This is a genomic window from Burkholderia sp. B10, assembly GCF_004368385.1.
Lineage (GTDB): Bacteria > Pseudomonadota > Gammaproteobacteria > Burkholderiales > Burkholderiaceae > Burkholderia > Burkholderia vietnamiensis.
Map to the genome: position 1 here is coordinate 1 of NZ_PQMX01000034.1, position 57,671 is coordinate 57,671.

A 57,671-nucleotide genomic window follows, 5' to 3' on the forward strand; every position below is an offset into this window, starting at 1 on the left:
GCCTGATCCCCATCGTTTGTTGTCCGGCGACCCACCGCATCGCTTGTCCGCGCCCCCTCGCAGCAACCGCCTCCCCCAGGTACACCGATTGCTCCCCGATCGCCATATCCCCACGGGCCGCCAACCTACATGAACGACAACAACTCACTCGATTCCGCCCAAACTCGTCCGCATCGCGGCTCGTGGCTGCGTCGCCTCGGCCCCGGTCTCGTCACCGGCGCCGCCGACGACGACCCTTCCGGCATCGGCACCTACTCGCAGGCCGGCGCGCAATTCGGCCTCGAACTGCTGTGGTCGCTGCTGCTCACCTATCCGCTAATGACGGCCATCCAGCTCGTCAGCGCGCGCATCGGTCGCGTGACGGGCAAGGGGCTCGCCTCGAACATGCGCGCCCACTATCCGCCGTGGCTGCTCTACGCCACCGTGGTGCTGCTGATCGTCGCGAACGTGATCAACATCGCGGCCGACCTCGCGGCGATGGGCGCAGCCGTCAATCTGCTGCTGCACGGTCCGCAGGAACTCTATGTCGTCTTCCTCGGCGCGTTGTCGGCCCTGCTGCAGATCTTCGTGCCGTACGACCGCTATGCGCGCCTGCTCAAATGGACCGCATTGGCGCTGCTCGCGTATGTCGCAGTCGCGCTGATCGTGCCGGTCGATTGGGGTGAAGTCGGCCGCGCGCTCGTGCGGCCGCGGTTCCAGTTGACCGCGGCGTACCTGACCACGGTCGTCGCCGTGCTCGGCACGACGATCAGCCCCTACCTGTTCTTCTGGCAGGCGTCGCAGGAAGTCGAGGAATTGCGCGCGAAACCGAACCAGAAGTCGTTGCGGCGGGCGCCACACCAGGCGCCCGCGCAACTGCAACGAATCAACTTCGACACCTGGGTCGGCATGGGCGTATCGAACGTCATCGCGTTCTTCATCACGCTCACGGCCGCGGCCACGCTGAACCGGCATCACATCGACGTGAAGACCTCGGCGGATGCCGCGCGCGCGCTCGAACCGATCGCCGGCCACTTCGCGTACATCCTGTTCGCGCTCGGGATCATCGGCACGGGCCTGCTGGCGCTGCCCGTGCTCGCCGGATCGGCCGCCTACGCGGCCGCGGGCACCTTCCGCTGGCGCAACAGTCTCGCGCTGAAGGTCGGTGTCGCGCCCGAGTTCTATGCGGTGATCGCGTTGGCGATCATCGGCGGCGTCGCGATCACGTTCATGCATTTCGATCCGATCCGCGCGCTCTACTGGAGCGCGGTCATCAACGGCGTGACCGCCGTGCCGATCATGATCGTGATGATGTTGATGGCGCGCAGCCGACGCATCATGGGCGAGTTCGCGGTCCGGGGCGTGCTGGCCTGGGGCGGCTGGATCGCGACGGCCGCGATGGCGATCGCCGCCACCGGCGTGTTCGTGCCGGGCTGAGTCGCAAGGCCGATCCCGGCGCACTCGGCGGACGTCTCGTGCGCCGACCTGCCTGCCGACAGGCCGGCGCCGTGTGGAAGAAGGAGGAAGCATCGTGGCGAAACAAAGCGCAGCATCCGCGCGGCTGCCCGCGAGCGACGAACGCGCGCGCATTCTCGAGCGCCTGCGCAGCCGCAAGATGGCGCGCTCGATCCACACGTACACGCGCGGCAGCGCCGAACGCTTCTACGCGTGGCTGGCCGACCATCGAACCGGCACGTTGCCCGACGGCCCCGCGGTGTGGATCTGCGGCGACTGCCATCTCGGCAACCTCGGGCCGGTCGCGGCGAAGACGGGCGAAGTCGCCGTGCAGATACGCGACCTCGACCAGAGCGTGATCGGCAATCCGGTGCACGACCTGCTGCGGCTCGGCTTCTCGCTGGCGACCGCGGCGCGCAGCTCGGATCTGCCCGGCGTCATCACATGGCGCATGATGGAAGCGCTGATCGACGGCTATGCGCTCGCGTTCGATCCGCGGCGTCGCGACGAACTCGCCCGAACGAAGCGCCCGACCGCAGTGAAAGTAGCGATGCAGGCGGCGCTGCACCGATCGTGGCGCAAGCTCGAGCGGCAGACGCTGCGCAAACGCGCGCCGCACATTCCGCTCGGCAAGCGCTTCTGGCCACTGTCCGAAGCCGAGCGGCGCGCCATTCACGTGCTGTTCGAATCGGCTCCGGTGTCTCCGGTCAGCGCCGCGCTCAGTCATGCGGCTTGCGCCAACGCGCGCATGACGGTGCTCGACGCCGCCTACTGGGTCAAGGGATGCAGCTCGCTCGGCCGGCGCCGCTTCGCGGTGATGCTCGAGATCGACGACGGGTGTCCCGATGAGCGCCGCCCCTATCTGATCGACATCAAGGAGGCCACCACGGCCGACGCGCCGAAACAGAGAGGCATACGCATGCCGCAGGATGCCGCGCAGCGCGTGCTCGAAGGCGCGCGGCACGTGTCGCCGATGCTCGGAAGTCGCATGTGCGCGGCGCGCCTCGACGGGCGCCCGGTCGTCATGCGCGAATTGATGCCGCAGGATCTGAAGCTGGACGCCGAACGCCTGTCGGAAGCGGACGCGATCGACGCGGCGCGATATCTTGCGCGCGTGGTCGGACACGCACATGCGATACAGATGGACGACGCGACGCAACGGGCATGGCGTAACGAGTTGCGGAGCCGGCGTCCGAAGACGGTCGACGCACCGTCCTGGCTGTGGCGAAGCATCATCGAATTGATGGCCGCGCATGAGCAGGCGTATCTGCAGCATTGCCGTCGCCATGTGCTGCGGAGGACGGGGCGCTGAATCGTGGCCGCGGGATCACGCGATGCGCGGTGTAGCACGGTGCCGCTTCGGGCCGCGCCATGTCGTGTCGTGTCGCGCACGACCGCACCAGCTCGCTCGCGGCCCGGCCCCACCGTATCGCACACGATCGACCCAGCCGGCCACCCCACCCGATCAACCGCTCGCCGGCCGAATCACGAGCTCGTCGAAGCCGGTACGCGCATCGCGTTCGCGCGAAAATCGATGCGCGGGCAACGATGCAACGAGCAGTTCAACGGTCGTACGCACGACACAGCCGCTCGCGACGTGTCCGCCCGACACGCGCCCGGATGCGTCGGCAACCGTCATGTGCAGGTGCGCGCCGTCCGGCGACACCGAGCCGGCCAGCGTCAGTATTTCGAGGTCGCCGTGCAACTCGGCCGGCGAATCGACGCCCGCATAACGCACGCGCGCGACGCTGAGGCTGCCGATGCCCTGCAGCACGAACGCCGCATGAACATCGAGCCGACGCAACGCGTGCTCGATCGACGCGCGCAGATCGTCACCGGGAGACAGACGTAAAGGAAGGGCTTGCATGGTCGATCACCTGCTCGAGAGCCGCGGTATCGACGCAGCGTACGTGCGCCCGCGCAATCCGGCAAGCCGCTGCCGGACCGCACGGCGCACGCGCATCACACGGTGAAGCGCTCGCTGGCGAACTGCGCGGCCGGCAGGCCGGCCGCGGCGGCCGCTTCACGCGCGCCCTCGACGAGCGGCGGCGGCCCGCACACGTAGAGGTCCGGCGACACGTCGGCCTGCGCGAGCGCCGCGCGCAATGCATCGACCGGCGTGCCGTGGAGTCCGGCCCATTGCGGGCCGGGCCGCCACACGCACAGGTCGACCAGCAACTGCGGCAGGTCGGCCTGCAGCCGCTCCAGCTCGTCGAGCAGGAACAGCTCGCTTTCCTCATTGACGCCGAAGAACAGCCGCGCGTCGGCGAGCTCCTGATACTCGGCCATGCGCCTGAGCATCGACAGGATCGGCGCGAGCCCCGTGCCGCCCGCGACGAACCAGCGCGGCCGCAAGCTGTCCGCGAACAGTCCGAAGCCGCCCATCGGCACGCGCACCGTCAGCGCATCCCCGAGCCGTGCGCGCTCGCGCAGATAGGTGGAGAACCAGCCGCCCGGCCGCAGCCGGATCAGGAATTCCAGGCGGCCGTCCCAGTTGCTCGTATTCGCGAGCGAATACGGGCGGCGCAGGCCGCTGCCCGGCACCTCCAGCTCCGCGAACTGGCCGGCCTCGAATTCCGCCGCCGCGCCGAACACGTCGTCGGGCTCGATCTGCAGCTCGACGCGCATCGTGTCCCGCGCGATCGTGTCGAGCGTCACGATGCGCGCCGTGCGCACCGGCACCGGCTGCAGCAGCACCTTGCTGCGGTCGTACGGTGCGGCGACGCGCAGATCGCCGAGCGGCGTCGTCCGGCACAGCAGCACCGCGCCGGATTGGCCTGCCGCAAGCGCGTCGGCGCTGTGCCCCTGCATCTCGTACGGGCCGTCGACGACGGTGGCCTGGCACGCGCCGCAACTGCCGCGCCGGCATTGCGACGGCAGCGTGATGTCGGCCTGCGCAGCGGCGGCGAGCACGTCCTGGCCCGGTTCGCAGTCGAAGCCGAACGGCTCGCCGTCGCGCGTCGTGATCTCGATCCGATAGCTCATCGAATCATCCCGCTCACGCTGCCTGGCGCGTCAGCGCAGCGGCGAGGTCCGCACTGGCGTCGCCGATCGGCTGGATGCCGAACTGATCGACCAGCACGTTGAGCACGCCGGGCGTGATGAACGCCGGAAGCGTCGGTCCGAGCCGGATGTTGCGGATGCCGAGCGCGAGCAGCGTCAGCAGCACGGCCGCGGCCTTCTGCTCGAACCACGAGATGACGAGCGACAGCGGCAGGTCGTTCACGCCGCATTCGAATGCGTCCGCGAGCGCCGTCGCGATGCGGATCGCCGAATAGCTGTCGTTGCACTGCCCGACGTCGAGCAGACGCGGAATGCCGCCGATATCGCCGAACGCGTGCCGGTTGAAGCGGTACTTGTTGCAGCCGAGCGTCATCACGACCGTGTCGTCCGGCGCCTGCTCCGCGAACTCGGTGTAGTAGTTGCGTCCCGGCGCCGCGCCGTCGCAGCCGCCGATCAGGAAGAAGTGGCGAATCTGGCCGGCCTTCACCGCGTCGATCACCTTGTCGGCCACGCCGAGCACCGCATGACGGCCGAAGCCGACGGTGATGGTCTCCTCGGGCGCGGTGGCCGGGAAGCCGGGCAGCGCCTGCGCGGCACGGATCAGCGTCGAGAAATCGTGATGTTCGAGGTGCCGCACGCCGGGCCAGCCGACCGGCCCCGTCGTGAAGATCCGCTGCCGGTATTGCGGCAGCGGCTCGATGATGCAGTTGGACGTCATCAGGATCGGGCCGGGGAAGTGCGCGAAATCGCTCTGCTGATCCTGCCACGCGCCGCCGTAGTTGCCGACCAGATGCGGAAACGCGTTGAGCGCCGGATACGCATGCGCGGGCAGCATCTCGCCGTGCGTGTACACGTTGATGCCGGTGCCCGCCGTCTGTTCGAGCAGCGCATGCAGATCGCCGAGGTCGTGGCCCGACACGAGGATCGCCTTGCCGGCCACCGGCGACACGCGCACGGCGCTCGGCTGCTGCGCGCCGAAGCGGCCGGTGTTCGCGCTGTCGAGCAGCTCCATCACCGTCAGGTTCAGCCGGCCGAGATCGAGCGCCTGCTCGAGCAATGCGTTCAGGTCGGTTGGGTCGGTCGCGAGAAACGCGAGCGCCGCTTCGATGCCTTCGTAGATGTCGTCGCGTTCGTAGCCGAGCACGCGTGCATGGTGTGCATATGCGCACACGCCCTTCAGCCCGTACAGCACCAGTGCGCGCAGCCCGACGATGTCGGCGCCCACCGTATCGAGGCCCGCGTCGATGCCGACGGCCGCTGCCTGCTTCAGCAGACCGGGCAGATCGTCCGCCGGCTGCCACGCGGCCGGACCCTGCAGCGCCGGCAGCGCCGCGCCCGTGGCGCGCGCCTGCGCGTCGCATGCGGCCTTCACGCGGTCGCGCGTCTGCGCCGCTTCACGCAGCAGCGTGACGAAGCGCGCGGCGTGGAAGTTCACGTTGGTCAGCGTCGTGAACATCGCGTACAGCACGAACCGGTCGGCTTCGCGGTCGCGCACGCCCATCGTGCGCGCGAGTGCGCCGTACTGCGCGATGCCCTTCACCGCATGGATCAGCAGATCCTGCAGGTCGGCAGTCGTCTCGTCCTTGCCGCAGTTGCCCTTCGCCGTTGCACAGCCGGGCCGTGCGCCGGTCCGGTCGGTCTGTTCGCATTGATAGCAAAACACGGTGCTCTCCTTTGTCGATCATGGGGACGCGGGTCGGTGCGTCGGCGCCGCAAATCGTGTTTCGGCCGCCGGGCGCTACGCCCGCTTCAAGATGCGTTCTTGATGCATCTTTTTCATGATCTTTCGGCGCAGCATCTGCCACCCTGACGCAGATCAAAAAAGCACACGTGTGGGACAACTTGTCGCTATGACTGCGCGCCGGCCGGTTCGGCGGGCGCGTCGTCGGCTTCGCCTTCGCTGAATTCGATGCCCCAGTCGCCGTAGCGATACCAGTCTTCGCCGAGCGATTCGCATGGATGCTGCGTGCGACTGCAGCCGTTTCCGCAACGCATCGCATCCGTCGGGCAGTAGTTGTCGCACCCCCAGCAGATCCGCTCCGGATGCGCCGGGTGCAGCGCGAATTTCTTGGCCATGATGCGTTGTCCTGAAGTCGGTGGGTACGCTACCGTCCGACTCTAGTACGCACACCGCACGATGCCGATGCGACATTCGTTCGCAGCGCAGAGGCGGGATCGATGGCGCGTGCGGAGGCCGTTTCGGTGTTGCTCAGGATGGACCGCGCTCGTCATGTCGCGCGACGTCTCGTCACGGCGTACGCGTGTCCGACGCCGCCACGGCTTGCGGATTCGCGATCAGCTGCAAGCGCACGCGCAGCGGCTGCAGCATGTCCGGCGGCGGCGCTTCGGCGAGCGCTCGCGCGACGAGCAACTGACGCAGCGCCGCGTCCGCATCGGCCGAGCCGAGCGTCGCGAAATCCACTCGTGTGACCACGCCGTTCGCACCGATCCATGCGCGTATCGCGATCGGCGACGGCGCATCGGCGCTCACATCCGGGCCGCGCGCTTCGAGATAACGATGCAGCCGCTGCGACGCGTCTCCGCCCGCTTCGAGCCACATCTCGAACTGATGCCCGACCAACTGTGCATATGTGATCCAGGACTGCGGCACGTCGGTCGTCTGTGCGGCGACCGACGTACACGCGGCCAGCAACGCCGCGCAAACGCCTGCGCGCAACCATCCGGATACCGTCCCTACCCGCGTTCGCGTCATCCCGCCTCCCGTTCCATGTGTATCGCTCGCGTGCGCGAACGGCGCGCATCGCACCGCGTCGGCCTGCGCGTTCATCCTGCCCCGATCGGCACATACAGCCGCGTGCCGCCGCGTTGCACGAGCAGCACGACGTTGCCGTGCGCGGCGTCCATCGCGGCCATCAACGTGTCGATGCTCGCGACCGTCGCGCCGTTGACCGACAGCACGACGTCGCCCGGCTGCAACCCCGCGCGCGCCGCCTGACCGCTCGCCCGTTCGACGACGAGCGCCTGGCCCACGCCGAGCCGCCGCCGTTCGCGGTCGGTCGCGGCGCGCAGCACGAGCCCGAAGCGGGCCGGTCCGCGCGCGACGCCGGCCGGCGCCGCCCCGCTGTCGAACGCGCCGACCGTCGCGCCGACATGCATCGCCCGCCCCGCGCGCCACAGGAGCAGATCGACCTGCCGCCCGGCCCGCATGCCGGCGATCGTGCCGAGCAGATCCGCCGATTCGGCGACCGCGTTGCCGTCCACCGCGAGCACGACGTCGCCTGCCTGCAATCCCGCCTGCGCGGCCGGGCCGTCGGGCTCGACCATCGTGATCAGCGCGCCGTCCGGGCCCGGGAGGCCGAACGAGCGCGCGAGCGCGCGGCTCACTTCCTGCACGGCCACGCCGAGCCGGCCGCGCACGACCTTGCCGGTGCGCAGCAACTGGTCCTTCACGTCGAGCGCGATATCGATCGGGATCGCGAACGCGAGCCCCTGATAGCCGCCCGTCTTCGAGAAGATCATCGAATTGATCGCGATCACGCGGCCGTCGAGATCGAACAGCGGCCCGCCCGAATTGCCGGGATTGATCGGCACGTCGGTCTGGATGAACGGAATCGCGCGCTCGCCGGGCAACGAGCGCGACTTCGCGCTGACGATGCCCTGCGTGACCGTATTGGCAAACCCGTACGGCGATCCGATCGCCATCACCCAGTCACCGACCTCGGTGCGTGCCGGATCGCCGGTCGCGACGACCGGCAGGTTGTGCGCGTCGATACGTATCACCGCGACGTCGGACAGCGGATCGCTGCCGAGCACGCGGCCCGTGAACTCGCGCTTGTCGGTGAGCTTCACGTCGACGCTCGTTGCGTCGCCGACTACGTGCCGGTTCGTGAGGATCACGCCGTCCGCGTCGACGATGAAGCCGGAGCCGAGGCTCACCTCCTCGCGGTTGCCGATCACACGTCGCGCGAGAAACGGCGCGAGCGGATGATCGGGTGCGATGCCGGGCGGCAGCTGGATGCCCATCTGCGCGACTTCGCGCGTGACGCTGATGTTGACGACGGCCGGGCCTACGCGCCGCACGAGCGCCGCAAAGTTCGGCAGTGCGACGGTTGCGGATGCGCGGTTGTTCGTGGCGATGGGGCTGCGCTCGGTTGGCGCGGGCGTCGTGGCGGCCGTGGGAGCCGTGGGAGCCGTGGGAGCCGTGGAAGCCGCGGAAGCCGCGGAAATCGCGGAAATCGCGGAAATCGTGGAAGTCGTGGAAGTCGTGGAAGTCGTGGAAGTCGCCGGAGCCGTGGCAACCGTGGCAGCCCTGGCAACTGTGGTAGCCGCGATCCCCGCGCACGCGAGCACGAGCCCACCCGTCAGCGCTCGCAGCAACGTGGCGCGGCCCGCCTTCATGCGCATGCGCATGGCATCGCCGCGCGCCGGCCGCCGATACCGCGCGATCATCGCTTCGGCGGCACCGCGACCGGCGCGTCGGGCCGCTGCGGCGTCGCCGAGCGGCCCCAGTTCGAGCCGAAGCGGTTGCGTTCGGTCGACAGGTTGAACGTGCCGAGGCGGTTCGACGGCTGCTTCGACAGCCGTTCGGCATCGGTCTGCGGTGCGCCGCCCGGTTGCGCGTCGGACGCCGGCTTCAGTTGCCGGCTCAGGCAGTCATAGGACAGCGCGCGCTTGCCGTCGACCTCCGCATCGACGCACACCGGCTTCCCAGCCGAACCGGGCTCGGCAGCCGCGCCGCCGCCCTGCGCGTGCGCGCCCGCGGCCTGCAGCACGCATGCGATCGTCATCATTACCCCAAGTCGTCTGTTCATCCGTTCTCCGTGGATCATGACCGGTCCGTCAGCATTCGCGCGCTCATGCACGCACCGCGCACGCGGCCGGTTGCGCCAGAAAGCGCGCGAACGCCGCGCGCTCGGCCGCGCCGACCGCTGGCTCGCGCGCATCCGCGCATTGCACCCAGAGGTCGCGCATCCCGTCGATCGGCTGCCACGCGAGCACCTGTGCGCCGGTCGGATACGGCGTGACAACGGGCTCGCGATAGTCGACGCGAAAGAGCCGCGGCGCATCGCCGCCCGCGGTCCACAAATCGCCGACGTCACGCACGCTCGCGTCGAACCAGAAACGCACCCAGCGCGCCGTCGGGGCGAGCGCGGCAGCGCCGCGCGCGACGGCCGGTGGTGTGTCGGCAGACGGTGTATCCGCGGACGGCGCATCGGCACACCGCGCAACAGCAGATGACGTGACAGCGGACGGCGCATCGGCAAACCGCGCAACAGCACACGCCACATCACCAGCCGCTGTATCCGCCCGCACCGCATCCCCGCCCACCACCTCCGGCACGCGCATAAACCCCGCCAGCACGAGCAGCACGGCGGCCAGATCGTCGTCGCGCAACATTCGGTACGACCACAGATCCGCGACGTCCGCGCACGCGATCACCGCGATGAAGCGCTCGATCGTCAGCGCGGGCCACACATGCCGCATCGATGCGTAATGACACGCCCACCGCGCGACGAACCGCTCGCGATGACGCGCCGCGACCTCCACATCGCTCGACCCGCGGATCGCGAGCTCATCCGGTTGATATTGCCGCGTCGTCAGCACGCATTGCGCGGAGCAACGCGCGCTGCGGTGCCGCGCATAGCCGCCCGCGCCGGGCAGCGGCTCGAGCGCGCCGAAGCACAGCGGACAATGCGTCGGCCATTCGCCGCGGCGGCTCGGCCACGGCGTCGCCTTCGGCAGGCGCGGACGATCGGACGCGACGGCCGCTCGCCGCCGCTCCGGCGTGCGCGCATCGGGAGCCGCGACCGGCGGCGTCGGACGGACAGTTGCCATGGCGGCCTACCGGGCAGCGGCGAGCGCTTTCTTCAGCGCGTCTTCGTTGATCGGCGCGTTCGCGGCAAGGTTCGCGAGATACGTGCGCGCATTCTGCTGCGTGCGCTGCGCGCGCAGCATCGTGCGCAGCTGCTCCTTCACGTCGGCCAGCGGACGCGGCGCAGCCGCGCGCACGTCGATCAGCTTCACGACATGAAAACCCGACGGCGTGCGAACCGGCGCGGACACCTGCCCGGGCTTCAGCGCGTCGGCCGCCTGCCGCACGGCCGGCAGCATCAGCGAATCCGGTACGAAACCGAGATCGCCGCCGTTCGCCGCGCTCGCGGCGTCCTGCGAATTCGCCCGCGCAAGCGCAGCGAAATCGCCGCCGCGAGCACGGTTCGCGAGATCGGCCGCCCGTTTGCGAGCGGCTTCGAGCGTCGCGGCGTCCGCGTTCGACGGCACCGCGATGTAGATCTGGGCGACGTGCAGCGCACGCGGCGTAGTGAGCGCCGCGCGGTTCTGCTCGTATGCGGACTGGATCTCGGCATCGGACGGATAGTCGGCAGGCGGCGCACTGACGGATGCGAGATAACTGCGCGCGACGATGTCGCGCCGCGCCTGCTCGATCGCCGCCTGCACCTGCGCGTCCTTCTCCCAGCCTTTCGACTTCGCCTCGGCGAGCACCGCCTTCTGCGCGAGCGTCGCGCGCACGACCTGGTCGAGCGCCGCCGGGTCGGCAGCGAGCCGCTCGCGGCCTTCGGCGTTCACCGCCTTCAGCACGCCGGCGATATCGGCCTGCGTGACCGACGCCTGCGCGACGCTCGCGATCACGTCGTCCTGCGCATGCGCGGCGAGCGGTGCGGCCAGCAGCAAGCCGGCCGTCACGAGCGCCCGCGTCTTCATCTTCGTCATCATCGTTGCACCGCCCTCTCGGTTGCTGTTCAAGTGCGCACGCCGCCGGTCGCACGACATGCGCGTCGCCACGTTCATCGCCGCATCGCCCTAGCGCACGCTCGACAGCGTCATGCGCAACACGATCGGCTGCGTCATGCCCCGCGGCGGCGCACTGCCGACCGCGCGGCCCACGAGCGCGTCGCGCAGCGCGGCATCGACCGCAGGATCGCCGGCCGGCACGCTATCGACGCGCGTCACGTGCCCGCGCCCGTCGAGCCACGCACGTATCGGCAGCACCGGCCGGTCGTCGCCGGTATCGGCGAGCCGATCGGCCCAGCGCCCGACATCCGCGCGCACCCGGCACGCGACGGCATCGTCGCCGTCGAGCACCGCCTGCAGGCGCCGCGACACGCACTCCGCATACGCGACCCAGACGGCCGGCGCCGCGTCGCTCGCCACCGCGCTCGCAGCGGGCAGCGCATGCGGCGGCAGCAGCGCACGCAGCGCGGCACCGATCCGACGTCCCACGCGTGCGCTCGCGGCGATCATGACGGCACCGCGGCCCCGGACGACGCCGTCACGGCAGCCGGCGCATCCGGACGGTCGGCGTCGGCCGCACGGGCCGCCGCTTCCTGCTCGGCGAGCGTCGGACGGTCGCGCAGATGCAGCAGGAATTCCTGGATCAGCCGGTCCCACAGCTCGACCGTCGAGCGCAGATGGCGCTCGGACACGCCGCCCGCGACCACCACGTCCATCTCGAGCGCGAGAAACGCGCCGTGGCTCGCGAGACGCGCGAAGCGCTTGGTCCGGTTCCAGTTCGCCACCAGTTCGGCCGGCAACTCGCCTTGCACCTGCAACACGCAGGACAGCGTGTAGTCGAGGTAGACGATCCGCGCGGCGTCGATGGCCGGCGGCACGCCTACGGCCGGATTGCCGAAGCGCACCGCGAAGCCGACGCCCTGGCTCGCGCTCATCAGCTGCATCGCACCGTTCTGTTCGGCCACCGTCACGCGATAGCCCGCGCGTCGCAGGATCTCGGCGAGCCGCTCGGCGCTGACGGCTTCGATCGGCGCATCGTGTGCCGCGCGTTCGTCGGCGGTGTTGGTTTGCTCATGTTCCATGTCTGTGTTCCCGGTATTCAACGAATCGATCGGTTCGGGCCGGCGCCGGCTCGCGGTCACTGCCCGCTCGCACTTGCACCGGCGCTCGCGGCCGATGCGGCGGCCGCCGACGCGGGTGCCGCAGCCGGCGCGCGTGCGGCCGCGTCGTACTTGCCCGCATACAGCGCATCGCCGTAGCGTTGCGCGAGCTCGTCGTACTTGACGCGCGCCGACTGCGCGAACGGCTGGCGCGACGCGAAGAACGTGCCGATGCCGACATGCTCGTACGCGTCGAGGATCTCGTGGCCGACGCGATACAGCGCCGCATTGTGGGCCTCGCAGGTTTTCAGTTGCGTGTCACGCGCGGCGAGATCCTGCTGCGCCTGCACATGCTGCGCATCGCGCGTACGCGACACGGCGAGCAAATCGTCGTACGACGCCTTGTACTTCGCGAGCGAGCGCGCATCCTGCTCGCGCGCCGCCCGTTCGGCCGCCAGCGCGCGCTTCGCGGCCGCTTCGGCGCCCGTGTCGCCGCGTGCGGCCGCGAGCTGGGCCTGCGCAGCCTTCAACTGGGCGAGCGCGTCGTCGCGCTGCTTCTCAGCGGCCGCCTTGTCGGCCTGCAACTGCGCCTGGTTGTCCTGCAGCTGGCGCAACTCCTGCACGGTCGAGCGCAGCTGGCTGCGCAGCTTGTCGTCGATGCTCTGCGCATGCGCCGCGCCGGCCGCCAGCAGCAGCAGCACGCCCGCGAGCATCGTGCGATAGGTCGTGTTCATGCGCGGCTCCGGTCAGAAACGAGCGTTGAGCTCGAGCTGCAGCACGTCGATCGACACCGGCGGCCCGTACACTTCCTTCGAGCTCAGGTAGCGGGCCGACACCCACGTATCGCGCGCGACCGCATAGGCCGCGCCGATCACGTAGCCGCGCGCGTTGGTGCCGCCGAGATGGAAGTCGGAATCGTTGAATGCGTCGAGCACCGCGTCCGGCTGCAGGTACTTGTATGCGATCGAGAAATTCCACTGGCCCTTCTCGCGCAGCTCCGGCTCGCCGATCGTCGCCTTCGCGAGGAAGCCGTTCGGGCCGCTGCGATAGTCGGCGCGCGTCGCGTTCACCGACGTCGACTCGTAGTTGTTGACCGGCAGCGACGCCGCCGCGAACGCCTTGTTGTCGTTGTACGCGAGGTTGCGCACGTATTCGCCGTCCAGGCGCAGCTTGATGCGATCGGCGACGACCGTATCCCACTGCGCCTTCAGGTCGAGCAGCCGGTAGTTGTACGCGAGACCGAACAGCTGCGGCTGCGGCGTCATCCCCGGTGCGAGGTTCGGGTTCTGCACGATGTTGCGCAGCGCCATCAGCGTGTTGCCGCCCTGCATGAACACGGGCGCCTCGTTGTCGGTGCTGCAGCTGGTCGCGCCGAGATACAGCGCGCACGGCGACGACAGCGTGCCGCGCATGTTCTGGAAGTCGTAGTACGCAACCGCGCCCCTCAGCCGGTTCCGCGCGTCGATCTTCCAGTCCGCGCCGAACTGCGCGCCGAACATCCACTTGGTATCGCTGCCGGCCTTGTCGGTGCTGTTGGACGGGAAGTTCTCGCCCGTGTACTGGATCGGGAACACGCCGAGCGTGCCGAACAGCGTGACGTCCGGATTCCACGGCAGCGCATGCTGCAGGTTCGCGGCGAAGCCGTCCATCATCAGGTCGTCGGAGAACACCAGGTCCGACTTGAAGAACGGGTTGTCGAAACGGCCGGCCGTCAGGTTCAGCCACGGCGCAGGCCGGTACGCGAAGAACGCCTTGTTCAGCCAGATGCTCTTCTTGCCCCAGCCGCCGCCGGCCGTCCCCGTCGTGGACACCGGGCCGTTGTCGTTGCCGCTCGCGAGCTGCAGGCCGGCGATCATCTCGTCGGACAGCGTCGCGGTCACGCCGAGCCGCGCACGGTAGCGCAGCAGGTTGTTGCGGTTTTGCGTGGTGTTCTGCGTCGGCAGCTGCGTGGTGTTGGTGTTCGAGTTGATGTCGAAGCCGCCGCCCTGGTTGATCGCCGCGAAGTTCGTCACGTTGTTCGCGTTGCGGCTGCCGTAGAAGTGGTATTCGTCGCGCACGCGCATGTCGCCGTCGAGCTTGATGCGCGACACCCAGTCGGGGAACGTGTTCGGCTGCGCCCAGTTCTCGGCCTTCGCCTGCGCGATCACCTCCTGCTTCACCTGGTCGCGGATCTGGTCGCGCACGAGCTGCGGCACGTACGGCACCGCGACGTCGCCCGGCTGCGTCGGCGGGTTCACGACACCCGCAGCGGCCGCGACCGGCACGCCGGCGCCGCGCGCGGCGCGCGCCTGCACGGCCTCGCTGCGCGCCTCGCTGATCAGCTCGTTCGCGTTCTGCTGCGTGAGCACGCCGCGCTTGACGAGCAGGTTGATCAGGTTGATCACCACGCTCTCGGTCGGCGCGGCCTTGCCCGCCGCGGCTTGCGTGGCCAGCGATTGCGCGTGCGCGGTCGACGCGCAGGCCAGCCCGAGCGTGAGCACCGCCGCGCCGACGCGCGACAGGCGCGCGGGCAGCGCCCCGCTGCGGGGCGCCGCGCCCGGTCCATTCATCTTGTGACTCATCGAAGCACTCCGAACAATTTCCGTTTCTTGTGCGGCAGCATCCGTGCGACGGAGCTGCCCCTTGGATTGATTCGCCATTCGCGCGCGGTGCGTCATGCGGGCTTGCGCCCCTGCAGCCGCACCAGCACCGGATACGCGGTCGCGGGCGGCGGCGCTTCGTCGACCCGGCCGAGCGACTCGACCGCCGCGAGCACCGCCGCGTCGATCTTCGCGTCGCCGGTCGACTGCGCGATCGTCACCTTCGTGATGCGCCCGGACGCGTCCATCCACAGGTTCAGGCTACCCGCGAAGCGCGCGCCGCCGGCTTCCTGCACGCCCTTGTCCTGCTCGATCGCGCGCTGCAGCACGTACACCATGTACTGCGCGTAGCTCGCATTGCCGAACTTGCCGCCGCCGCCGCTGCCGACCATCCCCGAACCGTCGCCCGCGCCGATGTTGAAGCTGTCGGTGCCGGCCTGCGCGGGCGCGTTCATCGTCATCTGCTTCGGCTGGTCGTCCGACGGCTTCGGCGCTTCGGACGGCTTCGGCGCGATCGTCGGCCGCTCGACCGGCGTCTTGACCTCGTCCTTCACCTTCTCGGGCGGCGGCTTCTTCGGCGGCGGCGGTGGCGGCGGCGGCAGCGGGATCACCGTCGTCACCTGCGGCGCGCTCGCGCGCTTCACGCCGGCCGTATCGCCCGCGAAATGCCAGATCAGCGCGGCGAGCGCGGCCAGCGCGAGCGCGATCGCGACCGGCTTCACGTAGCGGCCGGGGCCCTTGTGCGGCGGGCCGCCGTTGTAGGTCATTTCCATCGCGTCAGCCGCCCTGCTTCGCCTTGCCCGTCACGAGGCCGACCTGCGACAGGTCGAGGCGGCGCAGCAGGTCGAGCACGTCCATCACCTTCTGGTATTGCACGGCGGCATCGCCCTTGAGCACGATCGGGAATTCCGGGTTGGTCGCCTTCTCGGTGCGCAGCCGGCTCTCTAGCTCGTCCATCGTCACCGGATACGCGTCGAGAAAGATCTGCCCGGAATCGGCCACGGTGATCGCCTTCGTCTTGGGCTTCGCGAGGCTCGCGGACGAGCTCGCCTTCGGCAGATCGACCTTGATGCCCTGCACCGACGCGGTGGTCATGATGATGAAGATGATCAGCAGCACGTACGCGAGGTCCAGCATCGGCGTGATGTTGATGTCGTCGTACGGCTTGTCGTCGTCCTGAACCTGCATGGTGGTCTCCTGCGTGCGTTCAGTCGGCCAGCACCGCGTGATCCGGCGTGCGGTGCGCTTCGGCGAGGCGCGTGACGAACTCGTCGACGAACACCTGCATGTTGGCGGTCACGTTCTTGTTGCGGATCAGCAGGTAGTTGTAGCCGAACAGCGCGGGAATCGCGACGAACAGCCCGGTGACCGTCGCGAGCAGCGCGGCCGCGATACCCGGCGCGATCGCGTTCACGTTCACGTCGCCGGCCGCGGCGATCGCGGCGAACGTGATCATCACGCCGACCACCGTGCCGAGCAGGCCGAGGAACGGGCCGCCGGAGATCGCGATGGTCAGCAGCACCATCGACTTCGACAGCCGCTGGTTCTCGCGCACGAGCGTCGCGTCCATCGACGCGCGAATCGCCTCGATCGATTCGCTGGTGATCACCGTGCGGCCGTTGCCGTCCACGCGGCTGTGGATCTCGTGCACACCGGCCTTGTAGAGGCGGTACAGCGACGACTGGTACAGCCGGCGCCCGTCGGCGCTCGCCTCGTCGACGTGCGCGAGGCCCACCAGATGACGGCCGGCCACTTCGCGAAAGCGCTGCACGAAGTACTGGTTCGCCTTGTCGACGGTGCCGACGTAGCGCGCCTTGGTCCACATCACGACCCACGACACGAGCGCCATGCCGAGCAGGATCGTGATCACGACCCAGGCGTCCACCGTCACCGACTGCACGATCACGCCGAAGTAGCCGAAGCCGAAGCCCGACTGCTTCTCGTCCGCGCCGTAGGCGACGAGCTTCGATTCCGAGCCCTGCGCGAGCGCATCGAGCGCGAGCGCGGCCGGCGTGCGCGCGATCTTCGACAGCCGCAGCTCGTCGAGTGCACCGTTGTACGCGGCAAAGCCGGCCGGCGCGCCGGCCGCGTCCGCACCGACCGTCGCTGCGCCGTTCAGCGCCGGCAGCACCGCCGCGACCTGCGCGGCCTGCTTGCCGTTCACGTAGACGGTGAGGTTCTTGCCGTCGGCGGTCACCGCGAGATAGGCCCACTGGTTCGCGGCGAGCGGCGCCGCAGTCGGCGTGCGCACCGGCGCCGCGCTGCCGGCCGCGCCGTCGACCTGCGCGAACGGCACGCCGTTGTCGAGGCCGATCAGCAACGCGTTCGCGCCGTCGCGGCGGCCGTACAGCAGCGTGTTCGGCGCGAGCGCGGCCGGCTTGACCCACGCGCTGAACGTGAAGCTGCCGCCGGCCGGCACGTTCAGCGACGGGCTCGCGGGCAGCGTCAGCGATGCATTGCCGTCGAAGCGCGCGCCCTTGCCGACGATGCCGTCCTCGATCGCGCGCGACGTCGCGTTCTGCGCGTTGTTCGCGTACGCGGTCGCGTCCTTCGGCGGCGTGCCCGGCGCGCCGTTGAAGTGGTACACGAGCGTGTAGTCGGCGTCGAACGTGTCGGCCGGCTTGCCGCCGTCCGGCGCCTTCTTGTTGCCGTAGTACATCCAGATCGATTCCGCCGCGCCCGCCGGCATCTTCGGCACGTCGACCCAGATCAGCGCGACGCCGAGCACCGGGTCGTACTGTTCGACGTGGTAGTTCAGCGGGGTCTTGTCGTCGGCCGCGACGAAGCGGATGTCCGCGCCGTTGTCGGCCAGCCCGTCGAACTGGAAGTTGCCCGAATGCAGGCGAATCAGCAGCGGCACGCGGCCGGCCGACTCGGCGAGGTTCGCGCCTTTCGGGCTCGCGTCGATGGTGATCGCCTTCCGGTACGACCAGTCGTTCTGCCACCATGCGTTGGCAATGCCGGGCAGCACGCCGAGCATCGCCGCCAACAGGAAAAACAAGACTCGCTTCACGATCCACTCCCCGAATGTGCGGGCGCCGCGCTCGCCGCAGCGCCCCGGCACGGTCAAAAAAAAATCCGTCAGAACCCCAGCCGTACGTAGAAATCGAAACGCGGGCTGTACTGCCGCGTATAGACGCCGGCCTTCAGCGGCCATCCGGCCTCGAAATCCGCGCTCGCGTACTTCATCAGCTGCAGCCGCGTGCCGACGCCGACGCTCATCAGGTTGAAGCGCGACGTCTGCTCCGGCAGCGGGCTCAGCAGCCACAGATGCGCGGCGTCGAAAAATGCGTGGAAGCGCCACTCGTTCACGCGGCTGCCGACCGCGCCGCCGAGCCACTTCGACAGCGACGGGCTGCGCAGCTCGAGCGACGCGATCACGCCGCTGTCCGCGGTGTCTTCGGCCTGCATGTAGCCGCGCACGCTGTTCATCCCGCCCGCGGCGAACTGCTCGCTCGACACGAGCGGCGAGTTCGACAGCTGCGCGCTCACGTGCGCGTTGGCCTGCATGTCGTTCGCGAAGCGCTGCGTATGGTTGACGTCGAACTTGCCGTACACGAAATCCGGCGTCGCGTTGTAGCGCTTGTTGTCCCAGGCACCCCAGTCGCTGCCGAGGCCGCGGATGTTGGTCGTCAGCGACGCGGAGAACGACGTCTGCGAGTTCGTCAGGCTCAGCTGGCCGCTGTACGAGAACGTCACCGGCACATAGGTCAGCGGCGCGGTGGAGGTCTGGCCGACCACGCTCACGTTCTCGTCGTAATGCTTGCGGTCGATCTCGATGCTGACCGTGTGCGCGTAGGTTTCGGATCCGGGCAGCGCATAAATCGCGGTGAAGCCGTACGTCGTGCCCTTGCCGAGCACGTTGGTGCCGCCGACCGACGCGACGTTGCTGTCCGAATGCACGACGGTCGCGAGGAAGCTCCAGCGCGTGTCCCTGATCGGCGCGAGATACGAAAACGCATAGACGCGCGCATCGTTCGGATGCTGCGGCGCGATCACGTAGGTGCCGGAGATCACGTGGCCGAGCTGCCAGAGGTTCGAGTAGCTGAGGCTCGCACTCGTGCGCAGCGCGGACGTGCCGGGGCTGTTGTCGTTGTTCAGTTCGAGCGTGCCGTGCAGCGGGCTGTGATCGTCGACCTTGAGATCCACGTCGACCGTCTGCGGCATCGTGCCCGGCTTGAGCACCGGAATCACCTGCCGGTCCGCCGAGCGGTTCAGGCCCGTGAGCTGCTGCTGCGCCTGGTTGAAGTCGGGCACCTTGCCTTCGGCGAGCGCGGGCACCGCGTCGCGGATGTTCTGCGGCGAGTCGTATCGCGCACCTTCGACGCGCAGCCGGCCGACCTTCGCCTCGGTCACCTGCAGCAGGATCACGCCGTTCTTCACCTGCTGCTGCGGCAACTCGACGACGACCGACTGATAGCCGCGATCCTGATAGACCTTCTGCAGCGCATCGCGCGCGCCGTTCACGTCGGCCAGCGTGCGGCCCGGCCCTTCGAACGGATAGACGGCCTTCTCGATCTCGAGCGCGGGCAACGTCGTGTTGCCGCGCACGACGAATGCGTTGACGTCGAACGTCTGCGGCGCCGGCGCTTGCGGCGCGGCGGCGCTCGCGGCCGGCGCCGCGGCGGCTTGCTGTGCGCGCACGCCCGGTGCGCCGCACAGGCCGCCGGCCAATACGGCGCCGGCCAGGCATCGGCATCTCAGCCGCCATCGTTCGCGTGACTTGCGGTCTACTCTCGGCGGCATGCGCCATTCCCCTATGTGGTTCCGATTCCCGGACCGGCCGTGCTGCATGCGCCGCCCGCTCCGTTATCAAATGCCTGTTTCACTTTGATGACGCTTGGTTCGCCATCCTTATCGTGGACTGCGCGGTGCGTTGCCGAGATTTCCGATACCCGCAGCCGTAGCATCGAACGATGGCGCCGTTCGTGTCGCCGCCGTCGCACTGTCGAACGGCCTCGACCGTGTCAATCGGAAAGGACGAATCGTCATCGCACAACCCGCAACCATCGACGCGGCCGCATCGCATTCGACCGCGTCGCGAGCGTGCCCGATGCACCGGCTTGCCGCTCTCACCTACCTAGACGGAACGAAGTACGCATTGCCGCAAACTTTTTTGTGCGAGCAGCCGGCGCGACGCCTAACACGTGCAGCCGCCGCTCGGCCCGCGAATACGCGCGGCCGACGGCGCCGCTCCAGCAGCGGCGTCGACGGCATGCGGCCTGCAATGCGCGCACGGCGGAAGCCCGCGCGCTCGCGCGGGATGCCGTGCAGGAATGTGCGTGGCCCCCGGTTTCGTATGCGTATCGTTTGCGTGGCCATCACGGCTCTACGGCGTTGCACTTGCTTGCAGCGTCGGCAAACGTACGCCGCCCGACGGGCATCGCGCGATGCGCGACGCGCCATGCGGGCAGCCCGACCATCGTCTGATGCTATCGGGAAGTTTTTGTGACATTGAGCTGAAGATATCCACCAGAGCGACGGCGATCGCGCACGCATCGTGAAAGGCTGCGGTATCGCGCGCCCCGATCCGTCTTAATCAAATGAGAACAACACGCCGACGAAGGGTCCGTTTCATGTCATTCGCCACGATGCTCGTGCGCTGGCTCGCCGGTCGAATCGCCGGCGTGGCCGCACCGCCGAACCCGCAGCGCGCGGCCGTCGCCCGCAGCACCGTGCCGCCGCGTCCGTCGCGTCCGTTGCGCTGGCGGGCGCCGTGGCTCGCGTGGCAACTGCTGTCATGGTGCGCATTGACGCTGCTCGCACCGCCGGTCTGGTCGATCGGCGCGCTGCTGCTGGTCAACGCGTCGAGCGACCAGCCGCTGTTCTGGGCATTCGCCATCGCGATCGTGCCCGTCGCGAACGGCATCGCGATCGTCGCGGCGAATCAGCGCCATCACCGCATGCCGTTCACGCGCCGCTCGACGGTCGCGCTGTTCATGTTCTTCGTTGCGACGGCGATCGGCTGCACGCTGTTCGTGCTGCTGATGTGGCGCTCGCATGCGATCGCGGCGCTGGTCGGGCCGCTCGCCGTCGACGGCGGCGACCTGCGCCCCGCGACGCTCGCATGCTGGGTCGCGGCGCTTGCGGCGACGTTCGGCGTCACGTCATCTGCGCATGCGAGCATCGCTCACGCATGGCTGGCGTTCGAGGCCTGAATCAGGATCTGAACGCGGCTGCGACCACATAACGGGGGCACGCGAATGCATCGATACGGAAGATCCTGTGCAACACGCGCGCCGCGCGCGCGCGGCATCGCGATCGTGACGGTGCTGCTGGTCGTCGCGCTGGCGGCGACACTCGCGGCCAGCGTGCTGTGGCGCCAGCAGGTGGCGACGCGCGACGTCGAGAACCAGCGGCTCGCGACGCAAACGATGTGGGTCGAGCGCGCCGCGGTCGAATGGGCGCGTGCGCTGCTGCGCGCGCAGAACGCGACGTCGAACGTCACCTTCGTCGGCCAGCCGTGGTCGACGCCGTTCGCCGACGTGCGGCTGTCCGACCTGCTGCCGCCGGATGCGATCGCGGTCAATGCAGAGCTTGCGCGCGCGTCGATCGCCGGCAACGTCGAGGACGCGCAGGCGCGCTTCAACCTGCTGAACCTCGTGTCGCGCGTCGCGCCGGGCAAGCCGTGGCAGGCCAACGCGGAAGGCGTGCTCGCGTATCGGCGCCTGCTCGGCGCACTCGGGCTCGACGCCGCGCTCGCGCAAGCGACGGCCGACTACATGCTGCGCTCGCTGCGCGACACGAACGGCCCCGACGGCTGGCCGCTGCAACTCGTGAGCGTCGACGATCTCGCCCGCATTCCCGGCTACGACGCACGTGCGATCGATGCGCTCGCACCGTTCGTGACGGTGCTGCCCGACCTGACGATGGTGAATGCGAACACGGCGGCCGAGCCGGTGCTCGTCGCGGCGATTCCGACCCTGTCGGCAAGCCAGGCAAAGCGGCTCGTCGACCGGCGCGCCACCGCGTACTTCGTCAGCACCGGCGACATCGCCGAATATCTGCTGCCCGCGCCGGGCGGCAACGCGACGCTGCCCGACGGCGCGGCCGTGGGCGTCACCAGCGGCTACTTCATCGTGCATTGCCGCGTGCATTCGGCGCGGATCAACGCACGCGTCGACACGCTGATCGCGCGCTACGGCAGCGGCAACTTCACGTGGACATCGGTGATCTGGGTGCGGCGGCTCACGAGTTGAAGCGGGCCGCGCTGGTTGCGCAGGCGCCGCCGCGCTAGACGGGCGACGACTCGGTCAACCCGACCGTGCGCGCCGCTTGCGGGGCCATCGCACACTCGAACGTCAAGCGCGTGAGGCTCGTCTCCCGCACTTCGCCGAGCAGGCGGTTCCAGTCGTCGATCGACACGAGCAGCGCGATCGGCCGGTTGTATTTCGTGACCATCACGAGCGCATCGCCCGCATGCCGCAGCGCCTTCGACGGATTGCTGCTGAAGTCGCGCGTCCCCATCGCGATCGTGCGCAGGCTGAACACGTTCGCGGCCGTATCGTCGCCGTCGTCGTGCAGCAGCCGTTCGAGCGTCGCCGCGCGCAGCAGCGCCTGCGATTTCGCGGACAGCCGGTCGCGCCGTTTGCGCCGCTCGCTGCGCGGATCGACATGCACGGCGAGCAGCCGCACGATCTGGCCGAGCGTGGTCGCGGGCAGCTGGTCGTAGCGGCGCCACCAGTCGGGCGGCAGCGCGACCATCATCCCCGCGTAGACCGCGGTGACGCCGTCGGCGATATGCGCAGGAAGACGCTCGGCGTTGCGCGCGTCGAGGTCGAGCGCCGCGCCGATCACCTGGGTCATCATGCTGAACGCGTTGTACGCGAGCGCCGCGATACCGCACGCGAGCAGCGACGCGCGCGCCGGCGCGTCGCCGAACGGCGCACCTTCCCGTACCGGCTCGAGCGGCAACGGCAGCGCGTCGCGCCAGCGTCGGCGCGACAGCTGCACGATCTGCACCGCATCGAACCGGGCGGGCGACAAGTCCGTCAACAGCGTGGTCGTCCCCGCAAGCTCGCCGTCCGCCCGCGCGCGACGCCATTCGATGCGGCGCAACGCACCGGCCGCATCGTCGTCGCCCGCCATCGCGACCGGCTGCTCGTACACAAGGCCGTCGCCGCATGCGCCGGCCTCGCGCCACGCACCGAGCGGCCGGCATCCGCTTGCGCGCCCATGTTCGCGCAAGATCAACGCGCCGCCGCGGCGCGGCCAGCCCGACAGGATCGCATCCGCATCGAAGCCTCCGTCGACGATCCACAGCTCGCCGGGCCGCACCGTCTCGAGCAGCGCGGCGACGAACGCGCGCGCGTTCTGCCGGCCGCGTTCGACCGGCAGCAGATCGACGATCAACCCGAGATCGGGATCGTAGACGGGCAGCACGCGCGCGCCGGTGTCGGGCGCGCGTTCGCGCGCAGCAGCGTCGCGCGGCCGACCGCCATCGCCGGCATCCGGCGCGGCCATCCATCCGTCGTCCGCGTCCTCGAGCACGCGCAGCCGCATCCCCTCGAATCCGCGCTCGTCCGCGCGCACCGCCGCGATCGGCTGCAGCAGCTCCGCGCTGTCCTTCACGAGCGCACGCCCCCAGCCGGCGCGCAGCCGGCTCATCGCGTCGTGCAGCGCGGCGACCGCGGCGCCGCCGGTCGATGCGCTGCCGCCCGCATCGGATCGCGTGCGCGCCCGTGCGGCGATCGCCGCGATCGCATCGACCGCGCGCGCGAACAGCGCCTCGCGGATCGGCTCGTCGTCGGGCTCGCCGCCTGCATCGTCGCGCGTATCGGGCCAGTCGTCGTGCAGCGCGCATTGCAGCATGAGCCGCGTCATGATCGCCATCGGGCTCTGTTCGACGAAGCGTTCGACCACCGCGCGCGTCATCGGGCCGCTCCGTATCGTTCGCCCCGGCACGCTCGCCGTTGCCGGGCCGCAGCAGCCGCCTCGCGAGCGACCGAACGCGCACCGCCGCCTGCCGTCGCGGCGCGCGGTTCGCCATCGACGCACGCGGTGACGCGCACTTTACTTACGCGCACGTCGCGACGATGCCTGACTGGCGCCCGGCGCAGGTCCGGCACGGCGGCGAGCTGCTGCAATGGATGGTCGACCATATCGTTGCTCTGCAAGAATCCGCCCGTTGTTCGAACGCTTCCCGTTTCTGTGTGAACCGCCACGCGACGTGGACGATCGGCTAGACGCCGCGCGGCGTGGCACGTACGACTGCCCGCGGCCGGCCGCTCACTGCGCCACACCCCACGCCCCACGCGGCGGCGATCCGCAGGCCCGCATCGGCCTCCGGTCCCGCTTCACGGCCCCCTCGCTCTCTCGTATACAAGGTCGAAGCGGGCGCGCCTAACCCGCAGAATTTCGCGCACGACGCGCTGCCGCGCAGACGAAAACGATTCCGCCGCGGCCCGGCATGCCGCGTGGACCGGGCGCTCAATGCGTACGCGTCGAGCCGCCCCGCTCCGGGCCGCCGATCGCCGCGAGCACGGCCCACATCCAGATCAGCTCGCGCACGGTGCGCGCATGCTCGTCGCTCTGCGCGCGCCAGCGCCGGAACGCGTCGAGTTCGTGTTCCGTGGTCTCGCCGGTGCGCAGCCACAGCAGCCAGCGCACCGCGCCTTCGCGGATCGCGTCGGCGCGCGCGTGCGCGGCGCCGGAATCCGCATCCCGTTGCGATTCGTCGATCATCACGCCACCGCCCGAAGCTGCCTCGACACCGATCCCCCGCGCCGCGCATCGCTGCACGGCCGGGGCGCCCGCCATCCACGCCCCGGATCCGACCACGCGCCACCGGGCAGCCGCATACGGCGGCCCGACGTTTGCCGGCCCTCATTGATCAGGTCGTATCGGACGACGGTAACCCGCAACGCGCGCGCGGCAGCGCGAGCGCGCCGCCCGTTGCGGCAGAGGAAGGAGAAAGAAGGCGAAGAACGCGCCGGTCAGCTCAGCAACACGATGTTGCCGGGCAGGCGCGTGATGTGCGCGCCGTACAGGCGGCCGACCATGTCGATCACGTCGTCGAGCCGCGCGATCGGAAACTGCGCCTGCATCCGGTTGGCGCCGAGCGCGGTGCGCCGCAGCACGACCCGGCCGGGACGATAGCGGTTGATTTCGTCGATGACGCTCGACAGCGGCACGTCGTTGAACACCAGCATGCCGCGCCGCCACGCGCTGATCGCGCCCGGATCGGCGCGCGTTACGGGCTGCACGCCGCGATCGTCGTAGACCACCTGATCGTCGGCCTTCAGCGTGCGCGCGCCGCGCGGATGCGCGAGCGCGACCGTGCCGGACAGGCACGTCACGCACACCTGCGCACCGGTGCGCCGCACGTTGAAGCGCGCGACGGTAGCCTGCATGCGGCCGTCGCCGGCGACCACGGTCACCGGCTGGAGCGGCGTCGCGCGGCCGGCGAGCGGCGTGGCCGCGTCGATCTCCGCCTCGCCCGCGACGACTTCGACACCGTGCGCGGCATCGCTCGCGGGCAGCATGTCGATGCGCGTCTGCGTGTTGAGCGCGACCGTCACGCGCGACGACAGCGCGACGCTGCGCTGCTCGCCGGTGCCCGTGTGGTAATCGGCGGTCAGGTCGCCGAGCGACGGCCACAGCTGCAGCGGCGGGCGCACCGCGAGCCACGACGCGCCCGCGGCTACCGCGAAGCCGATGAACGCGCGGCGGCCCGTGCGCATCGTGCGCTCGCGCTTCGCGACGCTGGCCCACGCGGCGTTCGTGCGTTCTTCCTGCGCGAGTTCGGCGGCCGCCGTGCGCAACGATCCCCACGTGTCGCGCAGCAGCGCGGCCGCCTGCGGACGCTGCGCGCACCAGCGCTCGAACGCGTCGGCGTCGGCCTGGCTCGCTTCGCCCGAGCGCAGACGCAGCAGCCACGCGCTCGCTTCGTCGAGGGCGTCGTGGGCGGGTTCTGCCTGGGCTTTCGTCATCATCCGGGTACTCAAAATTTACGCGGCCCGCCTCGCGAGCCCGTGTACGAATCGCCGTCTTCCTGCATGCGTTGCAGGCAGTACTTCATCGCCGCGCTCAGTTCGCTTTCGACGAGCCGCAACGAGATGCCGAACTGCTCGGCGATCTCGCGGTTCAGCAGCCCGTCCACGCGCGCGGCCAGCAGGATCGCACGGCGCCGCGGCGGCAGGCCGAGCAGCACGTCCTTCAGCGTGTCGACCTTGCGGCGCGCCGCAACGATGCGCTCCGGGTCGGCCAGCTCGTCGGGCGTCTCGAGCAGCGTTTCGACGTCGTCGTCGTGCAGATGGCGGCGCTCGCGGCGATGCTGGTCGATCGCGACATTGTTCGCCATCCCGAGGATGTAGGCGTCCGCGTTCGTCACCTGCGTCGACACGTTGGCGTTCTCGAGGCGCAGCCAGGTCTCGTGCAGCGCGTCGGTCGCGCCGTCCTTCGAGCCGGTCACGCGCTCCAGACGCCTGACCAGGTACGCGTAGCGCGCCGCCAGCAGCTTCCGGAGGCCGCCGCGCGTGGTGTCGGACGTATCTGACGTATCGGACATGTCGCCCTAGCCTCGCGACGCCGCCGGCGGACAACGAAAATGCACGCCGTTGCCTTCCGGCCGCAGCAGGATCGTGACCGGCTGCGGCAGGTCGGCCGGCGGCGCATCGTCCAGCTTCAGCGCGCGCAACGCGTGCAGCACCGCCGCGTCGCGGGCGGCCGAACCGCTCGATGCCACCATGTTGACTGCCACCACCGTCCCCCTGTTGTCGATGCGCACCTGCGCGACGAGTCGATAGCTGCCCGGCACGGCCGCGGGCTGCGCGCACAGCGCATCGATCAGATGCGCCTGCAGCATGCCCGCGAACGCACGCCGCTCGCCCGATTCGCCTATCCCGTCGATCGGCAGCGCGGCGTCCGATGCGTCGGCCGCGGACGGCGCCGCATCGGCGGCCGGCTGCGCGACGATGATCGCTTCGTCGGGGCGAGCGAATTCCGCGCGCAACCCCGTTCCTGCCAGCATCCGCTCGAGCGCGTCGCGCGGTGCGAAGTCCCCCTGCACCGGTGCGCTCGTGCGGCCGTCGAGCAGCGGCGCCGGCGCGAGCACGAGCAGCTCGGTCAAGCGCGCGAAATCCTGCAGCGCCTTCGCGAGCGGCTGCGCGCGCAGCGCGAAGTGCGCGACGCTGCCCGGCGGGCGGCCCGCGACACCCGCCTCCTGCGCGAGCGCGCCGCGCAGGCACGGCACGACGAACACGAGCCACGCGACGAGCGCCACGACACCGGTCGGCGCCCGTGAACGAGTCATGAATCCCTGGTCGGAAGTGGAGTTGCACGCCGCGTGCCGGAACGCATCCCGCCGACAGCCGTACCGTCGCGAGCGAACGTCAGATTGTGAGCGGCCACTGTGACAGCCAGGTGAAGCGTGCGGTCGCGCGAAACCGGCCCGCCTCATGCGCCGCATCGCTCACGGCCGGCGCACGACGAAGTTGCCGATACCGGTGCCGACCACCGCCATCCGCACGTCGCCGGACCACAGCGTGATCGTGACGGGCACGTCGATGCCCTCGTTGCCGAGCACGACCGGCGACGGTGCGTCGCCGCCGCCGGTGTAGCGTACGGTGACGCCGGTCACCGCGGCGCCCCAGCGGCGCGCGCGATACAGGTCGTCCGTCATCGGCGCCCAGCCACCGCCGTCGGTGCGCTGGACGAACCGGTAGCCGCCGCCGACCGCTTGCCATGCGATCGGTATCGAGCGCACCTGCGCGTCGTCGCCCGCCGATTCGAGCAGGTTCGCGAGCCGCTGCGCTTCCTCGGCGAGATCGGTACGGCGATTGCGCGACGGCGTGAGCGTGACGACCGCGACCAGCAGCCCGACGATCACGAGCACGACCAGCATCTCGAGCAACGTGAAGCCGCGTTGCGTGCCTGCGCGCGGCCGCCGCGCGTCCGTGGTTCGTGGGTTTTCGTGCCGCGTCATCGTGGATTCACCGTTGCGTCAAAGAATGGAAAGCGTCGCCCGAACCGCCCGATCGCCATGAAACCGCTCACGCTGCTCCACACCGTCGCGTCCCGCGCGGATCCCGTCGCCGTCGTCGCGACGCTGGCCGCCGCGGCCGCGCTCGTCGCCGTATCGCTGTATGCGGTACGCGTGCTCGGCACGACCGCAGCGCCGGTTGCCGCGCCGATGCTGCCCGCACCGCCCGACGTCACGGCCGGCGCACGGCTGTTCGGCGCGCCGCCCGATGACGGGCGCGATGCGGTCCGGGTGCTCGGCGTGATCGCATTCGACGCACGCCGCGCGGCCGCGATCGTCGGCGTCGGCGGCGACGCGGCCCGCGTCGTGTCGCGCGGCGCGCCGATCGGCGCAACCGCGACGCTCGCCGACGTGCGCGCGCGTTCGATCGTCGTCGAGCGCAACGGGCTGCGCCGCGAGATCACGCTGCCCGCGGCCGGGCACGCCGACGCGTTCGTGCGCTGACACGCCCATCACTGCACCATGTTGTTCAGCTCGATGATCGGCATCATCACCGCCAGCACGATCACGAGCACCACGCCGCCCATCGCGAGGATCAGCAGCGGTTCGAGCAGGCTCGTCAGAAACATCGTGCGGCGCTCCAGCTCGCGTGACTCGCCTTCGGATGCGCGATCGAGCATCGTCGTCACGTCGCCGGTCGCTTCGCCCGAGCGGATCAGGTGCACGAGCACCGGCGGAAACGTCTTCGTATGGGCCAGCGCGCGCGACAGCGCCGAGCCTTCGCGCACGCGCACGATCGCATCGTCGACGTTCGCGCGCATCGCGCGGTTCGACAGCGTCTCGCCGGCCGCCTGCAACGCGCGCAGGATCGGCACGCCGGCCGCCGTCAGAATGCCGAGCGTGCTCGCGAAGCGCACCGTGTTGTAGCCGCGCACGAGCTTGCCGGCGAGCGGCGCGGTCAGCACCCACGTGTCGAACCTGAGGCGCGGCGCATCCCGCGACAGCACCTTGTGGATCGCATAGACGATCGCGACCGTCGCCGCGAGCGACGCCCACCACCAGTGCCGCACGAAACCGGACAGCGCCATCATCACGACCGTCAGCGTCGGCAGCTGCTGCTTCGTGCTGGTGAACACGTTCGCCACCTGCGGCACCACGTAGCTCAGCAGGAACGTGACGATGCCGAACGCGATCAGCGTGACGATGCCCGGATACGTGAAGGCCAGCAGGATCTTTTGTTTCAGCGCGTTGCTCTGCTCGATGTAGTCGGCGAGCCGCGCCAGCACGACGCCGAGCTTGCCGGTGTGTTCGCCGGCCGCGACCAGCGCGCGGTAGATGTCGGGGAAGTCGCGCGGATGCTGCGTCAACGCATTCGCGAACGAATGCCCGCCGACCACTTCCGCGCGGATCGACGCCATCAGTTCGCGCACGTATTCGCGCTCCGCCTGCTCGCTCAGCACCGACAGCGATTCGTCGAGCGGCAGCCCCGCGACGAGCAGGCTCGCGAGCTGGCGCGTGATGATCGCCTGTTCGCGCTGCGACAGCTTGCGGCCGAGCGACAGACGCCGCTGACGCGCACCGTTCAGACGTTGCGCGGCCAGTTCGACGACGAGCGGGGTGAGGCCTTGCGTGCGCAACTGGCTGCGGCCGGCGCGCGCGCTGTCGGCTTCGAGCACGCCCTTCAGCGTGCGGCCGGTGGGATCGATCGCTTCGTAGCGGAATGCCGACATGCCGGGATTCTCCTGTCACGTACGCGACCGCCCGCGATGACTTGAGACGGCAAGGCGGATCGCGTCGCCCGCGCAAGACTAAGGCGCGAACCGGCGCAAATTTGTGACGGATGTTGGGCTACCTTTTTGATCGCGGCCGATTATCGGCCGATATGATTCAACTCGCCTCACAAAAAAACGATTTCATAACACGCACCTTAATCTCCGAATCTTTAAATCACTCGCTCTTATAATGCAGATCGAATACTCGATTCAATACGTTTCGCCGATTTAAATACGCCGACGAAAACGTCGTTCAAGCGACGACGCGTGAAATGTTACGCACCATTCGACATGAAACCGACTTGGCATTGGGTTAGCGCTTTGCAGTGCGCCGGCTCGGCGCAAGCGCGGCGCCCGGGCGAGCATTGCGACGATGCGTCGATGCGATGCCCAACATCCGGGACGCCGGTCCGCAGCGAACGCAGGCGAAATAACCGCATCGCCAATTCCAGTAACGAAAAGCCGTATTCGCTCAAAATGTTACGCATCATTCGTTATGAAAAATTCACACGGACATTTTCGATTTACACCTACATTTACCCGGCGGTCCACAAGTATTCCAACCGCAGTAGCAGGGGTTCCCGTTTATCTTCGTCCAAGGAAATTTCTCATGAAATCCAGCAAGCGCAAGATCTGTCAGGTCCTGGCTCTCGTCGTCGCGGGCATGGGCGCATCGGTGGCGATGGCCGCCGGCCCGGTGCTTCAGGGCGGCGGCTCGTCGCTCGTCGCACCGACGATCGGCGCCGTGTCGCCGGCGTCCGGCGAAATCGGCCTGTTCGGCACGTCCGAAGGCACGTTCACGTACTACTCGGTCGGCTCGGGCGCCGGCCAGAACGCGTTCCTGAACAACCAGCCGACCTTCTTCGGCTCGGGCGTGACCGGCACGGTGCATTTCGCCAACAGCGATGCCGCGCTCACGACCGCTCAGGTCAGCGCGTACAACAACACGGGCCTCGGCACCAGCAACGGCCCGCTGATCCAGATCCCGTACATCGTGACGGCCATCACGGTGCCGGTCGTCAACGGCCCTGCCGTGACGAGCACGACGACGCCGCAAACGACGCCGGGTCAGGCGCACAGCGTCGCGCTGAACGACGACGACCTGTGCGGCATCTTCTCGGGCAAGCTGACGAACTGGAACCAGGTCACCAACCCGGAAACCGGCTCGGCCTATCCGCTGAACAAGGCGATCTCGGTCGTCTACCGTGCGGACGGCAGCGGCACGACCGAACTGCTGACCCGCCATCTGCACGCGGTTTGCACGACGGCCAATACCAAGACCGGCGTGTCGTTCGTCGATTCGCTGACGTTCGCGAACACGGTCGCATTCCCGTCCGGCGTGCCGGCGAACTTCGTCGCGGCGTCGGGCAGCGGCGGCGTGCGCGCTTCGCTCGCGTCGTTGTCGGCTGCCGGTACGGCCGCCGTCGCGTATCTGAGCCCGGACTACACGAACACGTTCCTCGCGTCGCAAAGCTCGGTCGTCACGTCGTCGGGCGCGCTGCAACTGCCGATCGCGAGCCTGTACAACACGGCGGCCAAGGCGTACTACGCCCCGACGTATACGAACGCCAAGACGGCGCTCGGCACGATCGCTCCGCCTTCGGGCATTGCCGCCAGCGATCCGACCAACTGGGTGCCGGTGTCGGGCTCGGCGTATACCGCATTGGCGAACCCTGCATCCGGTTATCCGGTCTCCGGCACGAGCCAGATCATCCTGAGCCAGTGCTATGCGAACGGCGCCGCGGCTACGGCGATCCACGACTTCCTCAACAACCACTACACGAACGCGAGCTACGCGTCGGTCGTGCACGGCAACGGCTTCGACACCGTTCCGTCGAGCTTCCAGACCGCGATTTCCGCGAACTTCCTGAGCAACTCGAGCGGCAACTTCCTCGACATCAACGACTCGACCATCTGCGGTTCGGGTGGCTACGCGGGCCGGTAAGCCGGATCGCTTCCGAATCGGCGCGCGGATGAAGCGCGTCGAGTGACGGACGGAGCCCCAAAGGTCGGAAGCCGACCTTTGGGGTTTTTCATTGCGGACAGCGCAGCGATTCACGCGAGCCGTGGTGAAGCGATGCATCGGGTTCGAACCGAAAGGAGAGAGCCGAGCGCCTGCGCGATACGGCGCTGCCCGATGCGGCACAGTGAGCCGATAACCGATCACGCTGGGGCCGAAGCACACGGCGTCTGCGACTGCCCCAGCGTCGATGAAATCTCGCCAAGCACTACGCGCGTCACATCGTCGATCTCGATGTCGACTTTCCGCGGCCGGCGACCGACGTCACCCGTCGCCGCCCCGGCAGCGCGCGTCCCGCTGCGACGCGCGCTTCAGAACCGGTTCAGCTTCGCCAGCTCGTCCTTGCTCAGCAGCGTCTTCTGCGTCGCCCCCGGCGCGCCGAAGCCGAGCAGCGAAACCGAATTCGACGAATCGTAGCCGACCTGCTCCGGCCTGCGCCGCTTCGATCCGCCATCCGGACCGTTGTCGCCGAAGCCCTCGACCTGCACGCTGATCGTCCAGCGACGCGGCGCGACGCCCGACGCGTTGTTCTTCGCAATGTCCTGCGCGGCCTGGCTCGCGGCCGAGGCGGCCGAACTCGCGGCGGTCAACGCCCCGGTGTTCACCGCCTGCACGAGCGGGATGCCGTTCACGGTGCCCGTCACCTGGATGTTGTCCGCATTCACGACGTGCAACGCGGCAACGTTCAGGTTGCCCGCACGAATGCCGGCGTCGCCCGCATCGACGGTGCCGCGCGGCGCGATCAGATTCACCGTGCCTTTCGGCGCGCCCGGTATGCTCTGCAGCGTCGCGATGCCGGCGCCCGTCACCTGCCCGCGCGCGTCGACGGTGCAGTAATGGTTCGCGTCGCACACGTACTGCGGCGCCGGCGTGTCGGCCGCCGTTTTCGCGCCCTTGCCCGCGTTGATGTCGCCGCTCGAACTCCAGATCGTCATGTCGCCGCCCTGCTCGGTGAAGATCCGGCTCTGCGCGAGCAGTACGCTCTGGTCCGTGAAGATGTCGACGTTGCCCTTCTCGAGCGTCAGGATCCCCATCGTGCCGGGGCCGGCGACCACGCTCCCGGTGCCGTCGACGATCTGCGGCGGCGCCGTCGTGCTGCCGACGAGCGCCTGCCCGCCGGGGCCGAGGATCGTCACGTCGCCGCCCTGCTGGGTCTGGATCGTCGTGCTGCGAATGTCGAGATTGCCGGTCGCGACCTGCCGGTTCGCGCCGTTCGATCCGCCGCCCAGACTGTTCGCCGTATAGCCCAGCGAACCGGGGAACAGTGTGTTGATCGCCTGATAGCCTCGCGCATACTGGCCGCGGTACGGACTCGACGGATCGTTGTAGTCGGCCCCGACCTGCGCGAGCACGCCGAACAGCACCTTCTGCGCGAAGCGTTGCTGCACATACGACGGCAACGCCTGGAATTGCTTCCACGCTTCGGCGGCCGTCAGCCGGCCGACGTTCGCGAGCGCCGCGTCGTGGTCGGCCTGCAGCCCCGTATCGACGCGCAGCCCCGCGTCGTACTGCTCCATGAACGCGATCAACGCCGGCGTCGCGCTCGGCACGCCGGCGACCGAACTGCCCGGCGCGACGTAGGCCGCCACGAAACCGGGAACATCGATGCCGGGGCCCACGCCGAACAGCACGTCGAGGTTCGCGCTCTGGTGCGGCAGATTCGGGTTGTTCGCGTTGCCGACCGCGTCGATGCCCGTGAACACGTGCGCGATTCCGCCTGTGTTGGCGTGCTGGTTGTAGAGCTCGGCCTGGCTCGTCAGCGGGCCGATGTTGCGGCCGGCCTGGACATCGAACCAGCCAGGGCCGCCGACCGACAGGACCGGCACCACGCCGCTGCCGTTCTGAGGCGTCGGCGTGTCGTATATGTCGCGGCCGGCAACGATCCGCGTCACGTCCGAGCCGCGCAGGTTTTGCCCCCAGAACGCGAGGTTCACGATGTCCTGTCCGGCCTGCACGAGCGACGGCTTGTCGATCGACAGCGTGAGGAGGTTGCGATAGAAGCCATCGCCGTCGGCGGACGTGTCGGCGACGCCGTTGACGATGCTGCCGTTCACGCTGTAGATCCGCGCCGGGGTCGCGTCGTCCCCGTGCAGCGCCGTGCGCGCATGGGCGGCGAGCGTCGCGTCGGTCAGCGCCGGGATCGCGGCGACCGGCAGCGGGTTGGTCGGCGACGGCATCGTCGACGGATCGGCGTCCGACAGGCCGAATTGCGTCGCCGGCGCCGTGTCGCTGCCGACCGACAACGCCGCGGCGTTGGACAGACGCACCGACCGATCCGCGATCAGGTTCAGTTGTCCGAGCGCCGACGGAAACAGCGTACCGCCCGATTCGACGTCGATACCGCCGCTGAATGCGGTCAGATTGACGCTGGCCGGCAGCACGCCGTTCGCACCGGTCAACAGGCTGCCGATTGCGCCGAGCCGGATATCGCCGGTCGTCGACGACACGTTCACCGACGAGGTCGGCGAGTAGCCCTGGCTGTCGGCGTACTGCCCGTAGTACTGCAGGTTGATCTGGTGGGTCGGCGAATCGCCTGCCTGAGGGAACGCGCTCGCATACGACGGATCGAGCACCGCGCCGAGCTCGACACCCTGTCGGCCGGTCACGTCGAACACGCCGTCCTGGGTCGCCAGGATCGTCGATACCGCTACTGGAGCTTGCCCGGGGATCGACACCGGCACCGCGATGTCCGAGCCGATGCTGCCGCCTGCCGAGATCACGCCCGCGCCTTTCGCGACGAAGTAAGTGCCGCTCAAAATGTCGCCGTCGGCGCGTACCGACAGATTGCCGCCGCCGACGGTGACGGGCTGGCCGGTTGCGTCCTTGTACCAGGTGGTCGGCAACGACACCGCGAGATCCGAAATATTCCCGCCGGCACTGAGCGAGACATTGCCGCCGACGCTCATCACGCCCTGGTCGAAGGCGCCGAAATCGATCGAGGTCCGGGCCAGCGGAGCAACGAGTGTGTTGCCGTCGGCCGTTTTCGCGCCGGTGATCTGCATCCACTGCCACCAATACTGGTCGATCGAGTTACCGGCATTTCCGGTCACGGTTCCGTTCGCGTCGATCACCTTCTGCATGCCCTTGATGTCACGTCGCGCATGAATCGTGATGTCGCCGGCCGAATCGGGATTCACTGCCGAAGTCACCAGAACGTCCTGCAGGCCGGCGACGTTGCCATGCGCGATCGCGGTCGTCAAACCGACCGGCGGCGCGCCTGCCGCCGGCGCGCCGGCCGTATAGATCACGCCCGGAATGATCAGCGTCGACGGATCGGCGACCCGCGACGTGTCGAACAACGACACGTCGTTGCCGGCCGCCACGTCGATCGATCCCTTGCCGGTCCGGATCGTTACCGGTTCGACGAGCGTCAAGCCGTTGCTGTCCACGTAGCCCGTGTGCCCGCTCAGCACCACGTTGCCGAGGTTGGCGGAAGCCGCCGCTGCGTTCGTGGACGTCGAAGCCGGCTGCAACGCGAGCGGGTTCGCGCTCGACACATCGGCGCCGGACACGATCCGGTACGACGAGCTTTCGCCGCCGAGCAAGGTCGCGAAAGCGACCGGTAGCGGATTGTTCGCGGTCGGCACGTTCGCCGCCGCGTTGCCGGGTAGCGCGCCGATATTCACGACGCCGGTATCCGGCACCGACGAAGGCGCAATGGGCGCATAGAACACGTTGTACGCACGTACGGGCGGTGTGAACAGGCTCGGGAGCCGACGATTGAAATAGCGTGAATATGCGAGCATATAGTTCGCGTAATCGGCAAGGTAGGCACGCTGCTCCGACAACGTCGCGTTCGCGGCCAGGCCGGTCGGCGGTGTCGGTGCGGCAGGTGTGCCAAAACTCGTAACCGTCCTGGGGGTGTACCCATTCATGTAAGTGCCGGGCGCGGGGCCGCTCGTGAGGTCAGAGCCCCAATAGGCCGTCAGATAGTCGCTGTAGGTCGAATGATCGGCCAGTACCGGCGCCGGCGTAACCGACGGCCTGACCGGCAGAATGTGCCCGGTGTAAATCGATGCGGAATTCGGCGACGTCCACGCTTCGATATCCTGTTGCCACGCGCCGGTATATGACAGATATGCCGAGTAATAGCCACCGGTCTGCCCCGTCAGCGGCGATACCAGCATTGCATTCGGATCCAGCGACGTGAGGCCCGCCGTTCCCCCGTTCGTAAACGTCACGGTCACCTGCGTCGGATCGTCAAGCGACACCAACTGGTCGAATTGCTGCTTCGCGTCCGTATAAGTGCCGGTTGCCGTAGCCGGCCCCGATCCGCCCAGGATCGACGCCACCTGGCTCTGATAAAACCCGTCCGAAATGCTTGCGTACGCATCGAAATCGTTGGCCGCGCGGAACGTCAGCGTCGGCGCGATCGTCGACCGATAGCGGAAATCCGGCGTGATGCTGCCGCTGTTGTTCGGTGCGCCCGCGCCGAGGTTCCAGTTCGACAGCACCGAGATATTGCCGCCGTTCACCGCATGGCCCGGATTGGCGAGCTCGATGCCCGGCGCGACGCTGAAATTCTGCAGCGATGCAGCGGCGAACTGGCCGGCGACGCCATCCGGTCCATGCTGGACGAATGCCATCAGCGTGCCCGGCGCTGCGCCGGACGCGTCGGCGCGATACCCGTAGAACGCGACATGATCGGCGTTGGCGGCCGCGGCGGCGAAGTACGCGCCGGACAGCCCGGTGAAGCCGCTGCCGGAAATCCCGTTGCGCAATTGATCCTCGGTCACCGCCGTCGACTCTCCGGTCGCGTCGTTGACGAGCGTTCCGCCGCCCGCGCCGCCCGGCGTATAGCTGTACGTCGCCGGCGTGCTGCCCGGCACCGTGAACGTGCCCGCCAGCAGATGGCCGCTGCCGTCGTACCAGCCGGCCGGATCGACGAGGCCGTCGAAATGCTGCGAGCCGGTCGTCGCATCGGCGGTGCTCCACACCGCATACGCTTCGACCGTCGTCTTGCGCGACCCGCGCACGCGGCTTCCGTCGAGCACGACGTTGACCGTGCCGTCGCGCAGCAGCGGCGCGCGGAAATCGACCGTGCCGTCCAGCGTGCCGCCGGGCGTACCGCCGGACACGTCGATCGACGCATTCGAACCGAGCCGGATCGCGCCGGACTGCGCGGCCGACACGTTCTCGTAGCCGTAGCTCGCGTTGTACGGATCGGCGACGGCCGGATCGAACGTCGCGCTCGTGCCGATCGCGACCTTGCCGCCGCGCTGGCTCGCATCGGTTGCCTTCGCGAGCAGCGAGCCCTCGATATCGACGCCGCTCTTGCCGTACAGGCTGATCTGCCCGCCCGCCTTGCCGGACGCATCGATCGTCCCCAGCACGTCGACGTTGCCGTTCGCCGCATCCGACGCGTTGCCCGCGCCGCCGTCGGCCGTCAGCGACACCGCGTGAGCGGACAGCGCATTGCCGGCCGACAGCGTCAGGTTGCCCGAGCGCGTGTGAATGTCGATCGACTGGTTCACGCCGCTCGACGCGAGCGTCTTCGCCAGCGCGTCGAGGTCGGCCGCACCGGCCGTGTCGAGCGACAGCGAGCCGCCCGCATAGCCGCTCGCCGCGCCGCCCTTGATCGTGCCGTTCAGGTTCACGACCTGCTTGGGCGCCGACAGCGTCAGGCTGCCCGCCGCGCCGCCGCCCTTCGCGCCCGAGAAATCGAGCGTCGCGCCCGGCTGCAGGTCGACCGTCCCCGCATCGGCGGTCAGCGTGATCGAACCGGCCGGCGCGTACTGCGTCACGTCGAAGAACTGCTTCGACACGCCTGCCGAACTGACCGTCGAACCGCTGCCGATCGTCAGATTGCCGGTGGTCGCCTCGAGGCTCACGTTGCCGGCCGGCGCCGCGATCGTCGCGCCGTTGTCGGCGAGCGTGGCGCCGACGAAGTGCCATGCACCGCCGACCGGCGTCTGCGGCAACGCGGCGCCCGCCGCGCCGTTCAACGTCAGCGCGCCGGCCGTCTTCACGGTCGACGCGGAACGCGTATCGGCCAGATACACGGGCGCGTTCAGCGTCACCGGCAGCGCACCGAAATCGAACGTCCCCGTGCCTTGCCCGACGATGCCGGCGCTCGCGCTCAGGTTCGCCGACGCGAATCCGCTCAGCGACTTCGTGCCGGCGCCGAAATCGATCTCCTGCGCGTTGACCGTCAGCGTGCCGCGGCCCGGCGTGACGGCGCCGTTCGGCGCGCCCGTCTCGTTGGTGAACGCGATCTGCTGCCCGTTCAGCGTCACGCGGCCGCCGTCGCTCGTGAAGGTGCCCGCGCTGAGGTCGACGTGCTTGCCGAACGTCGCATTCACGTCGCCGATGAAGCCCATCGCGCCATAGCTGCGCAACGACACGAGATCGGCGTTCGCGAACTGCGCGAGGCCCGACGGATCGATCACGAAACCGGGCAGGCTCGCCGCGGCTGCGCCGCCCGCATTCGTGAACGTGATCGCCGAGCCGTCCACCGTGATCGCTTTGGCCGACAGCAGCGCGCTCGGGTCGGCCTTCAGCGTGCCGGACGAATCGAGCAGCAGCGCCTGTCCGCCCGACAGCGTCGCGCCCGCGCCGACCGTCAACAGCCCGGCGCCGGTCGCGCCGCTGCGCGTGAGCGGCGCCATCGCGCCGTTCGATACGCGCAGCAGCGCGCCGTCGCCTGCGATCGTGATCGGTTGATCCTTGGCCGCCGGGTAGTCGCCCGCCGCCGCGATCGATGCCCCGGCGTCGACGCGCAAGCCGTTCGCCGCATTCGGATCCGTACCGCTCGCGTCGGTTCTCGTCGCGATCAGGATCTCGGGGCCCTTCAGCGACGAACCTGCGTCGTTCGACACGACCACGCTGTTCGCGATCGGCGTGATCGTCACGCCGTTCGCGGTCGCCGCACGCGTGCCGCCGATCAGCAGGCTGCCGGCATTCAGCGAATCGAGCGCATCGCTGCCGATCTGCAGATAGCCGGCCAATGCCGCGCTGCCGCTGCCGGTGATCTGGATGTCGCGCGACGCGATGTCGACCTCCGCCGGCGCGCCGAGTGCACCGGGCGCCGCGTTGAGCGTCGCGCCGAGCGCCAGCGCCTTGGTCGCGGCGAGCACGAGCTGACCGCCGTCCACCGGCAGCGGCGGCGTCACGTTGCCCTGCTTCGCGGCCTGCGCGGCGAAGAAATCGTTCGCGCCCTTCAGCGTGTACTGCGAATACTGCTGCCAGGTTGCGCCCGACTGCACGTCGAACAGCGTCGGCGTCGCGCTGCGGCCGCCGGTGACCGCGTCGGCGAAGTAGCCGGCCGTCGTCACGGTGCCGTCCGGCCGCACCTGCGTCGCGCCCGGAACGACGTTGCCGCCGGTGCCCGACACCGTCACGCGGTACGCGCCCGGCAGCGTCGCGTACTTGCCCGGCAACAGCGTGTAGTAGCCGGGTTTCAGGCCCGGCACGCCGGACAGGTACACAGCCTTGCCGATCGCGTCGTGCAAGCCGGCCTGGCCGACATCGAGCGTCGCGGTCGTGGTCGTCGGCGTCCCGTTGCTCGCGACGCCCGGCTGCAGCGTCTGCGCGAACATCGGATCGTATGCGGCGACCGGCGACTGGACGCCCGGCACGATTGCGTAGACGTTCCCGGCGCCGGCGTTGACCGGCACCGCCGTTGCCCCGTTGCCGCTCGCATAGCTCACGTTGTATTGCGCCAGCACGTCGCGCGTGCCGCCCGTGCCCGGCACCCATTCGGCGGCCTGCAGATCGCCGCCGCCCGACAGGTCGATCGTCGCGCCCTTGCCGAGCGCGACGCGCGCGCCGTTCACGCCCACGTACTTCGCGGGCGGCGCGTTCAGGTCCCCCGCCGACGCGCCGGCGAGCGGATTGAACTGCCATTCGACGCCGTCGATCGTCGTGCCGTACGGAATGATCGACGTGCCGTTCGAGACCGACGTGACGCTGCCGTTCGCGAACGTCACCGAATCGGTCGCGACGAGCGGCAGCGTGCCGAACTGTTTCTGCGTCGCACCGCTCGCAGGATCGCCGACGCCGAACACGAGCGCGCCCGACGGCGCGCGCACGGTGCCGCCCTGCACGATGTCGGTGGCGTCGACGAGCAGCGTGCCGCCCGCCGACAGTGGCGTGCCGGACGCGCCGGTCGAGCCGAACGTGACGGTGGTCGGCGCACGCTGGCCCGTGACCGGATCGACGGGACCGACCGCATCGACGATGAAGGTGCTGCCGGTGGCCGGATACAGGCTCGCCGCATTGAACGTGACGTTGCCCGGCGTGTACAGCACGCCCGGCAGCAGCGCATTGCCCTGCTGAGACACGCTCGTCGAGCTCAGACGGATGTCGCCGCGGCTGCTCAGGTTCGCGTGACCGAAGTTGTTGAGCTGGATCTGGTTGCGCAGATCGACGAACGACGCATTGACGTTCAGCGTCGCATCGGACAGCGTCTCGACCGGCGCGAACTGCGGCGTCGACGACGTTGCCGTCGGGCCCGCCAGCGCGACGTACGGCGCGTCGATCGTCACCTTCGTGCCGAGCGGGTGAGCCGGCGCCTGCGACAAAAGGGCGTCGAGCGCCGAACCGGCGGCGCCCGGCTGCTGCGGCGTCGCCAGCAGCGTCTGCAGCTGGTCCATGCCGATCGCGGCGATGCGCCCGCCATTGAGCGTCACCGACTCGGGCAGCGCGAGGCTCACGTTGCCCGCGAAAGCGATCGTCGGCACCGGCGCCGAAAGCGGCGACGGCGTGCTGTCGCCCAACACGAGATTCGCGATCCCCGAACCGTCGAGGCGATCCGCGGCGAACTCGATCACGCCGCTCGGCTGGCCGGCCGCGCTATCGGCCGGCGTCGGGACAGCCGCGCCCGGCGCGAACCCGGCGGGCAGCAACGTGCCGCTCTGCCGCACGACGAGCGCGGTCGCGCCGGGCGAACCGCCGTTCTGGTGCGGCAGGATCGTCAGCGTGCCGCCGCGCGCTTGCGACGCGCCGCCGTGGCCCGCCAGCTTGCCGTCCGCGAACAGCCCGTATGCGGCCGACAGCGTGATCGAGCCGGCGTCGCTCCACACCGGTTGCGACGCATAGGCGCCGTTCGCCTGCAGGCGGTCGAAGTTCGTCGACGCGCCCGAGACGTCGATCGTCGAGCCGGCTTGCGCGACCACGTAGCCGGCATCGCTCGACAGCGTCACCGAGCCGCCGGGCAACACCTTGCCGGTATGCGGCGTGACCGTCGTCGCGCCGATCCTGACCGGCGCGGCCAGCGGATCGGCCAACGCGACACCGGCCGCGTCGAGCGTCGCATCGGCGCCCAGCCACACCGAGCGGCCGGCGCTCGGCGTGAACACGATGGCTTGCCCCGGCTGCGCAAACGGGCCGCCGCCCGTATCGGCGCTCAGCGTGATCGAGCCACCCGGCGCGACCACCGAGCCGAGCACCGTCACCTGCAGCGGCGAACCGAAGCCGATGCTCGCGCCGGCATCCGCATGGATCGACGCGCCCGACGCCAGCGTCACGGCGCCGGTCACGTCCGCATAGGACGGCGGCGGGCCATTGGGCGTGCTCTGCCAAGTCAGATAGTTGCCGCCCGTCAACACGAGGCTCGTCGGTTGCCGGTGATAGGCGTCGAGTTGCCCGATCGTCGTCAGTCCCGCCGACGCGAGGTTCGCGCCCGAACCGGTGCGCTGCAGCGCGAGCGCGTCCGGCATGCGGTTGCGTTGCGTCAGCGCGAGCGTCGCGCCCGGCGCGATGGTCGAGCCGTAGTACGCGTTCAGCACGTACTTGCCGAAGCCCTGCTGCGCGAAAAAGCTGTCGGGCAGGTACACGTCCCACGGCGAGGCGGCCGAGCGGTCGCCGCCGATCCGCAAGCCGAGCGCCTCGAGCGTCAGCGTGCCGCCGCCCGAAAAGCCTTCGCTCAGTATCGTGCCGCCCATCGCGATCGTGCCGGCGCTCGGCTGCGTGGCGGGCAGCGGCGCACCGCCGTCGAGCGTGTGACCGAACTGCCTGGTCGCGCCGGATGCCGCATAGGTCTGCAACGTGACGTTGCCGCCGCGCCCGACCGGCACGCCGTCGCGCATCAGCAGTTGCCCGTTCGCGAGCATCTCGCCGCCGCTCGACACGTCGAGCACGCTGCCCGGCTGCAGCACGATCGAGCCGGTCGCATCCACGTCGGCGCCGTTCACGCGCGTCGAGCCCTGCATCGCCGACAGCGAGATGCTGCCGCCGTCGACGAACTGGCTGTTGCCGGGCGTGGTGCCCGGCGCGGCCTGCACGTCGTTGTTCACCCACTGGCCGGCCGCGTCGAGCGCGCCGTGCGGGCCGACCACGACATTGCCGCCGCTCGTGACCGAAATCTTGCCGGACGGCGCCGAGACACGCCCCGCGATGTTCACGTCCGCGCCGATCGCCGAGCTGTCGAGCGAAACGGAGCCGCCGGGCTGCAGGTTCAGCTGCGTGCCCTGCGCGACCTCGATGCCCTTGCCGGCGTTCTTGTCGCCGGTCACGTTCAGGCTCGCGAAGCCGCCGCGATTCAGCGTCGCCACCGGCACGACCTGCGTGGCCGGCAGATTGTCCGGATCGTTCGCGGCGAGCGCCGCCGACGCGCTCGGGTCGAGCCGCGTGTCGATCGAAAAGCCCGGCATCAACGCGCCGAGCTGCGGCGCTTCGTTCTGCAGGATCACGAGGCCTGCGATGCCGTTGATCGTGAGCGACGTGCTGGCCGCGGCGTTCCACGCCATCCCGGCCAGCGCGCCGCCGGCCAGCTTCGGGTCCGCGCCGAGGTTGAACGTACCGCCCGACGGCAGGCTGTTGCCCTGCGTCTGCTTCGCGCCGCCGAACGCCTGCGCGCTGACGTCGCCGTCGAGCACCAGCGCCTGCGACGCGAACAGGTCGAGCGTGCCCGCATTGCCGCCGACGATGTAGTCGGCCTGGTACGCGGCGCCCGTCTGCAGCGGGTTGAACCACGACTTCGTCACGCCCCAGCGCGGATGGCTTTCGACGAACTGCCCGGCAATGCCGACATAGCGCTCGTACGGGCTCGCCTGCCCGATCGGCACGATCGCGCCGTTGGCGTCCACCAGCCGCGTCGTGTTCACCATCCCGCCGTCGTAATGCACGTAGCCGCCGTTCAGGTTCATCGACGAACCGGTCGCGGTCATCACCTCGTTGCCGGACAGCGTGATCGTGCCGCCGTTGGTCAGCAGCTGGTCGACGGTGCGCGGAATCAGGTTCACGTAGCCGGACAGGTTCAGGATCGGGCTGCCGACCCACTGCACGCCGTCGCTGCGCGTGCCGGTCAGCGTGCTGTCGACGACCACGCCCTTCAGCCCGAACAGGAAGCTGTTGCGCAACAACGGCGAGTCGGCCAGCTCGTTCTGGCCGATCCGGTCGATGGTCAGCAGCGTCTGCGAGATCGGCGCGTGCACGTCGGCCAGCCCCGATACGTCGATCGTCGCGCCGTCGTCCACGTAGATGCGGCCCGGCACCGCGCTCTGCCCCGGCGTCGAATTCGACACGACGGACGGCACATAGGCCGTCACCGACACGTTCGAGCCCGGCGCCTCGATCAGCGAGCCGCGCTGGAACCACACCGAACCGGCCGTCATCGCGATGCCGCCCGGCGTGAAGGTCGTGCCCGGCGTCGACGTCGCCGTCTGGCCGGCGCTGTCCGCCAGCACGGTGGTCACCGATTGCGGCCCGAAGCTCAGCAGGCCCGCGCGATTGACGTTGTCGGCACCGCCGGTCCCGCTGGAGACCAGCCCCGAGCCGGGGTACGGATTGCCGAGCGGATCGTTCGACGCATATTCGTCCGCGGTCGAGATCGTGATCGTGCCCGGCGTGTTCACGCTCGTCGTCACGCCGACCACGCCGTTCTGGGCGACGCGGCTGCCGAGCAGGTTCACGTTGCCGCGCGCGGCCTGGACGATGCCGGTGTTGGTCAGCGTGCCGGCGGGCGTGACGTCGATCGTGCCGCCGGTCTGCAGGTCGGTCTTGACGATCTGTCCGCTCAACTCCGGCAACAGCACCTGCGGATTAGCCGTCACGCCGGCGGTGTTGGGGCGCAGGCTCACGCCGACGCCCGCCGCCAGCACCACCTGTCCGGCCGTCGCGGAAATGCTGCCGGCGTTCGTCACGTTCGGCGCCGCGACCAGCACGAAGCCGCCGTCGCTCGCCGTCCCGTTGGTGTGCGTCGTGATCGACGCGCCCTGCTCGATGGTCACGTCGCCCGGCGCCTGATACGCGCCGCTCAGCAGCACCGGGCCGCCGAGCCCGAGCACCTCGTTCGGGCGGCCGATGGCGCCCGCCACGCCGCTCGAACTGCCCGATTGCGGATAGGCCAGGCCGCCCGTCTTGCCGGGCTGCACGCTCAGGAACTGCAGGTTGCTCGCGACGATGCCGTCCGCGGTCGGCACGAGCTGCTTCTTCATGTCGAGCAGGTTCAGCGACGACGCGACCAGCGAATGCACGTTGACCTGCGAGCCGGCACCGAACAGCACGCCGTTGCGGTTGATCACGTAGACGGCGCCCTGCGCGGCGATGTTGCCGAGGATCTGGCTCGGCCGGCCGCTCGGATCGTTGACGCGGTTCAGCACCGCCCAGTTGTTCGCACCGTTGGTCTGCGTGCCGCCCGACTGGTCGAAATTCAGCGTGGTCTGACGGCCGACGTTCATCGTCTCCCACGTGAGCACCGCATTCTGGCCGGTCTGCTTGACGTCGACGTTCACGTGCCCGTTCGCGTCGACGCTCTGCGTCGGCGCGTTCGCGTTGAACCACAGCACCGGGTTGCTCGTGTCGGCCGTCGCGCCGGCCGCCACCTGCAGCCCGCCCGGCGCGAGCCCGTTCGGCACGCTCGACGGCAGCTTCGCCGCGGCGGCGGCCGCGTTCTGCTGCGCGGCGATCTGAGCCGCGATCGCATGCGCGGCGTAGCCGAGGTTGCGGATCGACGGCTGGCTCGCCTGCGCCGCCTGCTGCGGCGACACGCCGAGGTTCGGCATGCCCGGCACGCCGCCGGCCGCGCCGCTGCCGCCGCCTGCGGCGCGCGCGGTGGCCGCGCCGAGGTTCATGATGCCGGCCGCGTGCGCATGCGCGGACGCCGCGGCCAGCAACATCAGCGCAGCGGCGCGCACCAGCGGCCGCAGTTCCGAGTTGAGGGTCGAGCGCGACCCCGTCGCGTCAGATTGTCGTGCCGTACGTGCGCGTGCTGCCATTCGTCACCCCGAATCCTATGAAATGGCGCTCGGCGACGATCGCGCCGCCCACGACGCCGATCCGTTGCCGCGCCTGGTCGTTGCGCGTCGGCCGGAACCCGGCCGCGGGAATCCCGAGAACATACGAAGGCCCGATGGCAGCGACATGGCGGGTGTTACGGACCATTCCGGCCGCGCGCGAATGGTCCGTAGCTTTTGTCACAGTCGGCCGGCCGCGTGGGCGCGCACACGCGCGGCGAGCGCATCGGCCACGCGCTCGACCACCGCCGGCCAGTCGCCCGGCAGGCGCTGGCGGAACAGCGTCGCGTGCGGATACCACGGGCTGTCGTCGCGCTCGAGCAGCCAGCGCCAGTCGGGCACGCGCGGCAGCAGCACCCACACCGGCCGGCCGAGCGCGCCGGCCAGATGCACGACCGACGTGTCGACGGCGATCACGAGATCCAGCACGTCGACGAGTGCGGCCGTTTCCGCGAAATCGGTCAACGCGTTCGCGAACGACAGCACGCCGCCGGCCGCGAACGCGGCGGCGTCGCGCGCGCGCACGTCGACCTGCAGGCTGACGAAGGTCGCGTCGAGCGCCATGAGCGGCGCCAGCGCCGCCAACGTCATCGACCGGTTCTCGTCGTTCGCGTGATGCGGATTGCCCGACCACGCGAGCCCGACGCGCAGGCGCCGCGACGGCGCGGCCGCGTCGAGCCGCGCGCGCCAGGCCGCGCGCCGCCGCCGGTCGGCATGCAGATACGGCACGTCGGCCGGCACCGTGTCGAGCGTCGTACGAAACGCGAACGGCAGGCTCATCATCGGGCAATGCAGGTCGAACGCCGGCGCGGGCTGCCCAGCGGCGACGACGCGGCTCACGCCGCGCAGCGTGCCGAGCAACTCGGCTAACGCCGCCGGCGCATCGATCACGACGGTGGCCCCGCGATCGTGCGCGAGGCTCGCGTAGCGGCAGAACTGCAGCGTGTCGCCGAAGCCCTGCTCCGCGTGCAGCAGCAGCGTGCGGCCCGCGAGCGGTGCGTCGCCGGTCCACTGCGGGCGGCTCGCATGACGCCGGTGCAACGTCACGTCGGCGGCGTCCCAGCGCGCCTCGTGCAGCCGCCAGCCGGTCGCGAAGTCGCCGGTCAGCAGACGGCAGAATGCGTCGGAACGGCGGGCGATGCCGTGATTCGGGTCGTGCCGGCAGGCCAGCGCGAAATCGGCGAGCGCCCCCGCGTAGTCGCCGAGCTGCTGGCGCGCGACCGCGCGCGTGCAGAGCTCCTGCGCGGTGCTGCCGGGCGCGGCGGCGGCGGCCGCGTAGCTCGCGAGCGCGTCGTCGTAACGGCCGAGCAACTGCTGCGCGATCGCGCGATTGCACAGCACTTCGGCGTGGGGGCCGCGCGCGGCGAGCGCGCGATCGTAATCGGCAAGCGCGTCTTCACAGGCGCCCAGCGTACGCAGCGCGCCCGCCCGATTGCGCAGCGCGTCGAAGTCGCCCGGCGCGCGCGCCAGCGCTTCGTCGTAGGCACGCACCGCTTCGTCGTGACGGCGCAGTCCGAGCAACGCGTTGCCGCGGCCGAGCCACGCGCCGACGCTGTCGCGGTCGAGCGCGAGCAGACGGTCGGCGCGCTTCAGCAATTCGTCGTGCAGATGCAGCAGATCGAGCGCGACGCAGCTGACGAACAGCAGCTGGGCGTCGTCGGGCATGCGCGTCAGCACTTCGTCGATGCATGCGAGCGCGTCGGCCGGGCGGCCCAGTTCGATCAGCGCATGGCCGCATGCGTAGACGAGTTCGGCGGTCTTGCCGCGCACCACCATCGCGAGCCGGAAGCAATGCACGGCCTCGTCGCCGCGCCCCAGCGCGCGCAGTGCATGGCCGCGTTGCGCGAGCGCGTCCGCGTCGTGCGCGTCGATCTGCAGCGCGCGTTCGATGCTGATCAGCGCGTCGGCGGGACGGCCCAGCGCGCGCAGCGCCTCGCCGCGCCGCACCCAGGCCGCGACGCGCCCCGGCTCGCGCATCAGCGCGAGATCGTATGCGCCGAGCGCTTCTGGATGCCGGCCGAGCGCAAGCAGCGCGTCGCCGCGCACCGCATGCGCGCGCGCATGGCCGGGATCGCGCGCGAGTGCCTGCGCGGCCGCGTCGAGCGCGTCGCGATAGCGGCCGATTCCGGTCAGCGCCGCCGCATGGTTGGTGAAATTCCACGGCTGATCGAGCCCGAAGCGCATCGAGCGCGCGATCTGCGGCTCCGCGCGCGACGGGTCGCCGCGTTCCAGATGCACGACGCCGAGCAGGTGCAACGCCTCGACGTGATCGGGCAGCATCGCGAGCACACCTTCGTAGAGCCGCGCCGCGCCGGCGAAATCGCGCTGCGCGAGCTTCGCGCGCGCGTGTCGCAGCGCGTCGTCGACGGCCGCCCGCAGCGGCGGCGCAGGCACGGTGCTCATCGCGTCGCGCGCGCAAGCAGCGCCGGCAGCGCGCCGCGCACGCGCTCGACCACCGGCGCCCACTGGCCGCCGGCCGGTTGCCGGAACAGCGTCGCGCGCGGATACCACGGGCTGTCGTCGCGATCGAGCAGCCAGCGGAAATCGGGCGTGTGCGGCAGCAGCACGGCGAGCGGGCAGCCCAGCGCGCCGGCCAGGTGCGCAACCGACGTATCGACGCTGATCACCGCATCGAGCGCGCCGATCAGCGCGGCCGTCTCGGCGAAATCGGTCAGGTCGTCGCCCACGAAACGGATCGCGCTCGCGTCGAGCACCGCGCGGTCGTCGTCGCGAATCACTTTCTGCACGCTGATCCAGTCGTAGCGATCGTCGAGCAGCGGCAGCAGCTCGGCCAGCGTCATCGAACGGTTGCGATCGTTCAGGTGCAGCGGGTTGCCGGTCCATACGAGGCCGATGCGTGCACGACCGCTGTCGCCGAGGCGCGCACGCCACCGTTCGACCCGCTCGGGATCGGCGCGCAGGTACGGCGCGCCCGCGGGAATCGACGCGAGATTCGTGCGGAATTCGAGCGGCAGACTCAGCAGCGGGCAATGCAGGTCGAACGGCGGCAGCGGCTCGCCGCGCGCGACCAGCACGTCGACGCCGTCGAGCGTGGCGAACAGCGTCGTCAGCTCGACCGGCGCCTCCAGCACGACGCGCGCGCCGAGCGCCTTCACCAGCGGCACGTAGCGGCAGAACTGCAGCGTGTCGCCGAGCCCCTGTTCCGGATACAGCAGGATCGTGCGACCGTCGAGCGGCATGCCGCGCGTCCAGCGCGGTTGCGCGAAATCGCGCCGGCTGGCGTCGAGCTGACTGTCGCGCCAGCGCCATTCGTACTCGGCCCAGCCGGTTTCGAAATCGCCGGTCGACAGGCACAGGAAGGCGCGCGTGCAGTGGGCGGCCGCATCGTCCGGATCGATGTCGAGCACGCGCGCGTAGGCGTGCAGCGCGTCGTCGTGCCGGCGCAGCGCGCGCAACGCGTGGCCGCGATGGAAGTGCGCGAGCTTGTCGAGCGGCGCGAGCGCGATCGCGCGTGAGAGATCGTCGAGCGCATCGTAGTAACGATGCGTTTCGAGCCGCACGCGTGCGCGCGTGAACCACGCCGGCGCGCACTGCGGGTCGAGCTCGAGCGCGCGCTCGCACAGCGCGTGCGCGTCGGCGTGGCGATCGACGCGCATCAGCGCATCGGCGAAGTTGCACAGCACGACGGTGCTGAGCGGATCGGCGTCGAGCGCGCGCGCATAGCTATCGATTGCGTCCGTGTGACGTCCGAGTTGGCTCGCCGCGTTGCCGCGGGTGGCGAGCGCGCACGCGTGGCGCGGCTCGAGCGCAAGCGCGCGGTCGCAGCGCAGCAGCGCTTCGTCGTGGCGGCCAAGCTGCTCGAGCGCGATTGCGCTGTTGACGAGCGCATCGACAAAGGTCGGCTTCGTCGCGATCGCCGCGTTGAAATCCGTGAGCGCGCGCTCGGGATCGTGCAGATCGAGATGAACGACGCCGCGCAGGAACAGCACGTCGGCGCTGCCGGGCGCCAGCGCGAGCGCATGGTCGTAGCTGTCGGCCGCGTCGCGATGGCGGCCGAGTTCGCGCAGCGCGAGACCGCGCGTGCGCATCGCGTCGAACGTGCGGCCCGCGAGCGCGATTGCGCGATCGCAGTCGGCCACCGCCGCAGCGTGGTGGCCGAGCGCGCGCTGCGTGTCGCTGCGCTTCACGTAGCCGTCGGCGAAGCCCGGGGTAAGTTCGAGCAGCCGGTCGTAGGCTATGCGGCCTTCGTCGTGCCGGCCAAGTTCCGCGAGCAGGCCCGCGCGCTGGAACAGTGCGCGCGCGTGCGTCGGATTGATCGCGAGCGCATCGTCGAGCCGTGCGAGTGCGTCGTGTGTGCGGCCGAGCCCAGCGAGTACCGCCGAGTAGTTCGCGAGCGCTAGCGGCGCCGGCTGGCGCTCGATCGAGCGCCGCATCAGCGGCTCGGCATCGTCGAGCCGTCCCTGCTGGAAACGCAACACGCCGAGCAGGTGCAGCGCTTCCGGATGGTCGGGATCGGCTGCGAGCAGCGCGGCGTACGCGTGCTCGGCCTGCTGCAGCGCGCCGTCGCGGTGCGCGGCGCGTGCGCCGGCGAGTAGTTGGTCGGGGGCGAGCGCTTCGGGGGCGCTGGGATTGGGTTGCCTGGCATTGGACGGGCCGGCATCGGCTCGGCTCGCATCGGGCGGGTTACCAATGGGCGCGCTGTCATCGGGCTGGCTCGCACCGGGCCGGCTGCCATTGGACCGGCCGGCATCGGCTCGCCTGGCATCGGGCGGGTTACCAATGGGCGCGCTGTCGTCGGGCCAGCTCGCATCGGTCCGGCTGCCACTGGACGGGCCGGCATCGGCTCGCCTGGCATCGGGCTGGTTACCAATGGGCGCGCTGTCGTCGGGCGAGCTCGCATCGGACCGGTTGCCATTGGACCGGCCGGCATCGGCTCGCCTGGCATCTGGCTGATGACCAACCGACGCGCTGCCATCGTGCTGACTGCCATCGGCCGATCGCGGCGCGGCCGGCGCGCTCGCGCGTGGCGCTCGTTCCAGGTTCGAGGACCTCGCGCGGCCGTCGAGCGCGTCGTCGTCGCGGCGAAGTGGCGGCAATGCATTGCCGCCACCCGCCAGCGCACGCACCTGATCCGGATCGGACGCCAGCACGCGCTCCCAGCGGGCAAGCGCTTCGTCCGCGCGACCGAGCCGTTCGAGCACGGCCGCGCTGTCGCGCAGCACGTCGAGCCGCGCCGGGTCGGCCGCGATCGCATCGTTGAACGCGGCGAGCGCTTCGTTGTCGCGGCCAAGATCGGCCAGTGCGCGGCCGCGCTCGGCCTCGATCGCGGCCACGCCCGGCCGCAGCGCGTGCGCGCGCTCGAAGCAGTGCAGCGCGTCGACGGATCGCTGCAGCTCGCGCAGCACGAGCCCGCGGTTGAACCACGATTCGCACGATTGCGGGTCGACCATCAGCGCGCGCTCGTAGGTGTCGAGCGCTTCGTCGAAGCGGCCGAGCGCCCGCAGCGCACCGCCGCGATTGCACAGCGCATCGAGCACGAGCGGCGACAGCGCCAGCGCGCGATCGAACGACGCAAGCGCGTCGTCGTAGCGCCGCAGCCCGAGCAGCGTGTTGCCGCGGCGCACGAGCGTCTGCACGTCGTCGGGCGATGCCCGCAGCGCCGCCGCGAAATGGTCGAGCGCCTCGTCGACGCGTCCCTCCTCGCCTACCAGCGCGCCGAGGTCGGACAACGCGCGTGCGCTCGCGTCGAGCGCGATCGAGCGGCGCAGCAGCGCTTCGGCCTGATCGGCCGCACCGCGCTGGAACTGCAGCACGCCGTACAGGTGCAGCGCCTGCGGATGATCGGGTTCGTTCGCGAGCACGGCAAGATAGTCGCGTGCCGCGTCGTCGAAGCGCCCGGCGCCGTGCCATTGCTGCGCGCGGCCGAGGAGCGCCGCCGCTTGCCATTGCCCGGACGCACCGTTCGCCGGCGCGCCCGCGTGTGGATCATGCCGGTGCTCGACCGTCACGTTCGCCCCCTTCCCGTTTGCCGATGCCGGCGACGGGCCGAAGCGGCCGGTCGCGGCGGTCATGTTCGGCACGAGACTAACGGACGCCCGATAACAGCCGTATGACGAAAGTTACGGACCATTTTTGCCGGGTCACGCAGCGCGCGGTCGGCTGCGGCCGACCGCGGCCGTGCCGGCGCCGCAGGGCGTTGCCGCCGCCGTCACTGACCGATCGCGATCGTCCTCACGTATTCGACCGGCGGCGCGCCGATCGTCACGGCGAAGCGCACACCGCGCGGCAGCGGCATCCCGAGCGACGTTGAATTGCTGATGCCGTGCTGCGCGAGAAACTGCGCGTAGGCTTGCTCGATCGCGGCCTGGCTGGTCGTCCAGCCGCCGGGGGCGATCCACACCGCGAGCTGCATCGCGCGTGCATCGCTGCTGACGACGACCTGCGCGAAATCGTCCATGTGCCGCAGCGCCGCGTCCACCTCGGCGAGCGTGGCGAGCGGCTGCGACGCGCTGCGCACGAGTGCGCGCCCGTTCAGCCGGTAGCGCACGACCTGCACGTGCGTCGGCCCGCTGCCGACGCCGAGACGGCGCACCATCACGAGCTCGTTCGGCCGGATGCGCAGCGGCGGCCCGAACACCTCGTCGGCCGTCACGAGGTTCATCAGGTCGAACTGCAGCTGGGAGAAGTAGCGGCCGAGCAGACGCGTTTGCGCCAGATTCGACGCGATGTCGTCGCGGCCGCGAATCGTCGCATCGAGGCCGCGCCACGACAGCAGCGCGATCACCGCGAGCAGCGCGATCGCGACCAGCATCTCGATCAGCGTGAAGCCGCGCGCATGGAGGCGCGCGGGCCGATCAGCGCCGTGCTTCATTCTGGATCACCGTCACGACTTCGGCGAGCACGGTGCCGCTCGATGCCGACGGATAAACGCTGACCGTCACGCGCCGCACGAGCGGGCTCGGCAGCGTGGCGACGGACTGTCGGCAGACGAACCGGTAACGGCCTTGCGGGCACGCGAACGTCTGCGTGCCGGCGTCCGGCCAACTCGACGCGATGCGCAGTTCGCCGAGCGCGTTGTCTGCGCTCCAGAGCGCGAGCAGCCGCATGCGGGTCGTGTCGGTATCCGCGGCGAGCGCGCCGATCGCGCGCATCACGGCGCCGAGCGCCACCGCGACGATCGCCAGCGCGATCAGCACCTCGATCAATGTGAAGCCCCGTCGCGATGCCCGAGCAGCGCGGAAAGTGTCGGTTCTGTCATCGCACATGAGCTGCGTTCGAGTCGGTGAGTCGCCGCCGCGCGGCGTGCGCCGGGCACGCGACGCGTCGCGCAGCGTCGCCATGGCGGACGCCACCCGTGCACGTTAAGCGGAGCGTATGGCACGGACGTGTCGAAAGGTACGGATCATTTTGGGCGGCGCACGCGCCAGGATCACGCCGGTAAGTGACGCGAATGCGTGACGGGGAGCGCAGCAAAGTGGGGAAAGCGGCACGTATGGCAGATCCGTGGCGAAAGCTACGAATCATTTCGGGCGACGCATGCCCCGGCACCACGTCGTTGCATGACGCGATGCGTCGCGAGGAACTGAGGAAATTCGAAGGGTCCGGATCGTTTCGGTCGGACCGCGGGCGGCCTGAGGCACGCGTGCGCGTGACGCAATGCGTGGCAGCGAATGGAGGAAATCGGCGACGAGCACCGCGTATTGCAGCGGTGTATCGAAGCGTGCGGATTATTTGGCTCGATTGGCGCGCGGCCCGAGGTCACGCCGGTGTCTGGCGCGATGCGGGGTAGAGAGCTAAGAAAATCGGAAAGGCAGAAAGAACGGAGACGACGAACGGACGCCTGCCCGCATACCGCCCGATGCGGCAGCGTCAGCGGCTCACGTCGTCACGGCGTCGTCATACTCGGCGCGCGCCCGCTCGCCGGCGGCATACGCGTCGGCTTCGCGGTGGTAGCCCTCGGTGCTGAACGCGACGACTTTCACGCCCACGCCGGACGTCCGCTTCACCGTCAGCGCCCATTGCCATCCGCCGTCTTGTTCGAAGACGTGCAGCGAGGGTTCGAGGGATGAGTCCAGTACGATCACGGATTGTGCTCCTGCCCTGCGCGTCGCATCGGCGCCGCCGGGCATGTCGAAAAATTGCGCCGAGTGCCGACGCGATCCTGCCATTCGCCAGTCTAGTCAAAGAATGTTGCGACGCACCATCAGGGCTTACACTTGCCTATCGGAACCGGCCAGTCGATCGAAACTGTTCGCAAGTCAAGCGGCACGGGCCTCGCGGGCCGCCCTCCGCGGCGCGCCAGCGCGCCGTGCGTCAACGTGCCACATCGACGACCAGCCAATCGCGACATACGTAATCGGGGCGCGCCAGATGTGCCCGAACGCAGCGACCGCACTCCGGCACGAGCCTCCGGCTGCTACTGCGCGGTCGGCGTCACGAACCGGAACGTGAGATTGACGCGCTCGCCCTGCACGGCCGGCGCCTTCGGCACGCGGTGCAGCCATTCGGCCTGCGTGCGCCCGCGCATCACCAGCAGGCTGCCGTGCGTGAGCCGGTACACATGCGTGACGCCGCTCGCGCGATGACGCAGGTCGAACACGCGCATCGCGCCGAGACTCACCGACGCGATGACGGGCACCTCGCCCAGCTCGCGCTCGTTGTCCGCATGCCAGCCGAGGCTGTCCTGGCCGTTGCGGTAACGATTGAGCAGCACGCTGTTGAAGGGCGCGCGGCTGGTCTCCTCGACCGCGCGCTTCAGCTCGAGCACGGCCGGCGTCCACGGCGCCGGCACGTTGCGGATCCCCGAGTAAACGTAGACGGCATCGCGCTCGCCCTGCCACGCGGTCAGCCGCGGCAGCGGAATGCGGCCGCGCGGCGTGCGGATCGTGTCCTGTCGCCACGCGACCTCGTCGATCAGCGCGGCCAGCAGGCGGTCGGCATCGGCCGGGGCGAGCCAGTCCGGATACCAGTCCACCTCGGGAGCCGGCGTATCGGCGAAAAGATCGGGCGTCGACATGGCGGGATCAGACAGAGAGCGAAGGACGGGAGCGAATCATCCATGCATGGTAGCCAACGCCGCCTCGCGCCGCCATGCGCGATCGTCGCGGTGCCCATGTCAAGCGTGCGGCCGCGTCGCCATGTAGGCCGGTGAGCCCTGCCGAACATCCCGATCCGCACGAGCTGCGTCGTTGGCGCCAGGCATGCCGAACCGGCACGTATGCTCGCGCACATCCCACGCGTCGATCCGGACGACATCGCCCCTAACGCTCGACGCGCTCTAGCTCCCGCGCGTCAGACGGATCAACGTGATCTCGGACGGCACGCCGAAGCGATTCGGCGGCCCCCAGTAGCCGGTGCCGCGGCTGGTGTAGAGCCACATCGCGCCGATCCGGTTCAGCCCGCCGATCACGGGCTGCTGCAGGCGCACGAACGGCGGCCACGGCAGAAACTGGCCGCCGTGCGTATGGCCGGACAACTGCACGGTGAAACCGGCGCGGCTCGCCGCTTGCGCGCTGCGCGGCTGGTGCGCGAGCAGGATCCTGGTGGCGACGTCGGGCGGCGCGCCCGCGAGCGCCTGTTCGGGATCGCTGCGATGCGCGGGATCGAAGCCGCCCGCCGTGAAATCGGTGACGCCCGCGAGCACCGCGCGTGCGCCGTCGCGCTCGATCAGCACGTGCTCGTTGAGCAGCACCGTCAGGCCGATCCGCCGGAACTCGTCGATCCAAGCATGCGCGCCGGCGTAATACTCGTGATTGCCGGTGACGAGAAAGCTGCCGTGCCGCGAGCGCATGCTGCCGAGCGGCGCCGTATGCTCGCGCAGCCGCTCGACCGAGCCGTCGACCACGTCGCCGGTCACGACGACCAGATCCGCATCGAGCGCGTTGACCACGCGCACGATCCGCTCGATGAACGGCCGCTTGATGGTCGGCCCGACGTGAATGTCCGACAGTTGCACGATCGTCAGCCCGTCGAGCGCAGCCGGCAACTCGTCGACGGGAATCGACACGCGCTTGACCGCCGCGGTGCGCCGCGCGCCCACGAAACCGATCGCGCTGACCAGTACCGCGGCTGCCAACACTGCGAGCGCCGTAGCGGACGCCGCATCGCTCCACGCGCCGGGATGCACGAATTGCCGCCAGGCGACCACGCCGAGCAGCACCAGTTCGCGCAGCAAGGTCAGCACCAGCAGCGACGAGAAGAAGCCCATCGCGAGCGCGCCGGTCCAGCCGAACAACGTGGCGGCCCAGCCCTCGTCGAAGCGGCGCGAGAACATGCCGACCGGAATCAGCACGACGAAGCTCGCGAGCACAAGCGCCGCTACGGTTCGCGCGAGCGGCGACGTGAACGCGTCGGGGATGATCCGCATCCCGACATACAGATGCAACAGCACGCCGATTGCAATGAATCGGACAAAGAAACTTCGCATGGAATGCTCGTCCTGATCGGGATATCGATTGCGCGCCGCGCGCCGGACGTGAACATGACGTCGGCTCACGTTGTGTCCGGCGTCGCGCGCCCTATGTCCGATGGTACACAGATACCGGGCGGCACGACGGGACGCGCGTCGGGCGTACCTGAGCGGGCGGCGGCGGCCGCGCTCATGACGGAGACGATCGACGCGGCGCAATGAGCATTACCGCATGCGGCGGCCGTCCGCCGACGCTGCCGACGCGATTGACGTACGCGCGAGCCGCCCACTAGAATGCCGCCCATCCCTCCTTCAGGAACCATCGTGGACAGTTGCAGCCCTTCGCTGCGTGCGCCGCTCGCCGCCTGAACGCCTGTCCCACGCAGCCATCCTGCCGCGACTCGCGTTCCGCGAGTCCGCACGCTTCCCGTTTCACACTGAATGACGCATTCGCGCGGTACAGTACCGCGCGATGACGGCCATCGCATCGCGCTCGCCCAGCGCCGCCGCGATGCGGGCCGGCAAGCGCGCTTTACACGGCAGGACCAACATGACGCTCGATTTCGCACTCCGTCTTTTCACCGCGTTCGCCTGCGGCGTCGCGATCGGCCTCGAACGCCAGATGCGCCAACGCACGGCCGGCCTGCGCACGATCACGCTGGTGGCGAGCGGCGCCTGCCTGTTCGTGACGCTCGGCGTACTGACCGGCAACGGCGTGGCCGGCGTCACGCAGATCGCCGCGTACGTCGTGTCCGGCGTCGGCTTTCTCGGCGGCGGCGTGATCATGCGCGACAAGGGCTCGATCCAGGGCATCAACACGGCCGCGACGCTGTGGTGCTCGGCCGCCGTCGGCGTGCTCGCCGGCGCCGGCCACTTCGTGCCCGCGCTGGCCGGCACGGGCGTGGTGCTGCTCGCCAACACGGTGCTGCGCGGCGTCAGTCAGGCGATCAACGCAACGCCGGTGTCGAATGCCGATCTGGTGCGCGAATACCGGATCACCGTGATCTGCCTGGCCGCCGACGAAGTGCACATCCGCACGCTGCTGTCGAACGCGATGTACGCGAAGCCGCTGTCGTTCCAGAGCCTGACGAGCGAGGACGTGCCCGAGCAGCCGGACCGGCTGAAGGTCACCGCGACGCTGAAGCTGCATCCGAAGGATCAGCAGAAACTCGAGCAGATCGCGAGCCGGATCAGTATGGAGAAGAGCATTTCAAGCGTGAGCTGGACCGCGAAGGAGGCGGAGCCGATGATGGAGTGAGCGGCGGCCGCCCGATGCGCGCGTGCATGCGGGCATGCAGGCGGCCGCGGTTGCCGCGTCAGGGCGTGTCGATGAGGCCGGCAGCGATCGCCTTGACCACCGCCTGAACCTTGTTGGTCGCCGCGAGCTTCTCGAGGATGTTGTTCACGTGGAAGTTCACCGTGCGCTCCGAGATGCTGAGGATCTGGCCGATTTCGCACGCGGTCTTGCCTTCGGCCGTCCAGCACAGCACTTCGCGCGCGGTCAGCGTGACGCCCGCCGCGGGCGACAGCTTCGGCAGCATGAAGCGGCTCATCAGCGAGTGCGACAGGTTCGCGAGCCAGTTGGTCTGCAGCGTCAGCATGTTGATCTCGGCGGGCGTGAGGCGGTCCGCGTGACGCGAGATACTCAGCAGCCCGAACGCTCCGCGCGCGGCCCAGCTCGACTGCGCGACGCCCACGGCCAGCCCGAAGTCGCGCGCGTCCTCCCACAACGGACACGGGTCGATCCGGTCGACGTCCGGCCACACGATCATGTTGGTGCTCAATGCGCCTTCGCGCACCGTCGAGTCGATTTCGATGTAGTTGCGCGCCTGATAGTGCGCCATCCAGCCGTCCGGATAGGTATCGAAGATCGCGACCGCCGGCTTCGATACGGGCAGCGGCACGCGAATGCCGTAACAGCAATATTCGAAGCCGAGCCGTTTAGAATAGGCGGCGATCCGCTGGAAGAGCTGCTGCTCGTCTTCCGCGGCGCTGAATTGTTGGTAGGCATCCTGCCAGCGCAGTTCCATTCTTTCTCCGACAACGTCACGCTGTCATACCTGTCAGGTGCCAGCACCGGTTGGGGGCTGATACATTCCGCGCATGACTTCACCTTTGTTGCACCCGGTCCGCAGTCCGTCTCCGGACGGCTACGTGCGCCTGTCCGCAAGCGCATTGGCCGCGCTCGCGCTCAACCATGTCGCGAGCGGTCTCGATGCCTCGCTGCTCGACGAATTGCGCGAAGGCGGCATCGACGCGCGCCTGGCCGGCTATACCGAATGGCACCGCCCGGCGAGCGTCGGTGTCGCATACCTGACGGTCGGGTGGGACTGGTATCTCGACCGCGCGACGAGCACCTTCGTGATCGCATACGGCGACGTCCGCAGCAACATCATGGCCGTCGACGCGACGGGCGCCGATCTCGGCATGTTCCGCACCGCGGCCGCGCTCGCCACCCGGCTCACGGATCTCGACTGGGCCGCCGCGGTCGCTGCATCGGTACTGGGTCGCAACGACGCCTATCATGCCGGTCCCACGCTCCAGTGACAACCGTCCCGGCTTTCCTCTGACTTTTCCGCAAGACTG

The 57,671-nt window shown here is 69.6% G+C and carries 43 protein-coding genes; 9 read left to right on the plus strand and 34 right to left on the minus strand.

The features are described from left to right. Positions 1-129 precede the first annotated feature (129 nt). Together C3Y15_RS17860 and C3Y15_RS17865 are read left to right on the plus strand one after the other, a co-directional pair. Positions 130-1,416: an Nramp family divalent metal transporter gene (locus tag C3Y15_RS17860; protein WP_014725267.1), complete on the plus strand. Its 1,287-nt coding sequence runs from the start codon at positions 130-132 to the stop codon at positions 1,414-1,416. 94 nt (positions 1,417-1,510) lie between these two features. After that, positions 1,511-2,746 (plus strand): DUF2252 family protein, encoded by a 1,236-nt coding sequence (locus C3Y15_RS17865; protein WP_059739123.1) that lies wholly within the window; start codon positions 1,511-1,513, stop codon positions 2,744-2,746. A 153-nt stretch (positions 2,747-2,899) separates the two neighbouring features. On the opposite strand, the gene C3Y15_RS17870 is transcribed toward C3Y15_RS17865, so the two are convergent. The 17 genes from C3Y15_RS17870 to C3Y15_RS17950 all read right to left on the minus strand — a co-directional run bounded on the left by C3Y15_RS17870 (position 2,900) and on the right by C3Y15_RS17950 (position 19,573). After that, positions 2,900-3,301 (minus strand): PPC domain-containing DNA-binding protein, encoded by a 402-nt coding sequence (locus C3Y15_RS17870; RefSeq protein WP_011882493.1) that lies wholly within the window; start codon positions 3,299-3,301, stop codon positions 2,900-2,902. A gap of 95 nt (positions 3,302-3,396) precedes the next feature. Beyond that, positions 3,397-4,419, minus strand: coding sequence for a 2Fe-2S iron-sulfur cluster binding domain-containing protein (locus C3Y15_RS17875; RefSeq protein ID WP_034195231.1), 1,023 nt, complete (start codon positions 4,417-4,419; stop codon positions 3,397-3,399). A gap of 13 nt (positions 4,420-4,432) precedes the next feature. Continuing rightward, positions 4,433-6,100: a hydroxylamine reductase gene (gene hcp, locus C3Y15_RS17880; RefSeq protein ID WP_069246456.1), complete on the minus strand. Its 1,668-nt coding sequence runs from the start codon at positions 6,098-6,100 to the stop codon at positions 4,433-4,435. A gap of 185 nt (positions 6,101-6,285) precedes the next feature. Next, the gene (locus C3Y15_RS17885; protein WP_011882496.1) at positions 6,286-6,513 is read right to left on the minus strand and encodes a DUF3079 domain-containing protein; all 228 of its coding nucleotides are present in this window, start codon (positions 6,511-6,513) and stop codon (positions 6,286-6,288) included. A gap of 172 nt (positions 6,514-6,685) precedes the next feature. Beyond that, positions 6,686-7,114 carry a YbaB/EbfC family DNA-binding protein gene (locus C3Y15_RS17890; protein ID WP_230459733.1) on the minus strand — a complete coding sequence of 143 codons (429 nt, stop codon included), beginning with the start codon at positions 7,112-7,114 and terminating at the stop codon, positions 6,686-6,688. 107 nt (positions 7,115-7,221) lie between these two features. Further along, positions 7,222-8,847, minus strand: coding sequence for a Do family serine endopeptidase (locus C3Y15_RS17895; RefSeq protein WP_124259747.1), 1,626 nt, complete (start codon positions 8,845-8,847; stop codon positions 7,222-7,224). Beyond that, positions 8,844-9,185: a hypothetical protein gene (locus tag C3Y15_RS17900; RefSeq protein ID WP_046425394.1), complete on the minus strand. Its 342-nt coding sequence runs from the start codon at positions 9,183-9,185 to the stop codon at positions 8,844-8,846. The genes C3Y15_RS17895 and C3Y15_RS17900 overlap by 4 nt, the downstream gene beginning before the upstream one ends. A gap of 67 nt (positions 9,186-9,252) precedes the next feature. Further along, positions 9,253-10,233, minus strand: a complete 981-nt coding sequence (locus tag C3Y15_RS17905) for a hypothetical protein (protein WP_059568689.1) — start codon at positions 10,231-10,233, stop codon at positions 9,253-9,255. 6 nt (positions 10,234-10,239) lie between these two features. Beyond that, positions 10,240-11,130, minus strand: coding sequence for a peptidylprolyl isomerase (locus C3Y15_RS17910; RefSeq protein ID WP_059696342.1), 891 nt, complete (start codon positions 11,128-11,130; stop codon positions 10,240-10,242). Positions 11,131-11,217: 87 nt separating this feature from the next. Then, positions 11,218-11,637, minus strand: a complete 420-nt coding sequence (locus C3Y15_RS17915; protein WP_224056194.1) for a hypothetical protein — start codon at positions 11,635-11,637, stop codon at positions 11,218-11,220. 17 nt (positions 11,638-11,654) lie between these two features. Then, a complete protein-coding gene (locus tag C3Y15_RS17920) occupies positions 11,655-12,230 on the minus strand; it encodes a YbjN domain-containing protein (RefSeq protein WP_014725277.1) in 576 nt (191 codons plus the stop codon). A 56-nt stretch (positions 12,231-12,286) separates the two neighbouring features. Next, positions 12,287-12,982, minus strand: a complete 696-nt coding sequence (locus C3Y15_RS17925) for a hypothetical protein (RefSeq protein ID WP_069240331.1) — start codon at positions 12,980-12,982, stop codon at positions 12,287-12,289. A gap of 12 nt (positions 12,983-12,994) precedes the next feature. Next, positions 12,995-14,809: a putative porin gene (locus C3Y15_RS17930; RefSeq protein ID WP_014725279.1), complete on the minus strand. Its 1,815-nt coding sequence runs from the start codon at positions 14,807-14,809 to the stop codon at positions 12,995-12,997. A 92-nt stretch (positions 14,810-14,901) separates the two neighbouring features. Then, on the minus strand, positions 14,902-15,600 hold the full coding sequence (locus tag C3Y15_RS17935; RefSeq protein ID WP_011882506.1) for an energy transducer TonB: 699 nt from the start codon (positions 15,598-15,600) through the stop codon (positions 14,902-14,904). A 4-nt stretch (positions 15,601-15,604) separates the two neighbouring features. Further along, complete coding sequence (locus C3Y15_RS17940) at positions 15,605-16,015, minus strand: biopolymer transporter ExbD (RefSeq protein WP_014725280.1); 411 nt, start codon at positions 16,013-16,015, stop codon at positions 15,605-15,607. Positions 16,016-16,034: 19 nt separating this feature from the next. After that, positions 16,035-17,840, minus strand: coding sequence for a MotA/TolQ/ExbB proton channel family protein (locus tag C3Y15_RS17945; protein ID WP_045578409.1), 1,806 nt, complete (start codon positions 17,838-17,840; stop codon positions 16,035-16,037). Positions 17,841-17,908: 68 nt separating this feature from the next. Further along, positions 17,909-19,573 carry a ShlB/FhaC/HecB family hemolysin secretion/activation protein gene (locus C3Y15_RS17950; RefSeq protein WP_224056195.1) on the minus strand — a complete coding sequence of 555 codons (1,665 nt, stop codon included), beginning with the start codon at positions 19,571-19,573 and terminating at the stop codon, positions 17,909-17,911. Between the two features lie 830 nt (positions 19,574-20,403). Between C3Y15_RS17950 and C3Y15_RS17955 the strand changes: the two genes are divergently transcribed. Both C3Y15_RS17955 and gspK read left to right on the plus strand, forming a co-directional pair. Further along, positions 20,404-20,985, plus strand: a complete 582-nt coding sequence (locus C3Y15_RS17955; RefSeq protein WP_046425334.1) for a hypothetical protein — start codon at positions 20,404-20,406, stop codon at positions 20,983-20,985. A 45-nt stretch (positions 20,986-21,030) separates the two neighbouring features. After that, a complete protein-coding gene (gene gspK, locus C3Y15_RS17960; RefSeq protein WP_069240332.1) occupies positions 21,031-22,026 on the plus strand; it encodes a type II secretion system minor pseudopilin GspK in 996 nt (331 codons plus the stop codon). A 34-nt stretch (positions 22,027-22,060) separates the two neighbouring features. Here gspK and C3Y15_RS17965 read toward each other — a convergent pair whose 3' ends face one another. From C3Y15_RS17965 to C3Y15_RS17990, 6 genes are all read right to left on the minus strand, one after another. Next, positions 22,061-23,701 (minus strand): type II toxin-antitoxin system Phd/YefM family antitoxin, encoded by a 1,641-nt coding sequence (locus C3Y15_RS17965; RefSeq protein WP_069240333.1) that lies wholly within the window; start codon positions 23,699-23,701, stop codon positions 22,061-22,063. A 555-nt stretch (positions 23,702-24,256) separates the two neighbouring features. After that, positions 24,257-24,511 (minus strand): DUF4880 domain-containing protein, encoded by a 255-nt coding sequence (locus C3Y15_RS17970; RefSeq protein ID WP_059560454.1) that lies wholly within the window; start codon positions 24,509-24,511, stop codon positions 24,257-24,259. A gap of 251 nt (positions 24,512-24,762) precedes the next feature. After that, positions 24,763-25,761: a FecR domain-containing protein gene (locus tag C3Y15_RS17975; RefSeq protein ID WP_052691538.1), complete on the minus strand. Its 999-nt coding sequence runs from the start codon at positions 25,759-25,761 to the stop codon at positions 24,763-24,765. An 8-nt stretch (positions 25,762-25,769) separates the two neighbouring features. After that, positions 25,770-26,336 (minus strand): RNA polymerase sigma factor, encoded by a 567-nt coding sequence (locus C3Y15_RS17980; protein WP_011882516.1) that lies wholly within the window; start codon positions 26,334-26,336, stop codon positions 25,770-25,772. Between the two features lie 6 nt (positions 26,337-26,342). Then, positions 26,343-27,080, minus strand: coding sequence for a secretin and TonB N-terminal domain-containing protein (locus C3Y15_RS17985; RefSeq protein ID WP_034195242.1), 738 nt, complete (start codon positions 27,078-27,080; stop codon positions 26,343-26,345). Positions 27,081-27,239: 159 nt separating this feature from the next. After that, positions 27,240-27,752 (minus strand): GspH/FimT family pseudopilin, encoded by a 513-nt coding sequence (locus C3Y15_RS17990; protein ID WP_014725291.1) that lies wholly within the window; start codon positions 27,750-27,752, stop codon positions 27,240-27,242. Between the two features lie 57 nt (positions 27,753-27,809). Between C3Y15_RS17990 and C3Y15_RS17995 the strand changes: the two genes are divergently transcribed. Further along, on the plus strand, positions 27,810-28,253 hold the full coding sequence (locus C3Y15_RS17995; protein ID WP_059463096.1) for a general secretion pathway protein GspC: 444 nt from the start codon (positions 27,810-27,812) through the stop codon (positions 28,251-28,253). A gap of 8 nt (positions 28,254-28,261) precedes the next feature. Here the strand turns inward: C3Y15_RS17995 and gspF are convergent, their stop codons facing one another. After that, positions 28,262-29,479, minus strand: coding sequence for a type II secretion system inner membrane protein GspF (gene gspF, locus C3Y15_RS18000; RefSeq protein WP_014725293.1), 1,218 nt, complete (start codon positions 29,477-29,479; stop codon positions 28,262-28,264). 652 nt (positions 29,480-30,131) lie between these two features. On the opposite strand from gspF, the gene C3Y15_RS18005 reads away from it, so the two are divergent. Next, entirely contained in the window at positions 30,132-31,466 is a 1,335-nt protein-coding gene (locus tag C3Y15_RS18005) for a substrate-binding domain-containing protein (RefSeq protein WP_045577856.1), read from the plus strand. 386 nt (positions 31,467-31,852) lie between these two features. Here C3Y15_RS18005 and C3Y15_RS18010 read toward each other — a convergent pair whose 3' ends face one another. The 9 genes from C3Y15_RS18010 to C3Y15_RS18050 form a co-directional block, all read right to left on the minus strand. After that, complete coding sequence (locus C3Y15_RS18010) at positions 31,853-44,599, minus strand: filamentous haemagglutinin family protein (RefSeq protein WP_069240637.1); 12,747 nt, start codon at positions 44,597-44,599, stop codon at positions 31,853-31,855. Positions 44,600-44,663: 64 nt separating this feature from the next. Continuing rightward, positions 44,664-44,864, minus strand: coding sequence for a hypothetical protein (locus C3Y15_RS18015; RefSeq protein WP_014725296.1), 201 nt, complete (start codon positions 44,862-44,864; stop codon positions 44,664-44,666). A gap of 32 nt (positions 44,865-44,896) precedes the next feature. Further along, positions 44,897-47,119, minus strand: a complete 2,223-nt coding sequence (locus C3Y15_RS18020; protein WP_124259748.1) for a tetratricopeptide repeat protein — start codon at positions 47,117-47,119, stop codon at positions 44,897-44,899. Beyond that, positions 47,116-50,748 (minus strand): tetratricopeptide repeat protein, encoded by a 3,633-nt coding sequence (locus C3Y15_RS18025; RefSeq protein WP_230459736.1) that lies wholly within the window; start codon positions 50,746-50,748, stop codon positions 47,116-47,118. The genes C3Y15_RS18020 and C3Y15_RS18025 overlap by 4 nt, the downstream gene beginning before the upstream one ends. A gap of 137 nt (positions 50,749-50,885) precedes the next feature. Next, positions 50,886-51,548, minus strand: coding sequence for a prepilin-type N-terminal cleavage/methylation domain-containing protein (locus C3Y15_RS18030; protein ID WP_034195246.1), 663 nt, complete (start codon positions 51,546-51,548; stop codon positions 50,886-50,888). Then, positions 51,532-51,942 (minus strand): type II secretion system minor pseudopilin GspI, encoded by a 411-nt coding sequence (gspI, locus tag C3Y15_RS18035; protein ID WP_063710896.1) that lies wholly within the window; start codon positions 51,940-51,942, stop codon positions 51,532-51,534. Before gspI ends, C3Y15_RS18030 begins: the two co-directional genes overlap by 17 nt. 612 nt (positions 51,943-52,554) lie before the next feature. Then, positions 52,555-52,761, minus strand: coding sequence for a hypothetical protein (locus tag C3Y15_RS18040; RefSeq protein WP_043292475.1), 207 nt, complete (start codon positions 52,759-52,761; stop codon positions 52,555-52,557). 332 nt (positions 52,762-53,093) lie between these two features. After that, positions 53,094-53,693, minus strand: coding sequence for an alpha-ketoglutarate-dependent dioxygenase AlkB (locus C3Y15_RS18045; RefSeq protein WP_069246455.1), 600 nt, complete (start codon positions 53,691-53,693; stop codon positions 53,094-53,096). Positions 53,694-53,954: 261 nt separating this feature from the next. Next, positions 53,955-55,103 (minus strand): metallophosphoesterase, encoded by a 1,149-nt coding sequence (locus C3Y15_RS18050; RefSeq protein WP_011882530.1) that lies wholly within the window; start codon positions 55,101-55,103, stop codon positions 53,955-53,957. A gap of 3 nt (positions 55,104-55,106) precedes the next feature. Between C3Y15_RS18050 and C3Y15_RS18055 the strand changes: the two genes are divergently transcribed. Continuing rightward, on the plus strand, positions 55,107-55,307 hold the full coding sequence (locus C3Y15_RS18055) for a hypothetical protein (RefSeq protein ID WP_034195251.1): 201 nt from the start codon (positions 55,107-55,109) through the stop codon (positions 55,305-55,307). Between the two features lie 328 nt (positions 55,308-55,635). Then, positions 55,636-56,343: an MgtC/SapB family protein gene (locus C3Y15_RS18065; RefSeq protein ID WP_011882531.1), complete on the plus strand. Its 708-nt coding sequence runs from the start codon at positions 55,636-55,638 to the stop codon at positions 56,341-56,343. A gap of 58 nt (positions 56,344-56,401) precedes the next feature. On the opposite strand, the gene C3Y15_RS18070 is transcribed toward C3Y15_RS18065, so the two are convergent. Continuing rightward, positions 56,402-57,115, minus strand: a complete 714-nt coding sequence (locus C3Y15_RS18070) for an autoinducer binding domain-containing protein (RefSeq protein ID WP_124259749.1) — start codon at positions 57,113-57,115, stop codon at positions 56,402-56,404. A gap of 73 nt (positions 57,116-57,188) precedes the next feature. Between C3Y15_RS18070 and C3Y15_RS18075 the strand changes: the two genes are divergently transcribed. After that, positions 57,189-57,632, plus strand: coding sequence for a DUF4902 domain-containing protein (locus tag C3Y15_RS18075; protein WP_011882533.1), 444 nt, complete (start codon positions 57,189-57,191; stop codon positions 57,630-57,632). Positions 57,633-57,671: the final 39 nt, after the last annotated feature.

Coding starts and splice junctions, on each gene's coding strand:
- C3Y15_RS18020 (WP_124259748.1), bottom strand. CDS start 47,119: ATGAGCACCGTGCCTGCGCCGCCGCTGCGGGCGGCCGTCGACGACGCG.
- C3Y15_RS17990 (WP_014725291.1), bottom strand. CDS start 27,752: ATGACGCGGCACGAAAACCCACGAACCACGGACGCGCGGCGGCCGCGC.
- C3Y15_RS18015 (WP_014725296.1), bottom strand. CDS start 44,864: ATGGTCCGTAACACCCGCCATGTCGCTGCCATCGGGCCTTCGTATGTT.
- C3Y15_RS18075 (WP_011882533.1), top strand. CDS start 57,189: ATGACTTCACCTTTGTTGCACCCGGTCCGCAGTCCGTCTCCGGACGGC.
- C3Y15_RS17905 (WP_059568689.1), bottom strand. CDS start 10,233: ATGGCAACTGTCCGTCCGACGCCGCCGGTCGCGGCTCCCGATGCGCGC.
- C3Y15_RS18025 (WP_230459736.1), bottom strand. CDS start 50,748: ATGACCGCCGCGACCGGCCGCTTCGGCCCGTCGCCGGCATCGGCAAAC.
- C3Y15_RS17965 (WP_069240333.1), bottom strand. CDS start 23,701: ATGACGCGCGCGGTGGTCGAACGCTTCGTCGAACAGAGCCCGATGGCG.
- C3Y15_RS17950 (WP_224056195.1), bottom strand. CDS start 19,573: ATGCCGCCGAGAGTAGACCGCAAGTCACGCGAACGATGGCGGCTGAGA.
- C3Y15_RS17860 (WP_014725267.1), top strand. CDS start 130: ATGAACGACAACAACTCACTCGATTCCGCCCAAACTCGTCCGCATCGC.
- C3Y15_RS18010 (WP_069240637.1), bottom strand. CDS start 44,599: ATGTTGCTGGCCGCGGCGTCCGCGCATGCGCACGCGGCCGGCATCATG.
- C3Y15_RS17925 (WP_069240331.1), bottom strand. CDS start 12,982: ATGAACACGACCTATCGCACGATGCTCGCGGGCGTGCTGCTGCTGCTG.
- C3Y15_RS17910 (WP_059696342.1), bottom strand. CDS start 11,130: ATGATGACGAAGATGAAGACGCGGGCGCTCGTGACGGCCGGCTTGCTG.
- C3Y15_RS18065 (WP_011882531.1), top strand. CDS start 55,636: ATGACGCTCGATTTCGCACTCCGTCTTTTCACCGCGTTCGCCTGCGGC.
- C3Y15_RS17995 (WP_059463096.1), top strand. CDS start 27,810: ATGAAACCGCTCACGCTGCTCCACACCGTCGCGTCCCGCGCGGATCCC.
- C3Y15_RS17980 (WP_011882516.1), bottom strand. CDS start 26,336: ATGTCCGATACGTCAGATACGTCCGACACCACGCGCGGCGGCCTCCGG.
- C3Y15_RS17930 (WP_014725279.1), bottom strand. CDS start 14,809: ATGAGTCACAAGATGAATGGACCGGGCGCGGCGCCCCGCAGCGGGGCG.
- C3Y15_RS18050 (WP_011882530.1), bottom strand. CDS start 55,103: ATGCGAAGTTTCTTTGTCCGATTCATTGCAATCGGCGTGCTGTTGCAT.
- C3Y15_RS17895 (WP_124259747.1), bottom strand. CDS start 8,847: ATGATCGCGCGGTATCGGCGGCCGGCGCGCGGCGATGCCATGCGCATG.
- gspK (WP_069240332.1), top strand. CDS start 21,031: ATGCATCGATACGGAAGATCCTGTGCAACACGCGCGCCGCGCGCGCGC.
- C3Y15_RS17970 (WP_059560454.1), bottom strand. CDS start 24,511: ATGATCGACGAATCGCAACGGGATGCGGATTCCGGCGCCGCGCACGCG.
- C3Y15_RS17975 (WP_052691538.1), bottom strand. CDS start 25,761: ATGATGACGAAAGCCCAGGCAGAACCCGCCCACGACGCCCTCGACGAA.
- C3Y15_RS18030 (WP_034195246.1), bottom strand. CDS start 51,548: ATGAAGCACGGCGCTGATCGGCCCGCGCGCCTCCATGCGCGCGGCTTC.
- gspI (WP_063710896.1), bottom strand. CDS start 51,942: ATGTGCGATGACAGAACCGACACTTTCCGCGCTGCTCGGGCATCGCGA.
- C3Y15_RS17955 (WP_046425334.1), top strand. CDS start 20,404: ATGTCATTCGCCACGATGCTCGTGCGCTGGCTCGCCGGTCGAATCGCC.
- gspF (WP_014725293.1), bottom strand. CDS start 29,479: ATGTCGGCATTCCGCTACGAAGCGATCGATCCCACCGGCCGCACGCTG.
- C3Y15_RS18005 (WP_045577856.1), top strand. CDS start 30,132: ATGAAATCCAGCAAGCGCAAGATCTGTCAGGTCCTGGCTCTCGTCGTC.
- C3Y15_RS17935 (WP_011882506.1), bottom strand. CDS start 15,600: ATGGAAATGACCTACAACGGCGGCCCGCCGCACAAGGGCCCCGGCCGC.
- C3Y15_RS18055 (WP_034195251.1), top strand. CDS start 55,107: ATGCTCGTCCTGATCGGGATATCGATTGCGCGCCGCGCGCCGGACGTG.
- C3Y15_RS17985 (WP_034195242.1), bottom strand. CDS start 27,080: ATGACTCGTTCACGGGCGCCGACCGGTGTCGTGGCGCTCGTCGCGTGG.
- C3Y15_RS17900 (WP_046425394.1), bottom strand. CDS start 9,185: ATGACGATCGCATGCGTGCTGCAGGCCGCGGGCGCGCACGCGCAGGGC.
- C3Y15_RS18070 (WP_124259749.1), bottom strand. CDS start 57,115: ATGGAACTGCGCTGGCAGGATGCCTACCAACAATTCAGCGCCGCGGAA.
- C3Y15_RS17870 (WP_011882493.1), bottom strand. CDS start 3,301: ATGCAAGCCCTTCCTTTACGTCTGTCTCCCGGTGACGATCTGCGCGCG.
- C3Y15_RS17920 (WP_014725277.1), bottom strand. CDS start 12,230: ATGGAACATGAGCAAACCAACACCGCCGACGAACGCGCGGCACACGAT.
- C3Y15_RS17875 (WP_034195231.1), bottom strand. CDS start 4,419: ATGAGCTATCGGATCGAGATCACGACGCGCGACGGCGAGCCGTTCGGC.
- C3Y15_RS18045 (WP_069246455.1), bottom strand. CDS start 53,693: ATGTCGACGCCCGATCTTTTCGCCGATACGCCGGCTCCCGAGGTGGAC.
- C3Y15_RS17940 (WP_014725280.1), bottom strand. CDS start 16,015: ATGCAGGTTCAGGACGACGACAAGCCGTACGACGACATCAACATCACG.
- C3Y15_RS17885 (WP_011882496.1), bottom strand. CDS start 6,513: ATGGCCAAGAAATTCGCGCTGCACCCGGCGCATCCGGAGCGGATCTGC.